At 65.5% G+C, this 57,671-nt stretch carries 44 protein-coding genes and 4 pseudogenes; 18 read left to right on the plus strand and 30 right to left on the minus strand.

The window, feature by feature from the left end; all coding sequences use genetic code 11:
- The first annotated feature begins 1,154 nt into the window (after positions 1-1,154).
- Positions 1,155-2,111, plus strand: a complete 957-nt coding sequence (locus AC3EO7_RS33570) for a TetR-type transcription factor C-terminal domain-containing protein (protein ID WP_435593402.1) — start codon at positions 1,155-1,157, stop codon at positions 2,109-2,111.
- Positions 2,112-2,215: 104 nt separating this feature from the next.
- Here the strand turns inward: AC3EO7_RS33570 and AC3EO7_RS33575 are convergent, their stop codons facing one another.
- On the minus strand, positions 2,216-2,740 hold the full coding sequence (locus AC3EO7_RS33575; RefSeq protein WP_488186308.1) for a TetR family transcriptional regulator: 525 nt from the start codon (positions 2,738-2,740) through the stop codon (positions 2,216-2,218).
- Between the two features lie 333 nt (positions 2,741-3,073).
- On the opposite strand from AC3EO7_RS33575, the gene AC3EO7_RS33580 reads away from it, so the two are divergent.
- The 3 genes from AC3EO7_RS33580 to AC3EO7_RS33590 all read left to right on the plus strand — a co-directional run bounded on the left by AC3EO7_RS33580 (position 3,074) and on the right by AC3EO7_RS33590 (position 6,004).
- Positions 3,074-3,856 (plus strand): DUF1295 domain-containing protein, encoded by a 783-nt coding sequence (locus AC3EO7_RS33580; protein WP_488186309.1) that lies wholly within the window; start codon positions 3,074-3,076, stop codon positions 3,854-3,856.
- 509 nt (positions 3,857-4,365) lie between these two features.
- Entirely contained in the window at positions 4,366-4,710 is a 345-nt protein-coding gene (locus AC3EO7_RS33585) for a hypothetical protein (RefSeq protein ID WP_435593404.1), read from the plus strand.
- 238 nt (positions 4,711-4,948) lie between these two features.
- Positions 4,949-6,004, plus strand: coding sequence for a CSLREA domain-containing protein (locus AC3EO7_RS33590; protein WP_488186310.1), 1,056 nt, complete (start codon positions 4,949-4,951; stop codon positions 6,002-6,004).
- Here the strand turns inward: AC3EO7_RS33590 and AC3EO7_RS33595 are convergent.
- The 4 genes and pseudogenes from AC3EO7_RS33595 to AC3EO7_RS33610 all read right to left on the minus strand — a co-directional run bounded on the left by AC3EO7_RS33595 (position 6,001) and on the right by AC3EO7_RS33610 (position 10,039).
- Positions 6,001-6,672 (minus strand): TetR/AcrR family transcriptional regulator, encoded by a 672-nt coding sequence (locus tag AC3EO7_RS33595; RefSeq protein ID WP_431971532.1) that lies wholly within the window; start codon positions 6,670-6,672, stop codon positions 6,001-6,003. The two genes, AC3EO7_RS33590 and AC3EO7_RS33595, sit on opposite strands and share 4 nt — an antisense overlap.
- A gap of 219 nt (positions 6,673-6,891) precedes the next feature.
- Positions 6,892-7,149, minus strand: a pseudogene (locus tag AC3EO7_RS33600) (alpha/beta fold hydrolase); the annotation flags it as partial.
- A 610-nt stretch (positions 7,150-7,759) separates the two neighbouring features.
- Positions 7,760-8,389, minus strand: coding sequence for a TetR/AcrR family transcriptional regulator (locus AC3EO7_RS33605; RefSeq protein ID WP_431971533.1), 630 nt, complete (start codon positions 8,387-8,389; stop codon positions 7,760-7,762).
- Positions 8,390-8,683: 294 nt separating this feature from the next.
- On the minus strand, positions 8,684-10,039 hold the full coding sequence (locus tag AC3EO7_RS33610; protein ID WP_435593406.1) for a flavin monoamine oxidase family protein: 1,356 nt from the start codon (positions 10,037-10,039) through the stop codon (positions 8,684-8,686).
- A gap of 543 nt (positions 10,040-10,582) precedes the next feature.
- Between AC3EO7_RS33610 and AC3EO7_RS33615 the strand changes: the two genes are divergently transcribed.
- The 3 genes and pseudogenes from AC3EO7_RS33615 to AC3EO7_RS33625 form a co-directional block, all read left to right on the plus strand.
- Positions 10,583-11,974, plus strand: coding sequence for a saccharopine dehydrogenase family protein (locus AC3EO7_RS33615; RefSeq protein ID WP_435593407.1), 1,392 nt, complete (start codon positions 10,583-10,585; stop codon positions 11,972-11,974).
- A gap of 51 nt (positions 11,975-12,025) precedes the next feature.
- Positions 12,026-12,736 (plus strand): transporter, encoded by a 711-nt coding sequence (locus AC3EO7_RS33620; protein ID WP_435593408.1) that lies wholly within the window; start codon positions 12,026-12,028, stop codon positions 12,734-12,736.
- Positions 12,733-12,920 (plus strand): annotated as a pseudogene (locus AC3EO7_RS33625) (transposase); the annotation flags it as partial. The gene AC3EO7_RS33620 and the pseudogene AC3EO7_RS33625, both read left to right, overlap by 4 nt.
- Before the next feature lie 322 nt (positions 12,921-13,242).
- Here the strand turns inward: AC3EO7_RS33625 and AC3EO7_RS33630 are convergent.
- Complete coding sequence (locus AC3EO7_RS33630) at positions 13,243-13,641, minus strand: low affinity iron permease family protein (protein WP_435593409.1); 399 nt, start codon at positions 13,639-13,641, stop codon at positions 13,243-13,245.
- 500 nt (positions 13,642-14,141) lie between these two features.
- Between AC3EO7_RS33630 and AC3EO7_RS33635 the strand changes: the two genes are divergently transcribed.
- Entirely contained in the window at positions 14,142-17,420 is a 3,279-nt protein-coding gene (locus tag AC3EO7_RS33635) for a protein kinase domain-containing protein (protein ID WP_435593410.1), read from the plus strand.
- A gap of 17 nt (positions 17,421-17,437) precedes the next feature.
- Here AC3EO7_RS33635 and AC3EO7_RS33640 read toward each other — a convergent pair.
- Positions 17,438-17,569, minus strand: a pseudogene (locus tag AC3EO7_RS33640) (ATP-binding protein); the annotation flags it as partial.
- 147 nt (positions 17,570-17,716) lie between these two features.
- Here AC3EO7_RS33640 and AC3EO7_RS33645 point away from each other — a divergent pair.
- Complete coding sequence (locus AC3EO7_RS33645) at positions 17,717-19,531, plus strand: ABC transporter ATP-binding protein/permease (protein WP_435593411.1); 1,815 nt, start codon at positions 17,717-17,719, stop codon at positions 19,529-19,531.
- A gap of 42 nt (positions 19,532-19,573) precedes the next feature.
- On the opposite strand, the gene AC3EO7_RS33650 is transcribed toward AC3EO7_RS33645, so the two are convergent.
- From AC3EO7_RS33650 to hrpB, 4 genes are all read right to left on the minus strand, one after another.
- On the minus strand, positions 19,574-21,166 hold the full coding sequence (locus AC3EO7_RS33650) for an HD domain-containing phosphohydrolase (RefSeq protein ID WP_431971540.1): 1,593 nt from the start codon (positions 21,164-21,166) through the stop codon (positions 19,574-19,576).
- Between the two features lie 194 nt (positions 21,167-21,360).
- On the minus strand, positions 21,361-22,500 hold the full coding sequence (locus AC3EO7_RS33655; protein ID WP_431971541.1) for a serine hydrolase domain-containing protein: 1,140 nt from the start codon (positions 22,498-22,500) through the stop codon (positions 21,361-21,363).
- Positions 22,497-23,093 (minus strand): QsdR family transcriptional regulator, encoded by a 597-nt coding sequence (locus AC3EO7_RS33660; RefSeq protein ID WP_431971542.1) that lies wholly within the window; start codon positions 23,091-23,093, stop codon positions 22,497-22,499. Before AC3EO7_RS33660 ends, AC3EO7_RS33655 begins: the two co-directional genes overlap by 4 nt.
- A gap of 148 nt (positions 23,094-23,241) precedes the next feature.
- Positions 23,242-25,683 carry an ATP-dependent helicase HrpB gene (hrpB, locus tag AC3EO7_RS33665; RefSeq protein WP_435593412.1) on the minus strand — a complete coding sequence of 814 codons (2,442 nt, stop codon included), beginning with the start codon at positions 25,681-25,683 and terminating at the stop codon, positions 23,242-23,244.
- A 216-nt stretch (positions 25,684-25,899) separates the two neighbouring features.
- On the opposite strand from hrpB, the gene AC3EO7_RS33670 reads away from it, so the two are divergent.
- Complete coding sequence (locus tag AC3EO7_RS33670) at positions 25,900-26,952, plus strand: NAD(P)-dependent alcohol dehydrogenase (RefSeq protein ID WP_435593413.1); 1,053 nt, start codon at positions 25,900-25,902, stop codon at positions 26,950-26,952.
- A gap of 86 nt (positions 26,953-27,038) precedes the next feature.
- Here the strand turns inward: AC3EO7_RS33670 and AC3EO7_RS33675 are convergent, their stop codons facing one another.
- The 5 genes and pseudogenes from AC3EO7_RS33675 to AC3EO7_RS33695 all read right to left on the minus strand — a co-directional run.
- Positions 27,039-27,491 (minus strand): DoxX family protein, encoded by a 453-nt coding sequence (locus tag AC3EO7_RS33675; RefSeq protein WP_431971545.1) that lies wholly within the window; start codon positions 27,489-27,491, stop codon positions 27,039-27,041.
- Positions 27,492-27,503: 12 nt separating this feature from the next.
- Positions 27,504-28,073 carry a MarR family winged helix-turn-helix transcriptional regulator gene (locus tag AC3EO7_RS33680; protein WP_431971546.1) on the minus strand — a complete coding sequence of 190 codons (570 nt, stop codon included), beginning with the start codon at positions 28,071-28,073 and terminating at the stop codon, positions 27,504-27,506.
- A complete protein-coding gene (locus tag AC3EO7_RS33685; RefSeq protein ID WP_431971547.1) occupies positions 28,061-28,318 on the minus strand; it encodes an aminotransferase class I/II-fold pyridoxal phosphate-dependent enzyme in 258 nt (85 codons plus the stop codon). Before AC3EO7_RS33685 ends, AC3EO7_RS33680 begins: the two co-directional genes overlap by 13 nt.
- Positions 28,319-29,164: 846 nt before the next feature.
- Positions 29,165-30,022 (minus strand): helix-turn-helix domain-containing protein, encoded by an 858-nt coding sequence (locus AC3EO7_RS33690; RefSeq protein ID WP_488186311.1) that lies wholly within the window; start codon positions 30,020-30,022, stop codon positions 29,165-29,167.
- A 42-nt stretch (positions 30,023-30,064) separates the two neighbouring features.
- Positions 30,065-30,856: pseudogene (locus AC3EO7_RS33695) on the minus strand (sigma-54-dependent transcriptional regulator family protein); the annotation flags it as partial.
- Positions 30,857-31,143: 287 nt separating this feature from the next.
- On the opposite strand from AC3EO7_RS33695, the gene AC3EO7_RS33700 reads away from it, so the two are divergent.
- On the plus strand, positions 31,144-31,404 hold the full coding sequence (locus AC3EO7_RS33700; protein ID WP_431971549.1) for a dihydrofolate reductase family protein: 261 nt from the start codon (positions 31,144-31,146) through the stop codon (positions 31,402-31,404).
- A 327-nt stretch (positions 31,405-31,731) separates the two neighbouring features.
- On the opposite strand, the gene AC3EO7_RS33705 is transcribed toward AC3EO7_RS33700, so the two are convergent.
- The 10 genes from AC3EO7_RS33705 to AC3EO7_RS33750 form a co-directional block, all read right to left on the minus strand.
- Positions 31,732-32,319 (minus strand): DUF1877 family protein, encoded by a 588-nt coding sequence (locus AC3EO7_RS33705; protein ID WP_431971550.1) that lies wholly within the window; start codon positions 32,317-32,319, stop codon positions 31,732-31,734.
- A gap of 55 nt (positions 32,320-32,374) precedes the next feature.
- Positions 32,375-33,325, minus strand: a complete 951-nt coding sequence (locus AC3EO7_RS33710) for a hypothetical protein (RefSeq protein ID WP_431971551.1) — start codon at positions 33,323-33,325, stop codon at positions 32,375-32,377.
- Between the two features lie 451 nt (positions 33,326-33,776).
- Positions 33,777-34,289 (minus strand): nitroreductase/quinone reductase family protein, encoded by a 513-nt coding sequence (locus AC3EO7_RS33715; protein WP_431971552.1) that lies wholly within the window; start codon positions 34,287-34,289, stop codon positions 33,777-33,779.
- 801 nt (positions 34,290-35,090) lie between these two features.
- Positions 35,091-37,010 carry a TniQ family protein gene (locus tag AC3EO7_RS33720; RefSeq protein WP_431971553.1) on the minus strand — a complete coding sequence of 640 codons (1,920 nt, stop codon included), beginning with the start codon at positions 37,008-37,010 and terminating at the stop codon, positions 35,091-35,093.
- Positions 37,011-37,017: 7 nt separating this feature from the next.
- Positions 37,018-38,127 carry an AAA family ATPase gene (locus tag AC3EO7_RS33725; RefSeq protein WP_431971554.1) on the minus strand — a complete coding sequence of 370 codons (1,110 nt, stop codon included), beginning with the start codon at positions 38,125-38,127 and terminating at the stop codon, positions 37,018-37,020.
- Between the two features lie 128 nt (positions 38,128-38,255).
- Entirely contained in the window at positions 38,256-40,499 is a 2,244-nt protein-coding gene (locus AC3EO7_RS33730) for a COG3415 family protein (protein WP_431971555.1), read from the minus strand.
- Positions 40,496-41,572: a TnsA-like heteromeric transposase endonuclease subunit gene (locus tag AC3EO7_RS33735; protein WP_431971556.1), complete on the minus strand. Its 1,077-nt coding sequence runs from the start codon at positions 41,570-41,572 to the stop codon at positions 40,496-40,498. The genes AC3EO7_RS33730 and AC3EO7_RS33735 overlap by 4 nt, the downstream gene beginning before the upstream one ends.
- 110 nt (positions 41,573-41,682) lie before the next feature.
- Positions 41,683-42,357 carry a DUF6461 domain-containing protein gene (locus AC3EO7_RS33740; protein ID WP_431971557.1) on the minus strand — a complete coding sequence of 225 codons (675 nt, stop codon included), beginning with the start codon at positions 42,355-42,357 and terminating at the stop codon, positions 41,683-41,685.
- A 445-nt stretch (positions 42,358-42,802) separates the two neighbouring features.
- Positions 42,803-44,794, minus strand: coding sequence for an NAD-dependent DNA ligase LigA (gene ligA, locus AC3EO7_RS33745; RefSeq protein ID WP_431971558.1), 1,992 nt, complete (start codon positions 44,792-44,794; stop codon positions 42,803-42,805).
- A gap of 111 nt (positions 44,795-44,905) precedes the next feature.
- Complete coding sequence (locus tag AC3EO7_RS33750; RefSeq protein WP_435593416.1) at positions 44,906-45,874, minus strand: RNA polymerase subunit sigma-70; 969 nt, start codon at positions 45,872-45,874, stop codon at positions 44,906-44,908.
- A 220-nt stretch (positions 45,875-46,094) separates the two neighbouring features.
- Between AC3EO7_RS33750 and AC3EO7_RS33755 the strand changes: the two genes are divergently transcribed.
- Both AC3EO7_RS33755 and AC3EO7_RS33760 read left to right on the plus strand, forming a co-directional pair.
- Positions 46,095-46,859: an SDR family oxidoreductase gene (locus AC3EO7_RS33755; RefSeq protein ID WP_435593417.1), complete on the plus strand. Its 765-nt coding sequence runs from the start codon at positions 46,095-46,097 to the stop codon at positions 46,857-46,859.
- A 31-nt stretch (positions 46,860-46,890) separates the two neighbouring features.
- On the plus strand, positions 46,891-47,649 hold the full coding sequence (locus AC3EO7_RS33760; RefSeq protein ID WP_431971561.1) for a DUF899 domain-containing protein: 759 nt from the start codon (positions 46,891-46,893) through the stop codon (positions 47,647-47,649).
- Between the two features lie 208 nt (positions 47,650-47,857).
- Here AC3EO7_RS33760 and AC3EO7_RS33765 read toward each other — a convergent pair whose 3' ends face one another.
- Both AC3EO7_RS33765 and AC3EO7_RS33770 read right to left on the minus strand, forming a co-directional pair.
- A complete protein-coding gene (locus tag AC3EO7_RS33765) occupies positions 47,858-49,444 on the minus strand; it encodes a carboxylesterase/lipase family protein (protein WP_431971562.1) in 1,587 nt (528 codons plus the stop codon).
- 74 nt (positions 49,445-49,518) lie between these two features.
- Positions 49,519-50,418, minus strand: a complete 900-nt coding sequence (locus AC3EO7_RS33770) for an MBL fold metallo-hydrolase (protein WP_435593418.1) — start codon at positions 50,416-50,418, stop codon at positions 49,519-49,521.
- Positions 50,419-50,610: 192 nt separating this feature from the next.
- Here AC3EO7_RS33770 and AC3EO7_RS33775 point away from each other — a divergent pair, with 192 nt between their 5' ends.
- From AC3EO7_RS33775 to AC3EO7_RS33790, 4 genes are all read left to right on the plus strand, one after another.
- Positions 50,611-51,522 (plus strand): MmyB family transcriptional regulator, encoded by a 912-nt coding sequence (locus AC3EO7_RS33775; protein WP_431971564.1) that lies wholly within the window; start codon positions 50,611-50,613, stop codon positions 51,520-51,522.
- A complete protein-coding gene (locus tag AC3EO7_RS33780) occupies positions 51,519-51,773 on the plus strand; it encodes a hypothetical protein (protein ID WP_435593419.1) in 255 nt (84 codons plus the stop codon). The genes AC3EO7_RS33775 and AC3EO7_RS33780 overlap by 4 nt, the downstream gene beginning before the upstream one ends.
- Before the next feature lie 33 nt (positions 51,774-51,806).
- The gene (locus tag AC3EO7_RS33785; RefSeq protein WP_435593420.1) at positions 51,807-52,283 is read left to right on the plus strand and encodes a hypothetical protein; all 477 of its coding nucleotides are present in this window, start codon (positions 51,807-51,809) and stop codon (positions 52,281-52,283) included.
- Positions 52,284-53,023: 740 nt separating this feature from the next.
- Positions 53,024-53,464: a hypothetical protein gene (locus AC3EO7_RS33790; protein WP_435593421.1), complete on the plus strand. Its 441-nt coding sequence runs from the start codon at positions 53,024-53,026 to the stop codon at positions 53,462-53,464.
- Between the two features lie 361 nt (positions 53,465-53,825).
- Here AC3EO7_RS33790 and AC3EO7_RS33795 read toward each other — a convergent pair whose 3' ends face one another.
- Both AC3EO7_RS33795 and AC3EO7_RS33800 read right to left on the minus strand, forming a co-directional pair.
- Positions 53,826-55,205, minus strand: a complete 1,380-nt coding sequence (locus tag AC3EO7_RS33795) for a flavin monoamine oxidase family protein (protein ID WP_435593422.1) — start codon at positions 55,203-55,205, stop codon at positions 53,826-53,828.
- A gap of 240 nt (positions 55,206-55,445) precedes the next feature.
- The gene (locus AC3EO7_RS33800) at positions 55,446-56,099 is read right to left on the minus strand and encodes a TetR/AcrR family transcriptional regulator (RefSeq protein ID WP_435593423.1); all 654 of its coding nucleotides are present in this window, start codon (positions 56,097-56,099) and stop codon (positions 55,446-55,448) included.
- Between the two features lie 113 nt (positions 56,100-56,212).
- Here AC3EO7_RS33800 and AC3EO7_RS33805 point away from each other — a divergent pair, with 113 nt between their 5' ends.
- Entirely contained in the window at positions 56,213-57,568 is a 1,356-nt protein-coding gene (locus tag AC3EO7_RS33805) for a flavin monoamine oxidase family protein (protein WP_435593424.1), read from the plus strand.
- Positions 57,569-57,671: the final 103 nt, after the last annotated feature.

The following is a 57,671-nucleotide window of genomic DNA, read 5'->3' on the forward strand; positions in this document are numbered from 1 at the left end:
GGATCCCCCAATTTCTGCTCTCGGGTGGGTATCGAGATGCGGGCGGGGATTGAGCCACGGGGCCAGAGCTTCCAAGTCTTCGGAATTCAGCTTGGCATTCTCGCACTCGCGATGACGGCCATTTCTGTAGTCGGACTCCGTACGCATGCGGGTGTTACACACTGGGCAACGCCACGTAGTCATCGCCGTGTCCGTCCTTCTTGCTCTCCAGCCTCATGAAGTAAGACAGCTTCACGAGCTTCGCCCGGCCGTGGAAGCTCCTGGTGGAGCGTGGAATCAAGATTCTGAGTAAGATAGGTCCGCTTTGCCCATTCATACGCGTAGAGCGCTCTTCGCAGCCATCGTGAGGGGCAATCCCGAAAGTAATCACTGGGGTCTTCGAAGTAATCACTGGGATGGGGATCGTCCATCATCAGGGCTTCCATAGCGGCATGAAACCCGGCTCTGTTGACAGCTATTTCGTGAGAATTCATGATCAATCCTTGGTTCAAGTTTAGTGTGAGACACCTCCGGCGATGGCAGTAATAGCAAGAGGCAGCAACATATGGATCGCTTTTACCTGTCTGCTGGGAACGACGACGGCAACCCGCGGCCCGCCGCAAGTCAGAGGACTGGATCGACGTGTTCGCCGTTCTGAAGCCGGTGGTGCGCGAACCGGCGAATGATAGCGAAGGTCTCGTCGCGACAGTCCCGTGCGAAGAGGGTTGGATCGCCAGTCGTACGCGCCGGGAGACACGGCGGAAGTGGGTTCCGCAGCAGGCTGGGCCTGCTGCGGCGCACATCTCACGGGCTCTCCGTCAGTCTCGAGCCTGGAAAGTATGGCGACAGCCCCCAGAGGCGACTGGGAACAAGATTCCCTCGTCCCGCCGAGGCGCGAACAGGTCCGTGTGGGTATGTCCGGGCGTACTGACGCGTTGACCACTGGGCCGATGACCTCCGACGCGGTCGCGCGAGCGGTGAGCAGCGGACCACTAGGGGCCGGAGTCTCAGCCATCGCGCATCCTTCCATTCACCAGGAGAGCTGAACACTCACCGGACGTTCGATAGATAGCTGTTCAGGTAGTGACTATGGTCACCGCACCCTGCGAGGATGTCAAGCGATCCGCCGGTACTTCCGCAATCCGAATGGACAAGAGCGATGTATTATGTTCAGCGTGTCTGAACAGACGATCGTGAGTGAGGGTCCCGGCGACACCGGTGCGGGTCAGCTGGTGCGCCGGGCTCGGACGGCGGCCGGAGTCTCGCTCCGCGAACTGGCGCGCAATATCGGCGTCAGCCCCGGAACCCTCAGCGCCATCGAGAACGGCAAAACACCACTGACCGTCGGCCGGCTCGACCGGATCGCTGCCGAACTCGGCGTCGCCACCGTCGACATTCTCGCCACCCGGCTACCGTCAGCCGCCGACGCCGCCGGCTCATCAGCCGCCCGGTCGACAGGCGACGGGCAAACATGGCGCACCTTCGATCCCCTCGTCCTCGATCCAGCTCTGCACGCGGCGATCGCAGCATTCCTGCAGACCGGTTACCACGGCGCGACGATGAGGAGTATCGCGGCCAACGCCGGTATGAGTGTCGCCGGCATCTACCACTACTACCCGAGCAAACAAGACCTGCTCGTCGCCGTATTCGACCTTGGAATGTCCGAACTGCACTGGCGAATCCCGGCAGCCCGCGACGACGGCGTCACCGCGGTCGAACGATTCGCCAACATGGTCGAAGCCCTCGCGTTGTTCCACACGCACCGCAGTGACCTCGCGTTCATCGGGGCCAGCGAAATGCGCAGCTTCGACGAACCCAGCCGCTCCCGAATCGCCGCTCTGCGCAGCGACATCCAGCGAATGATCGACGACCAAGTTGCCGCCGGAATCCAGGCAGGCGAGTTCACCACCCGCTACCCGCGCGAAGCCGCCCGCGCTGTCGCCACCATGTGCACGTCCCTCCCGCAATGGTTCCGCCCTGGCGGCCCCGTCTCTCAACAACAAATCGCCATCGAATACGCGCAATTCGCCGTCGACATCATGCGCGGAAACACACGGCCCGAGCCGACATGGCCCAGGCTCCATCGGAGGGAGCATCGGGATACCGGTGGATCCCGATCTCACTCCGAGTAGCCGAACCTGAACGGTCGGTGGAAGGACCGACGGCGCTCTTGCCGCCCGGCCGCAATGACTTTACGCAACGCCGCGCTCTTCCATGCGGTGCGCGCGGAGTCCGACTACGGCGGTGACGGGAGTGAGGCCGTCAGCCGGTCGCGGAGTGTGGGCCAGTCCAGGTGGGCCTGTTCGGCCCCGGGTACCGCCAGGAGTGCGGTACCGCGCAACGTGGCGAGAGTGGTGAGCAACCATTCGTGGAAGCCGTCTCGCGCCGCGACCTCAGGAACAAGCTCACCCGCCAGATCTCCGACGGCGGTAGTCGCGAGGTTCGCCATCATGGCCGCAACGTCGGCGACATCCACATCGTTGTGGGCGACGGCGTACAGCTGGAGCAGGGCACGGTTTATCGGCAGGTTGTGGACCTCCCACAGCAAGTCGAGCAGTGCCTCGAACCTCCCGGCACCCGGCGGCAACGGGCCGACCTCGGCCCGCACATCGGCCACGTAACGTTCGACGATGCGCTCGAGAGCTGCCTTCACCAACGCGGCCTTCGTCGGGTAGTAGTGCTGCATCGCGCCCTGGCTGACTCCGGCACGAGCGGCCACCGCCGCGGCGCTCAACGCGACGAACCCCTGCTCGACGAGCATCGCTACCGTCGCCTTCAGCAGCCGATCCTGGGTCTCTGCTCGTCGTTCGGCTTGGCTTCGCCGTGGCTTCGTCTGGACTCTGGTCACAATCCGAAGACTAGTACCGCGCCACTTGCAAGTTGCCAACTTATATCTTACCGTGTGCGCATGCCGTCCCCATCGAGCAATGCGCGAGGACTAGCGAACCGCGCCCTCCCGTCCCTCGCTTCCCTGGTCGTCCTCGGCGCCATGCTCACCGAGTCAGCGCTGCGGGATTTCCTGCTGGTGAACCTCGGCGTCCAGTTCGTCATCTTCGTGGGCGCTGCCTGCATCCCGGGGTGGCGCACTCTCCGGATGTCCTATGTCGACATCGCATGGCCCTGGGGACTCTTTGCCCTCGGTGTCCTGACGCTCGCGATGAGCGACAGATCCCCGCTTGCCATAGCTGTGGCCGTCGTCTTCCTGGTGATGGGCGGACGCATGGGTATCGCCGCGCTCGCCCTCTGGCGCCACGGCGAACTCGACCATGAGCTGCCGCGCTACCGGTTCCAGCGAAAGCGGTGGGCAAAGGCCACCCTGGGCAGCGAGCGGCTCGATCTAGTGGCCGAGATCCTGGTCCAGGCAGTCTCGAACATCACCGTCATGGCGGTACCGGCAGCGCTGGTGATCGCGATCGACGGTGCCGGAATAGGCGCAGTCGCAGCGGCAGGCATCGTCGTGTGGGCGGTGTCGTGGGTGCTGGAGTCGGTCGCCGACCTTCAGAAGATCCGTTTCGTCCGGTCGATGTCGGCGACGAATACGCGGGGGCATTGCGACGTCGGACTCTGGAACTACAGCCGACACCCCAACTACTTCTTCCAGTGGATGCAGTGGAACGCGATCATCGTCCTGTGCTTGCCGGTGCTGCGCCGAGCATTCGACGAATTCACGCCCGCCGCGTCGATCGGCGCCGCCATCGGACTGTTCGCGCTGTCGGCGATCATGTACTGGTGTCTCGTGTTCTACACCGGCGCTGTCCCGGCCGAATACTACAGCGCGCAGAAGAGGCCGGGCTACCGCGACTATCAGGCACAGACCAACCGATTCATGCCCGGATTCCGTCGCCACAAGCCATCCGCCAGCCACACCGTGAGCTGAGGGCGCCGACTTCCGGCTCCGCGGCGGCGGGACTCGGGGCCCAGAACTGCAGGGCAGGCTCGTCCCGGTACGCGCAGTACGGCGACCGCCCGACGGGCCATGGAGGCCGGCTCTAGATCGGCGTCGACCGTCTGCCGAAATCGTTTGATGGCCGACCAGTTGAGCCTCGAGGCCGTTGGTCGGCCGTCATGGGACTGCGGTCGAACGGCCTGGCCCTTATGACAATTCGTATCAGGATGCTCTGTCGATAAACCCATCCCGGACGGGTGATTGTCGATGCGGTCATCATGAGCCAGCGAGTCACCGGACCGCGCCCGCATCGTCGACGACACGTAGACAACTGCGGGCTTGCGGTAGTTGAGGGCTCGGTGGGGTCGGGGTGAGTTCGTGGAGGATGCGAAATCAGTGGGCTTCTCTGTCGAGTGCATCACCGTCCGGCCGCATCAGGCGCCCCCGGTGACCGAACACCAGCGGAAGCTGCCTTCGGCCCGATCCTCGGTATCAACGATGTGCTTGCCGAGGCATCCGCGCAGGAGGCCGCCGATCTGATCCGCGCACAGCCGGGCGGTGTTTCGCTGATCGACGCAGGCACCATCGAGCGGATCGCCCAGTCGTACAGCGCGGCGGCGCAGACCAGAATGGGATACCAGCGTCCCGTATTCGACGGCGACTTGACGTATTTCAGCGCGACCGTCGATACCTCCGACGGCCTCGGTCCAGCCGGTCGGCGACCCTATGTGACCGGCGAAATCATCGGCCACGGCGTCGAAGTCACCCACGACGAACCGACCGCGCCACACATGCTGCCGATCATCGCGCATGCACTCGACGAACAGTTGCGAGGTCGAGGATGACCTCCGGACCCGGAGTCGTCTTCGAAGAAGTCGAGGAGCCGTAGTCCCGGCTGAGGTGAGTTGGTAACTGCCACAAAGATTCTCGGCGAAGCTCCAGAAGGTGCTTCATTCTGCTACAAAGTTGTAATCATTCGCGTTCCCTACTTGAACGCGAGCGTACCCTACTCCATGTTCATGATCGGATCAGAGAGACTTGATGAAGACAAGCACATCTGCCGCGGCGGCCCGCGCCGTCGCCATGACGGCCCTAGTCGCGGGCAGCACCGTCGGATTCTCCGGAGCGGCCTACGCCGACAACGCGCCTGGTGGAGATTCTCCAGGAGTGATCACGGTGAACTCCACAGCAGACGAGGTCGCGGCCGACCCCCGAAGCGGGCAATGCCGCACGGTCTCCAACACCTGCACGTTGCGCGCCGCGGTGCAGACGGCCAATGCCCGTCCAGGCAGTACGATCGTGGTGCCCGCCGGACGGTACATCCTGGCGATACCGCCCGACCCGAGCAAAGTGCAGGGCCGCAACGCCGATCCGACCACGGGAGACCTGAACCTCACCGCGCCGACGGTGCTACGGGGCGCCGGCCGCGACCGGACGGTGCTGGACGCCAACGGGATCGACAGGGTGTTCAGTATCGCCTCGCCCGTAACGCTGGCGGGATTGACTGTGACCGGCGGAGTCACCGCCCAACACGAGATCCCGTTCTACGACACCGGCGGGGGCGGCATAGCCAATTCGTCGAACCTGGTACTCGATGACGTTGTGGTTCAAGGTAACAGCGCCGGGTACGGCGGCGGGATCTTCAACGTGCCGGGGTCGGACTTGCAGACGAAGAATACGACTATCACCGGCAATACATCCGGCGAGGCGGGCGGTGTGCGGTGCGATAACACCTGCACCTTCACCGACTCGACGATCTCCAACAACCGCGTGGTCAATCCCGAAAAGTGGTCCCGTCCCGGTGGATTCGCCGGTCGCGGCGGCGGGGTAGATGTCCGAGGCCGGGGCGTGGTGACTTTCGATCGTTCGACGATCACCGGAAACTCTGCCACGGACGCCGGCGGCGGCATCAACGTGGCGCCGGCCTACCTCGACACCCTCCCCCACCAGGTGACCGATCGGGTCAACGTTCCGCTGGGCACCGTCGTATTGCGGAACTCGACTATTACGGCGAATACCTCCGGTACCGCTCTTGCCAACTGCGCGAAGGTGTTCGCGAAGATCGTCTCCGAAGGTGGCAATACCAGCGACGATACTTCCTGCGACCTCACCGGTCCCGGGGACAAAACCAAGTCCTAGTCGACAGGCAAATCCGGCCCGAGCAGCGCGCGGTGGATGTACATCACCGTGTCCTCGAGTTCGAGCAAGTCACCTCCGGCACGCAGGGTTCGACGGACGGCCTCGTTGGTCGCATCGGTCACCGCCAGATAGGCATGATCGGGAACCGACGGATCGACGGGGCCTGCCGTTTCACGCCACGCTCGGATGTATCCGGCAAACCAGTGTTGGCAACGCTCGAACGACTCGATCGCGCGTGATCCGGCCACGGCGGTTTCCAGGTAGAACGAGCGCGCGAACGATGGTTCGTCACGCAACAGAGTGAGATACTCGCGAATGCCGCGTCGGAGAGTCTCGAGGGGCCCCAGCTGTTCGGACAACACCTGCGTCATCGCCCGCTCGAGATGATCGATCATCAGATCGCGACCCGTCTCGGCCGCGGCAAGGAAGCACGCTTCCTTGTCCGGGAAGTGCTGATAGAACGTACGACGCGAAACCTTCGCTGCCGCAGCAATATTCGCGACCGTCACAGTGAGATAGCCGCGTTCCGCGACGACGACCGTCACCGCGAACAGGAGCCGCTGACGCTGCGACCCCGTCACCAGATCACGAGCGAGACCGTGCGGCCCGTGCGGTAAGGCCGTCAGGGTCGGTTCCAGCAACTGCTTATGTTCCACCCACACCTTCATATCAGGTCCAGCGCCACGAGAGTGAATATCGCGTGACAGGTGGCGCCGACCAGGCTCACCGACCACCATCGACTCCATCTGCCCGCTGGGTCCGCCGCCGGATCGGCATCGAGCCCGATGTTTGCCATGGTGATCGGTTGCGGCGCCTGATCGCTCCTCGAAAGTGGTTCGGCGCCATCGGCGTCCGTCCGGTCCGCGGAAACGGTGTCTCGCCTCGGCTCACCGCTGCTCGCGGAACCGCTCGATGACCGGCGCGAGTTCCGCGGCATTGATGATGAGGTCGACATGGCCGCCGGGGTGAAGGTGAACGACAGCATGCGGCAGCAGTCGCCGCATGATGCGGGGATTCGCGAGAGGAATGATCGGATCGTCGGTACCCGCGATGATCAACGTGGGCTGGCGGATGAGCGGAAGAGCGAACAGACTCGTCCACACCGAGCCGGCGAGCAATTGGTGGACGTATCCGACACCGGATCCGGCCATGAGTTGACGATCGAGCAGCCGCTGGACGACCCGTGCCGACGTTGGCTTCGACGCTGGCACCGAGCAACTCGCCGGTGCGAGGATCACCCCGCAGTTCGACGATGCCCTCCTCGAGGAAGGTGCGAATTGTCGCGCTGACCTCGATCGCCCGTTCGTTCATCCGAGCGGCAACCGCCGCGATGTAGCCACCGGCGTCGACGTCATCGTGACGCATGTTCGGGTCTCCTCCCTCCGTGCCCGCCGACCGCGCGGCGGGCTCTCGATCCCTTGTCTCCACGAACAGAACCGGCGGAGACTTCGTCGCCACCGAGCCGGTGTCCCGATGTCCCTCGCCTGTTCGATGGCGCACAAGCATGAGGGTCGGCAAGACACTTCAAGTCGACATCAAGTTCATGCGAGGTGGGGTGAGGAAGCCTCGAGAGTGGCGGCCCCGCAGCCCTTTTCGCCGAGCAGCACCTCGGCCGCGTCGAGGATGGCTCGCATGCGCTCGATCCCGGGACGCCGCACAGGTGCCGGGCGAGCGGTCGCTCTGGGCGCCGGCCAGTAGTCGAACACGATTCGAAATCGTAACGGCTCGGCCGACCAACGCGGGCAGCGAGCGGGGTCAGTCCTTCGGCGCGTAGGTCTCGAGATAGGCAGCGACAAGCCGTCGCGCTTCGGCGATCGTGGCCTGGTCGCCGGTCGGCGACCGCCGGAACGCGACGTCGAACAGCCTGTTGCCCGCTTCGAAAGCAAGCTCGAGGGCGAGTCGAGGCGTGTCGGCGTCGATGAAATCTCGGTCTATCAGGTAGCGCCACAACCGCTCGGCCTGCGCGTCGTCGAAGACCTGGGCCACTTCGGCAATCGCAGGAGTACGCCCCACGTACCAGAGTTCGATGAAGCTCGGGAACTCCCGGTAGTACGCGAGTAGCAGGTCGATGATCACATCGATGGCCTGGCGCAAGTTCTGCGACGCTCGACGTTCCAGCGCCGCCGCGATACGCGCATCCAGCTCTCGGACGTGGCGATGCGCCAGCTCGACGTCGACCTGGTTGCGATCGGCGAAGTAGTGATAGATCGACGCCAGCGGAATGCCGGTCCGTTCACCGATCGCTTTCAGCGTGGCAGCCTCGTAGCCCTGCTCACGCAGCAATCCGTCGGCGGCTTCGAGAATCGCGAGCACGCGCTCGATTCCGCGGCGCTGCACCGGGGCAGGCCGAGCAGAGGTCTGCGGAACCGTCTTGTTCTCGAACACGACTTGGGATCGTAACAGCCGGTTCGGCACCTCTACAGGAGCTCGCCAACCGCCTCGTCACCGATGACGTCGACCTGTTCTGAGCCGGCACCGGTCCAGCCCACCCGCCACGTCTTGAATAGTGTTGCAGCGCAGGCGCCTTCCCTCCAACCAAACACCGACCACCCGAGAGCCCGACTCCCGTCGATCGAGAGAGTCGGGCGTGGAGGCATCTGGAGTCGAGCATGCGCCCGGATCAGAATTCGACGACCCGGCGAACGGCGACGCAGCCGTAGCGTGTCGGCTCCTCGACTGTCACGGTCGGATCAGGCTCGCCAGTACGGCCTTCCCTGCTCGCTCGCCCGACGTGGCCGCGTCCGCGAGCGACGGCAAATCGAGCTGATAGTCGCCGGCGAGGTAGATGCTTCCGAGCGGATCACGCAGGATCGGAAGCGAATCCCTCCCCCCGGGCGCCCAGAAGGGCACGACCCGATGGTGCCGCCGCACGATGCCTTCGCCCAGCTTCCCCTCCAGTTCGGGAAGTACTGTGACCAAGTCCTTCGAGAATCGCGACACGATCTCCTCGTCGGATAGCTCGAACAACGCGTCGGCCTGAGCGCCGCCCGCGAAACAGGCCAGTGCTCCGCCCGGCTTACGAACGCTGCCGTTCCGCAACGCCGCGGCGTGGTTGAACACCGCCTGGAACGACAACTGCGGCGTCGAGACGCCGAAGAAGTCGTCCAAATATTGCGGCCCGACTTCGTTGGTGAAGAAGCCGACCACCACGTACCGACCGTAGGTGATGTCGTGGAATGCGTTGCGCTGCTGCTGCGGCAGCTCCGGGATGATCCGCTCCGCGATATCGCCGGGCACGGTGACGATCGCGCGCTTGGCCCGCAGCCGCGCCGGACGATCGCCGTCGTAGTAGTCGACCACTACGCCGTCACCGTCCTGCCGGACCGATCGCACCACCGAGTTCAGGCGGATCCGGCCACCGAGGTCCTCCGCCAGAACGTCGGTCAACGTCTGGTTTCCACCCACTGGCAGCGAGAAGTTCGGGATCTTTGCCGGGTCGGCCAGCGCGACGGCGACCGAGGTGACGAACTGGGTCGCGGCCGTCTCGTCGACCTCGCATCCCATCCACTGCGCCGACCACGACCGAACGATGGAGCCAGCCAGTTCTGACCGGACGCCTTTGAGCAGGTACGTCGCCAGCTTGGTGTCGAGCTTTGCGCGAACCTTTTGCGCGATCCGGCTCTGCGACTCCAGGAACGGCATGGCCGCGAAGATACGTGCACCGACCATCGCCATGCCTAGGCGGTCCGTCATGGTCATCCGCGTGCGGAACATGAGCGCGACGGGATTCGAGGTGTCGACCAGGCCGCCGTTCAGGTAGAGCGCGACGCTCTTGCCTGCGAGCGAGCCCATCGGAATGTTGTGCCGGTCGAGGGCATCGATCAGAGGGCCTGTGCCCTCGGTGAACTGAGTGCCGACGTTGATCCAGTAGTCGCCCTGCCGGACGGTCTCGACTCGTCCGCCCGCACGGTCGGTGGATTCGAGAACAACCACCTCGGCCTCCGGCGCCAGCGTGGTCGCCGCCATCAACCCCGCCATTCCGGCACCGACGACGACCACCTCGGTGGCCTCTTCGTGCACATCGTGCGTTGGCAAATCAACTCCTGACTCTGGGTCTATCAAAGGGAAGGTCCGGGTCACTGGCCGGTGGCCGATCAGCGACACCCCGAAGCGCGATGGGCGTGATCAGGCGCGCTGTATCGCTCTCGCGGCGTAGGTGAGCGAGCCGCCTCAGCGGGCTCGCTGCCGGATACCACGGGCACCGTCGTCACCGACAACGGACTGCACGTCCTGCGCGCCGTCGCCCTACTCCATTCCGTTGACGTCGGCGAGAATCCAGCACGCCGCGTCATGGTTTAACTCGAACTCGATTCGAGTTTAAGATCAGGGGGTGACGCTGTCAACAGTCGGTCGACGACCGTCTCATTCAGCCTCGATTCCAGCCCAGACATGTTCTCCGCTCGACTTCATCGAAGCGGCTCTCCGCAGGTCACTACCGGCGACGACAGCACGTTCGATCGCGGAGTGCACGCCGGTCGACTCGTCGGCCCTCGGACATGGCCCGGCAGGACAACGCCGGGTTGCGGCGGTTCGTCCTGGGCTACCCGGCCGGATCCGCCGTGGTCGAAGACATTGCCAATGACGCTGGGGACGCAATTTCGACAACTGGGTAGCGCGGAGTTCGCCTCCACGCTAGGTTTGCATGAACTCGAACTCGAATCGGGTTCTATATATTCACTGGGCCGCATGCGGCCCTCGACCCACAGGAGTACAGCCATGGGCACCAAGCGAATTGTCTTCATCGGGGCCGCAGGAGAGATGTGTCGGCTTGCTATCCAACGGTTCGCCGTCGCTGACGGAGACTGGGAGCTGGCCCTCTACGACATCCGTCCCGAGCTGCTCGATCAGCTGGTGCGCCAGCTGCCTCCCGGCCGGGCGAGCGCCGCGCGGCTCGACCTGTACGACCGCGAAGGGCTTCGCCATGCCATCGAGGGGGCCGCGCTCGTGGTGCTCGGTGCCGGTCCGTACATCCGCACCGCCGGCCCCGTGATGGAGGCGTGCCTGGAGGCCAAGGTGCCCTATCTCGATTTCGACGACGACATCGAGAGCACCCTGCACGCACTGTCCTTGCACGAAGACGCCCTAGCGGCGGGGGTGCCGATGTACATCGGCTGTGGTGCGTCGCCCGGCTTCACCAACGTGCTGGTCGCCGACGCCGCCGCCGAGCTGGACAGTGTCGAGAACATCGACGTGTATTGGGTGGTCGGCGATGAGCGCGGAGCCGTCGGCCGCGCGGTTCTCGATCATATGCTGCGGGTCGCCGCCGGTCCCTGCATGACCTGGGAGAACGGCGGACCGGTGATGCACCAGTCCTGGCTGGAGACCCGCTGGACGGAGCTGGGCGGCGGACTCGGGCTGACCATGGTGCACGAGACCGCGCACCCGGAGCCGGTGACCTTGCCGCGAAAGTACCCGGATGCCAAGAACATCCGCTGCTTCGGCGGGCTGGATCCGGCCCCCTACAACGGTATTGTCCGCGGCGTCGGCCTGGCCGTGCAGAAGGGCCACATGTCCATGCAGGAGGCAGTGGACTTCTTGGAGGCCTTGATGACCAACAAGGGCGGCAGCTCGAAGGGCTTCCGCCACGCTCTTTCCGGATTGCGGGACATCGCGCGTACCGGGGAGTCGACGCCCACCGAGCTGATCAAGTTCCTTGCCTTGGCGGCGGTGGGCCATACCTTCCCCCACAAGTCCGCCCTGAAGGTCGAGGTGACCGGCCTCCGCAACGGCCTGCCCGCGGTGGTCAGCCGCCGTACCCCGGTGAGTGGACCTGGCACCTATCTGTTCACCGATATGGCCGCGGCGACGGGAACGGCCTGTGCCGCGTTCATGGTGGTGGCACTCGACGAAGAACCCGGAACCCGCGCAGGGGTATTCACGCCCGAAGAATGGGCCGAGCCGGAGCGGTTCTACAAGGGCCTCGAACGTGTCGGCACCCCGCGCGACGAGATCTACGAAGTCTCGCACTAGCCGCCTCGGTTCGTCGATACATCGAACACCGGACCTCGCACAAGGTTGATCATGGATCTCAAAACAACACTGTATGCACTCGCCGATCTCTTCATGATCGTCGCCGGGTTCACCTACGGCTGGAAGTTCATCAAGAACTACAGAAACTACTTACTCGGTCTCGAATGGATCATCGTCGCGAGTTCGGGAACCAACTTCCTGGTTTACGGGGTGGTCGGCGCGAACGAAACCAGCCCGATGTATCACCTGGCATTCTTCTTCGACGCGTTCTCCCGGTCGGTCGGAATCACCGTGATTCTCGTCCTTGGTTTGATGAAGGTCACCCACGGATTCAAGCCGCCGCTCGCCGTCGATATCGGTGTCTTCGGGCTCGCCATCGTGGGTGGCCTGTTCATGTCCGCCTTCGCCGACGACCTCGGGCTGGCTGCGGCCATCTTCTACGTCGTGATGAACGCCCTGACCACCCTGTTCCTGCTCTACTTCGCGTGGCGGCTGTGGAATGCCGGTGAGCACCGTCATGCGATCGCGGTAGCGGCCATCAGCGCCGCAGCAGCCGCGATCGCCGGGGTGTACGACTTCTACCGCATACCCGGCGACGATGAGCACCACACGATCTTCTACATCTTGGCCCTCATCACCTGGGCCTGCCAAATGGTCGTGTGCTACTTCGGCTATCGCGCGCTGCAAAATAGCAATGACCGCATTGCAGCTGATCAAGCACCAGGGTCCCCGGTCGCGAGTTCGGTAAGAGTTTCCGACTGAGTGATACCGACTGGGATACCGACGGCGTCCGTGACGACGTGCGCGGGGCTATGTGGCCGATCGGCTAGGTAACCGCGATGCGGTGCCGATCGCCGACGACACTGGGTCTGAAAAGAGTGTCCGCTCGGCCGGGGTGCAACACCAGTACTCCGGCACGGCCGAGCGCACCGAGAACTGCCAGATGCGCCATGCACGACCGGAAATGGCGGACCACATCAGCATCTGGCGTGGCGTGAACAAGTCAGCGTGCCGTCCAACATCGGCGCATCCACATGGCGCAGCGACGAAAGATCCGACCGGTGCCACCGCTCGTCACACGGCGAACCGGCGCGGGTCTCCCCGGCACCTGCACAGCGTGCACGTGTACACAACACGCCACCCCGCACAATCTGTCTTATCGCTGCGCTTTGCACATCGCCGGTCAGAGCGGATCCGGTCCCCGCCTACCGGGCCGCGATCATTGGGCCGCGGACTTGGCCGCCGGTGAATCCCCGAACAACCACATTTCAGTGGCGCTCTTCGAGTCCAACAGCTTCCCGGAGCCGCTCCGCGGCCGTTCGAAGCTCGGAATCGTCGAACGCGGACGACGCCAGCAGCGCCGCCAGCGCCTCGGCGATGACATTGAGTTTCTCCTGCGCGGCCTCGCTTGCCCGGCGACTGGAGTTCTCGAGCAGCACCACCAACAGCAGCGTGAAAACGCTCGCAACGGTATGAATGGCGACTTGCCAGGTCTTGAGGTCCGTCCACCATGGCAAGCTGATCAGCCACGCCACGACGATCCCCGCACAGACGAAGAAGAACGGAGCCTGACTCACTCGCAACTCGGCCTGCTCGACGAACCGGTCGAACGGCGACCGGCGATCACCTCCGCCACGACTCCGCGCGGCCTCGCTGCGTCGCTCCATCACCGGAATTTTAGTCACATCCCACCCCCACCACATCCGGACGATCACGCTCGCCGACGCGCATCGCCGGCAACGGCATTTCCTTCGCGACATGCACGGTAACCACCGACTGCCACGCAGCTTCCACGCGTGCCCCCTAGCCCGACGAACATCTGTAACAATCAGCCCTCATTCAGCACAACCTGGCCGCCGCGTTCGTTGCCGAAGCCATCGCTCACCGACTCGACATCGCCGACCTGCAGGTTCTGCTATGGCTCGACTCCGCACCCACCATGCGGCAAGCACCCCTTTCGTCCTCCCTGACTCGGGTTATAGCCTCGGCGAACAGACAAGGGGTCGAAATTCGGATGCCGCGCAGTGATCAGTCTTCACGTGCCGTCGACTGCGGCGGTGGGGCCCGCAGTTACTACCGTGGCGATATCCTCGAAGTAGTCATCGAGAGGCGAGCAGGACAATGATGCTGTTGCCATGGCGTGGATCGGGTGAATCGGTATAGGTCGATGACCGGCGCCGATCCGCTCGCGACGCAACGCGACGCGTCTGGCTCGGTCGCGGCGGAACTGGCCGCGGCCGGGTTCGACGACGCCATGGAGATCGGCCGCGGCGGGTTCGGTGCCGTCTACCGGTGCACGCAGGCCGAGCTCGACCGCGTGGTGGCGGTCAAACTGCTCACCACCGGTCTCGACGAGGACAATCGGGCGCGGTTCTTCCGCGAGCAACGCGCCGCGGGCAGGCTGACCGGGCACCCCAATATCGTGCACGTCCTCCACGCGGATGTGACCGGCAATGGTCGGCCTTTTCTCGTGATGCCGTACTACCCGCGCGGTTCCCTCGACGCGCGGATCCGCAGCGACGGGCCGCTGGAGTTGCAGGAGGTGCTGCGGCTCGGGGTGAAGCTGGCCGGGGCTCTGGAGACGGCGCATCGCTTCGGGGTTCTGCATCGCGATGTCAAGCCCGCGAACATCCTTTTCACCGATTACGACGAGCCGACGCTGGTGGACTTCGGAATCGCCCATTTCGCAGGCGGTTTCGTCACCGGCACCGGCATCGTGACGGGTACGCCGGCTTTCACCGCGCCGGAAGTGGTCGCCGGCCAGTCACCGAGTCCCGCCACCGACGTCTACGGTTTGGGCGCGACATTGTTCGCCGCGATCACCGGTCATGCCGCTTTCGAACGTCGCAGCGGTGAGCAGTTGGTGGCGCAGTTCGTTCGGATCACCTCCGAGCCGGTCCCGGATCTGCGGGAGCAGGGCATCGCCGCGGATGTCAGCGCGATCGTCGAACGTGCCATGGGCAGCGATCCGCGCAGCCGCCCGTCCGCCGCGGAACTGGGTGAGCAACTCCAGGCATCTCAACGCCACCATGGACTTCCCGTCGATGAGATGGCTCTGCATACCCCGTCCGAAGCCGAGCACGAACCCACGCCACCCACACGCGGGAAGTCTTCCTCGACAGTGTCGAATCAGCGCCGACCGTCGCAGAGTTCTCGACCGGGGAGGGTGCCGTTGGAGCTGACCAGTTTCGTGGATCGACGCACCGAGCTGACCGAAGCAAAGAACTCGTTGTCGACCGCGCGATTGGTGACGTTGACCGGGATGGGTGGGGTGGGCAAGACGCGGCTGGCGGTGCGGGTGGCCACCGACGTGCAGCGTGAGTTCGCCGACGGTGTGGCTTTTGTGGAGATCGGCGAGGTGCGTGACGAGTCGCTGCTGGCGAGCATTGTGGCGGCCGCGCTGGGGTTGCAGGACCGATCGGCGCGGCCGCTGCGCGAGGTGCTCGCCGAGTTCCTGGCCGACGGGGAACTGCTACTCGTGCTGGACAATTGCGAGCAAATGGTCGCCGCGGTCGCCGAGCTCGCCGAATCACTGCTTCGCGCGTGTCCCGGGTTGCGAATTCTCGCGACGAGTCGCGAGCCGATCGGCCTCGACGGAGAAGCGGTATTGCCGGTACACCCGCTTGCCGTTCCCGATCCCGACCGGCTACCGAGGAGCCCGTCCCGAAACGACGCGATGAGATTGTTCGCCGAACGGGCAACCACGGCCGTCGCGGGCTTCGAGATCACCGACGACAACACGGCCACCATCGCCGGGATCTGCCGACAGCTGGACGGCTTGCCGTTGCCGATCGAGCTGGCGACAGCCCGGCTGCGAGTCATGTCGCCGGACCAGATCTTGCAGCGGCTGACCGATCGATTCGCATTGCTCACCCGCGGCAGCAGGACCGCCCCGCCACGGCAACAGACGTTGCGCATGTGCATCGACTGGAGCCACGACCTGTGCACCCCGACAGAACAACGAGTATGGGCCCAGCTCTCGGTGTTCGCCGGAAGCTTCGAACTCGAGGCCGCCCAATACGTCTGCGGCGACGATCCCACGGCAGAGGATTTCCTGGACACGGTGGCCTCCCTCGTCGACAAGTCGATATTGATCCGGGAGGAGTCGGGTGCCGCGGTCCGATTCCGGATGCTCGACACCGTGCGCGACTACGGTCACGAAAAGGCAAGAGAGACCGGCGAATACCTCCAGTACCGACGCCGCCACCGCGACTGGTACGAACGGCTTGCCCTCGACGCGTATGCCAACTGGCCCAGTAACCGGGCGCTCGAGTGGATCTCCCGGTTGCGTCGGGAGCAGCCGAACTTGCGGCAGGCGCTGGAGTTCTGCGTCTCCGACAACCCCGAAGTCGGGATTCGGATCGCCGCCGATATTTGGCCGTTCTGGTACTCCCAAGGCTCGCTGAGTGAGGCGCGCCGCTGGCTGGACCGTCTTCTGGCTCGCCGCACCGGCCAACTCACCATCGACCAGGCCGCGGCGATCTACGCCGCCTGCATGATAGCGGCGGTACAAGGTGACCTTCCCGCGGTCGAGGGTCTCGTGCGCAAAGGGCGCCCGCTCGTAGAGCAGACCACCGCCCCGTTTGCCCGCGCCCACATCGACCTCGCCGACGGAATTCTCGCGATACTCAGCGGAAAACCTTCTGCCGCAAGCCCGTACCTCGAGAAGGCTGTCCAGGCGTATACGAAACTCGACAACGTCTTCTTCCGAGTCCACGCGTTGACACTCCTCGGATTCACCCAGGAACTGAGCAACGATACCGAAAAAGCCGTCGAGTGCTACGAGCACGCGCTCGCCATCGCCGAAAAGCACGGCGAAACGATGTACCGCCCTTACGTGCTGTGGTCGCTGGCGGTGGCGTCGTGTCGGCAGGGCGACCTCGCGCGGGCGACTCGACTACTCGCGCGGGCACTGCAGGCGAGCCGGACGGTGAACGACCGCACGAACACGAGCATGTGCCTACGCGCATTGGCGCGGATCGCCAACGACCAACAGGATGTCGAGCGTGCGGTCGTGCTGATGGCAGCCGCTGATCATATCGACCGGTCGGTGGGCGCTTCGCCGAGCTGGTACTCCGACCTGCTCGTCCCCCACGAAGAGTCCGAGCGCCGGACTCGCCAGGCAATGAGCGAGCAGACATACGCTGCAGCCCAAAGGGAGGGCGCCGCGCTCAGTTTCGACGCCGCGATCGCCTACGCCCTGGGTGAACACGCCCCTCCCGCACCCGCAGACAGCGCCGGTCGCAAACTGACCAAACGGGAACGACAAGTCGCCGAACTGATCGCCGAAGGGCTCACCAATCGGGAGATCGCCACTCGCCTGGTCATCTCACCACGCACCGCCCAAGGACACGTCGAGCACCTGCTGACCAAGCTGGGGTTCACCTCCCGGGCACAGATCGCAGCATGGATCGCGGCATCGCAGAACAATGCTTCGGAAGCATGAGCGAAGATGACGCGCTATCCAGCGTCAACCGGCCCGGTCAGGATGACCGACTCACCGATCGGCAGCCACCGCAGCGCTGCCAGGTCACGGATCTGCGCAGAGGGCAGTTTCGGGCTCGCGGCGAAGTCGAACTCCTCCAGAGCGACCTGCTGCGGCGCCGTCTTGTTTCCCCAACGAAATCCGCTGTTCCGAGGGTCTCCGATCTAACCACGGAGCCAGTTTTCCCGCTGCCCGGTGAGGCGATGCTTCCTGGTGGGCGCTGGCACAGCCAGGGCGCGATTTGAGGCAAACGCCTCATGCGACCACGGCGGCGGCGGACCGATGATCAGGGCATGACGAAGCGAGTTCAGGAATCACGGAGATCACCGGTCATGACCGAATTGACATTCGAATCACCGACCGTCGAGCGGTTCGGTACGCCCATTTCAGATCACACACCTGGAGTGCCGGACGGCGGGCGAATCGATGCAGTCAACGTAAGCCGGTGTGTCGGGGCGCGGCAGATTCTCCAAGAGCTGTCGTTGTCGGTCGAACCAGGCGAGTTGGTCGCCATTGCCGGCGGCAGTGGAGCAGGAAAGAGCACATTGCTGGAGATCCTCGCGGGACTGCGACCACCGTCTGCCGGGGAGGTTCGGCATGACGGCGTCGTTCGCGGGGACCGAGTCAGCGCCGATTCCCGTATCGGCTACGTGCCCCAGGAGGACATCATCCATCTCGAGATGCCCCTGCGCCGCACGCTGCGCTACGCGGCGCGGCTTCGGCTGCCCGCAGGCACATCGGCGGCCGAGGCGGACCGGGTAGTCGAGGAGACCATGCATGACCTCGACCTGGCTGATCGGGCCGAGGTGCCGGTCCGTGCGCTGTCCGGCGGCCAGCGCAAGCGGGCCAGTATCGCCGTGGAGCTACTGACCCGGCCACACCTGTTCTTCCTCGACGAACCCACCTCCGGGCTCGATCCGTCGACCGCAGCCGACGTGATGCGCCTGCTGCGCCGACTCAGCCAGCGCGGAGTCACAGTCGTCCTCACGACGCACGAGCCGACCGGCATCGACCGGTGTGACCGGGTGGTGTTCCTGGCGCGCGACGGCCACCTGGCCTTCACCGGCAGCCCGACCGAGGCTCGGCGCTACTTCGGCGTCGAGGATCTCGCCGAGGTGTATGACCGGCTGGCTCGTGAGCACACCCCTCAGATCTGGGCGGAGCGATTCGCGGACAGCGGTGGGAGGTCGACAACCCGGCCTGGCTCGGCGCTACTGCCCATCCCCGCCACCCGTTCCGACGTCAAGCGCACAGACATGGTCCGGCAATGGTGGCTACTGACACGACGCAATGTCGATGTTCTCCTTCGCAACCGGCTGACCTTGGCGGTCCTGCTCGGCTCACCGGTGCTGGTCACTGCGATGATGGCGACGCTGTTCCAGCGAGACGCGTTCGATCCGCGTAACGAAGCCGACCTCGGCCCGGTCCAGATCGTGTTCTGGATCGCGTTCGCAGGCTTCTTCTTCGGCCTCACGTACGGCCTGCTCCAGATCGTCGGGGAGATGGCCGTCTTCCGGCGGGAGCGCCTGGCCGGGCTCAGTGTGAGCGCCTACGTGGCATCCAAGGTGACAGCGCTGCTTCCGGTGCTGGCTGGAGTGAGCGCGGTGCTTCTCGGTGTGCTGCGGGCGCTCGGTCGGCTCCCCGCCGTGGGATGGGACGTGTCCGCCTTCCTATTCGTGACGATTGTGATCGAGGCGACCTCGGCACTGGCCCTCGGATTGCTCGCCTCGGCCGCGGTCTCCAACGCCGCGCAGGCCGCCCTCGCCCTGCCGATGCTCTGCTTCCCTCAGGTTCTGTTCGGTGGCGCCATCGTCCCCGTCGACGAGATGGCCCTCCCGGGACGCCTGATGAGTCTCGGCCTATCCAACCGCCACGCGTTCGAAGCGCTGGGTCGCGATCTGGATGTCGAGCGGTACACCACCACGCTGCCTGCCATGTCCGCCTACGGCGACACCTTCCACGGAGGCACCGGCGCCAGTCTCCTCGCGCTCGCCTCGTTTGCCGTTGCCCTCATGCTGGCCACGATATGGGTCTTGGACCGGCGGTCCCGGCCCAGCGCATCCCGGCGATGAAGGCACGGTTGCCGAGCTGATTTACCTGGCGCAGCGGATACTTCAATTTCCGACGGTCGCATTGACCGGGAACCCCGCCAGACCCCGGTCGATCGCGGCGAGACTGGCCTGCGTGCGGTTGTTGACGCCGAGCTTGGCGTAGACACGTTCGACGTGGTTGCGTGCCGTCTTCTCGGCGATGAACAGTTCGGCGGCGATCTCTCTGTTCGATCGGCCCTGCGCGACGAGTCGCAGGATCTCGACCTCGCGGTCGGTCAGCCCGGCCGGCCAGGGCGTCCGCCGCGAGCTCCGCGGACTGGCCACCGCAAGCACGGCCGCAGCCGACTCGGCGTCGAGGCGTCCGGCGCGCGCCTCCTTTCGTAACCGATCGGCAGCGCCGCGAGGATCGAGCGGCGGCCGGTCGGGACGCGGCTCGAGCAGTCGTTGATAAGCGTCCGCCGTGGCAAGCAGCCGGTCCTGCGCGGTCAACTCCGCGCCGGCGATCCCCCGGGGAAAGCCGGACCCGTCGATCCTTTCCCGGTGCTTCATCGCGATGGGCACCACCGACTCCAAGCCGTTGACTCGACCCAGTATCCGACCGGTCAGATCCGGATACATCCGTACCCGTTCCCATTCAGCCGTAGTGAGCGGCCCCTTCTTCTCCCAGATCCGGTTGGACACTCCCATTTTGCCAAGGCCGTGCACCAGGCCGGCACGGTAGAGATGCGTGATGTCCGACGGCGACATGCCCAGGTGTCGAGCTGCCCCGGCCACCAGGTTCGCGACGCCACGCGAATGCCCCAGAGTGAATGGAGATTTGAGATCGGCGAAATCAGCCATGGCCTCGAGTAACTCGTCGCTCTCCTCGGCCGTCAGGGTTCGGTCACGATCCGGTGCCTGGGCCAATGCTGCTGTCCAGACGTCGATTTCGAGCAACCCGTCCACGATCGCCGCCGCGTCGCGATCGAACACCGCCGCCACGGCTGGGCTGAACTGACTGCCGCGCCGAGAACGGACAACACCCTTCGCGTGCTCGAGCCCACCCGTCCGCAGGTGCACCTCGACGACGTCTGCGACGTGAGCGATGTGGATCTCGACCGGGATATCGTCTCCGCGGGAACCGTTGGGCAGCCCCCGGCCGTCCCAGCGTTCGAAGGTGTGGGCCAGCGCCTTTCCGACCTGCTCGTCCAAGCCCATCCGATCGGAGAGAACCCCGGCGGAACTGCAATGCGACTGGATCAGTGTGGCGACCTGGCTGCGAGCCGTGACCAGAAAGGCAGTGGCACGGATGCCGCGCTCCCAGCCCGGCAATCCGCGTCCGACATGACTCGTCATCAGCCGCAGAAACGGCAGGCCGGTCATGTCCACCGTGTAGGTGTCGGCCCGGAAGGCGATGTCGTCGCCGAAGAGCGCCGAGAGTTCGTGGGAGTCGGCGTGACAACCGATCCACCCGACCAGATTGGCGTAGTACACGGTCGCCCGCTGTTGCCGGTCGAGCCTCATCCGATCGGCGATCCGTGTCGCGATCAAGGACGACCGAAGCATGTGTTCCATCGGCTGACCCAGACCGAGGTCGATCGCAAGCGATATCGCGGCGAGCAGTTCGGCTCTGCTCAGACCCTTTCCCGAGCCGGGCAACGTCCCGTGCGGGTGCATTCTCCCATTGTCCACCCGAACAACGGCTATCTCTGCGCGAAGGACGAGACCACTGTGTATCCGCGCCGCAGCACGCGCGACCGCGGGCCGTTCCGACGATGCGTGTATCGCGCCGGTGATCGTACGTCGATACTGCCCAGCCGCCCGGCGTACGCACCGGGCGTGACGTTCCGCAAGGCCAGTGTGTACGACGATCAGGCGTCGACCAGCCGATAGATCGTGCGCAGGTACGCCTCGCTGCGCGGCGAACCGATGATCCCGGGACCCATCCTGTTCATCGCGTAGGTGACGGTCATGCGACGGTCGAGATCCATGACGACCATCGATCCGCCCCAGCCGCCCCAGAAGCAGATCCGTTCGTCCGGGATGTAGGGGAGGCTGACCAGTTGCGGAAGGCCGTAACCGATGCCGAAGCGCAACGGAAGTCCCAGCACGAGGTCGTTTCCGTTGGACTGCTCCTCGAAAATCAAGTCGATCGTGCCCGGTGTCAACAACGTGATGTCGTCGACTGTCCCGCCGCGGGCGATGACAGAAAGGATGCGGGCGAGCGAGCGGGCGTTGCCGTGTCCGTTGTAGGCGCCCAGATCGGCGCGCCGCCATGACGCGGTGTTCGCGGCGGCCGCATCGAGCTGCGGAGTGCCGAGGGCGAGTCGTGTCAGGTTGTCCTCGGGAAGCACGGTCAGGTCGATTGGAAGCGGCGGCGGCGGAACGACTTCGGCGATACGCGGCCAATCCGATTCGCGAGCGCCGATCTGGAAGTCGGCGCCCAGCGGTCCGGCGATCTCGTCGGCGACGAATTGGGCGAGCGTCTTGCCGGTGACTCGGCGAACGACCTCGCCGAGCAACTGGCCGAAGTTCTGTGCGTGGTATCCGGATGCGGTTCCCGGCTCCCACCGCGGAGCTTGGCCGGCCAGGCGGGAGCTCGCCAGTTCCCAGTCGTAGAGCTCGTCCATGCCGAACGGCGGCTCCCATCCGGCGACACCGGAGGTATGCGAAAGGAGATGGCGGAGCTCGATCCGGTCTTTCCCATGGGCTGCGAATTCAGGCCAGTACTCCGCGACCGGTGCGCGGACATCGAGCCGGCCACGGTCCACCAGCATCAACACCGCCAGACTCGTGACCGTCTTCGTCGACGACCACACGTTCGTGATGGTGTCGGACTTCCACGGTCGGGTTCGTTCGCTGTCGCAGAACCCGCCCCACAGATCGACCACGACATCGCCGTCGATGTCGACGACTACCGACGCCCCCAGCTCCTTTCCCGAAGCGATGTTCTTCTCGAACTCGGTTCGCAGCTCGACGAATTCGGGGCTGCAGTACCCGCGCGCAGTCATGACGAAGTCCCTTTCGGTGTATAGGTGGCATCGCCGAGCAACGCCGCCACCGCGATGGCGGCTTTCGCGGCGTCGGGGTCGTCTCCGGTGATGAGATCGGCGTAGATGAAGGATTCGGTGATGCGCGCGATGAGGTAGGCCAGGTCACGCGCCGACATCGGATGAGTGAGGTGGCCGCGGTCCAGTTCCTGTTGCACCACACGTTCTGCGGCGCCGACCATTTCGTGCTGGACCGGGCTTTCCTTGGTCGTGAGCAGGCGCAGCGCGCGTTCGGGTTCCCGACGCAGGAACGTGCGGAAATACGGTGCTTCGATGAGTGCTTGGCCGAACGCGCCTGTCGCGTCGGCGATCCGGGCGGCACCATTGCGCGTGGTCGACGCCACCGCGGCGCGGTATGTCGGCTCGGCAAGCGACCACAGCACGGTCGCGAGCAGCCGGTCGCGATTGCCGACCCAGCGGAACAGCGTCGACCGGTCGACCCCGAGTTCAGCGGCGAGTTTTTGCATGTCCAACCGGTCGCCGGCGAGGAACTGGCGACGGGCGACGTCGATCGCCTGATCGCCTCCAGGACTGCTGTGACTGGGACCACTCATGGATGCAACATACTCACAAATGGTGCAATGAATCAAGCATCTGTTGCATACCCGCTCAGGCGAGACGCCGCTACTCGCCCCTGGCTACGCCGGCTCGTTGCGGCGAATGAGCGCACAGCCAAAACGTGGGGTCAGCGTGGGGGCTTGGCTAGCCGCGCCCGGCATTGCGCGCAGTGCCACGGTGGGCGGGCATGGTGGTGGGGTCTTCCGGCCAGGCGTGTTTGGGGTAGCGACCGCGGAGGTCGGCGCGGACTCGAGGCCAGCCGGTGCGCCAGAAGGATGCCAGGTCCGTAGTGACCGCGACCGGGCGTTGGGCGGGTGAGAGCAGGTGCAGCACGATCTGGACGCGGCCATGGGCCAGGCGTGGTGCGTCTGTCCAACCGAAGACTTCCTGCACTTTGACCGCGAGCACCGGCGGGTCGGTCGAGTAGTCGAGGCGGGGGTGGCCGCCGGAGGGAACCTCCAATCGTTCCGGCGCCAGTTCGTCCATCCGGACGGCGTCCGGCCAGGGCAGCAGGCGACTCAGTGCCTGTCCGGCGTCGATGCGTTCGAGGTCGGCGCGGCGGCGGGCAGTGGCAAGTTCGGGGCCGAGCCAGGTGTCGGTGGCGGCGAGCAGCGACTCGTCATCGACCGGCGGCCAAGGGGCGCCGAGGGTGCGGTGCAGGAAGTCGAGGCGCTGACGTAAGGCGATCGCATCGGAATCCCAGCGCAGCAGGCCGAGACCGGTCGCGCTCAGTCCGCGACGCACCGCGGCGCTGAGCAATTGGCGATCGGGGTCACGAATCAGCTTCTCCGACAACACGATCGCTCCCAGTCGTTCGACCCGCCGAGCGACCACATCGCCGTCGATCCAATCGACCTCGTCGATGGTCGTCAGCAGGCTCGATGCGGCACGGCGGGCCAGCTGTTCATCGGCGACCGCAGCCAACCGTATCCACCCCTCGGAACGACCCGGATCGCGCGTCGCAACGCCGACCGCCAGCCACTCCGCATCACCTATTCCAGAGCCGGGCGGCAGCGTCACCGCAGTGCCGCCGACCATGAGATAGCTCGCCGAGCCCGGGCCGCGCCGTCGCGCCAGCCGCTCCGGATGAGCCAGCGCGACAACGTAAGCCGGATCGTCGACACCGTCCGACGCCTCGACCGATCGTGCCAGCCGCTCGACCTCCCGCCGCCAGCGTGCCGGCCGCTCGCGCCGCAGCACACGCAGACCAGCCGTGAGATCGACTCCGGAGGCAAGAGTGTCGTCGTCGAGGACAGTGACCACTTCCGCAGCCGCCCGAGCACCGACCTCGGCCGCCCCGTCGAGCAACGCCCGCGCCAACCGAGGATGCAGCCCGATCCGAGCGATGCGCCGCCCACGGTCGGTGACAACACCGTCTCCGTTCACGGCCCCCAACGCGCGCAATACAGCCCGGCCCGCAACCAACCCACCGGGCGGCGGAGCATCCCACCAGGCGAGGCCATGACCGTCAGCCGTGCCCCAACATGCCAGTTCCAACGCCAACCGAGTCAGATCCGCCGTCCGAATCTCCGGCTCCGGGTAGGCAGGCAGCGTGCCGTGCTCGTATTCCGGCCAGCATCGCCACACCCGCCCCGGACCCTCACGCCCGGCCCGCCCGGCGCGCTGCTCGGCCACCGCCACCGAGACTCGAACTGTCGCGAGCCCGGACAGCCCACGCCCCCGATCGATGCGTGGGACCCGAGCCAGTCCCGAATCCACCACCGCTCGCACCCCGGGCACCGTCAAACTGGACTCCGCCACCGCCGTGGACAGCACCACTCGCCGCCGCGGCCCTGGCCGCAACGCTGTGTCCTGCCCCGCGGCGGAAAGTCTGCCGTGCAACGGAACGAGATCCACGCCGTCCACGTCGGCCAGAAGTGCTGTCGTCCGGCGGATTTCGGCTGCCCCAGGCAGGAAGACGAGCACGTCGCCCTCGGTTCCGACGAGTGCGGCCCGGGTGGCGCGTGCCACCTGTGCTTCGACGCGCTCGCGTGGCAACGGCGCAACATACGTCGTATCCACGGGATGGGTCCGCCCCTGGACCTGCACCACCGGCGCCGCACGATCCCCACCCAACAGCGCCGAAAGCCGTTCAGCCGCAACAGTCGCCGACGTAGCAAGCACCCGCAGATCCGGCCTCAACCCAGCCCTGGCATCGAGCAGCAACGCCAACAACAGATCCGCGTCGAGATGCCGCTCATGGCACTCATCGAGCACAACCACATCAACCCCCGCCAACTCGGGATCGCTCTGCAACCGTCGCACCAGCAACCCCGACGTGACGACTTCGACCCGAGTGTCCCGCCCTGCTCGCCGATCCCCTCGGACCGAGTACCCGACGGTCTCCCCCACCGACTCCCCAAGCAAAGAAGCCATCCGCGCAGCTGCGGCTCGAGCCGCCAACCGTCGAGGCTCAGCCACCAGCACCCGCTGTGCAGTCCTCGCCGCCAACGCCAACGGCACCAAGGTCGTCTTCCCAGTCCCCGGTGGCGCGACCAGCACAGCAGTCTTGCGCTCGGCCAACGTCTCGACAATACGGTCGAGAACGCCACGGACCGGCAGATCAGGAAGCTCAGGCAGTTTCATTACCCACCAGTCTGCGGCCTCGGCTCCAATCGACGACGCCCTACCCCACCGCACGGAGTGCGTCTCACACCAGCACACCTCTCGCACGAGTGGAACACCCGGCCCCGGCCGCCGCGCGGGCGCCTCCCAAGGGCACCGCTAATATGAACTTGAATTCGACATCAACAAATGAGGTCGACGCCGACCAGCGCCCATGCACCGATAGGTACGTACTCCATGACACTCGCTACCGCATATGCCGTCACCGCCCCCGACGGCCGCTTCGAGAAGACCACCGTCGAACGCCGGAAACTCGGGCCCGACGACGTGCTGATCGACGTCAAGTTCGCGGGAATCTGCCACTCCGACATCCACACCGCACGCAATGAGTGGCAGGGAACCAGCTATCCCTGCGTGCCGGGACACGAGATCGCGGGCATCGTGGCCGCGGTCGGGTCACACGTCACCGGATTCGCTGTCGGCGATCGAGTCGGTGTCGGCTGCCTGGTCGACTCCTGCGGCGAATGCGAGAACTGCCTGGTCGGGTCGCAGCAGTACTGCTTGCGAGGCGCGACGTGGACCTACAACCACAAGGTTCCCGAGTCGGTGCAGGACGGCGGCATCACCATGGGCGGGTACTCGACGCAGATCGTGGTGACCCAGGGCTTTGTGGTCTCGATCCCGGACGGTATCGCGCTGGAGCACGCCGCGCCGCTGCTGTGTGCGGGAATCACCCTGTTCTCCCCACTGCGGCACTGGAACGCCGGGCCCGGTAAGCGGGTCGCCATCATCGGCATGGGCGGGCTCGGCCACATCGGTGTGCAGATCGCGGCGGCACTCGGCGCTGAGGTCACGGTGCTGAGCCAGTCGCTGAGCAAGCGGGACGACGGGCTGCGGTTCGGTGCCCACCACTACTTCGCGACCGCGGACGAGACCGTCTTCCGCACCCTGCGCGGCCACTTCGACCTGATCATCAACACCGTGTCGGCCGAGCTGCCGATGGTGAAGTACATCAGCCTGCTGAAGCTGGACGGCACCCTGGTCGTGGTGGGTATGCCGCCCGGGCCGATGCAGATCCCTGCCTCCTCCCTGATCGCGGCGCGACGCTCGGTTGCCGGCTCACTCATCGGCGGCCTGCCGCAGACCCAGGAGATGCTGAACTTCTGCGCCGACCACGGCATCGGCGCCGAGATCGAGGTCATTGCGGCCGACCGCATCGACGAGGCGTACGACCGCGTCCTACGCAGCGACGTCCGCTACCGGTTCGTCATCGACACCGCCACCTTTTAGTTGTGGCGCGTGTCGGCCTCGGCGGCAGCCGCAGGGGGCGAATTCCCTCGGCAGCCGCGACATCGGCCATCTGCACCCGAGCCCGGCTACGCCGATCGGCGATTCCGCAGGGCGCGGTACTCCCGAAGGGTGCGGCGGCTGTCGGTGGCCGCCAGCGCCCACGCGACGAGCAGCGGTTGAAAGACCAGTCGCACAGCACGTTTGGTGTCGGTGTCGAGACCGAAGGCGTCGGCGTGGTTGACCAGCTGCGCGATGTTGCCGGGGAAGATCGCGACGAAGAACGCCGCGACCGCGCCGCCGACAAGGGCGCGGCGAGGCTGTTTCCAAGTGGCGAGCAGCGCGCTGCCGAGGCCGATCTCGACGACCCCGGACGCGACGACGACAACATCGGGGTCCAGCTGCAACCAGTGCGGCACCTGCGCCCGGAATTCCTGGCGCTGGAACGTCAGATGACCGGTGCCGGCAGTGACCAGCAGCGCGCCCAGCGAGGCCTGGCCCAGCGCGCGAAAACCGTTCGAGCCGTTAAAGTTCCGTGACATTGACAAACTCCTCTAGGACAGGCCCGCGGACGCCGATATCGTCGTGGGGCTATAGATTTTCGTGTGTATTCCCGGGGATACGCCCTGTCCGCAGCCGGGTAGTTTCGGCGAGACGTCGTGCGAGGTCGTTGATCTGGTCCCGGAGGTCGGATCCTGTGGCGACAGTCCGACATCAACGGCGACGGTTTCGATCATGCATCTGACCTGATCCTCGAGTGCCCTGCTCGCCGCGGTGGGACGCAGCACGACCTCACGTTTGTCGGCGCCGCCCGGGTCGCGGTCTACCAGGTCGGCCGTAACCAGGCGTTCGACCAGTGCTGACACCGTGCCGTAGTTGAGGCTCAGGCGTGCGCACAGCTGTTTCATACTCGATCCCGGCTGCTCCCACGGCGCCAGAAGGACCAGGCACCGCGGGTAGGTCACCCCCATTCGGTCCAGGAACGGCCGGTAGGCCGCCGCAACCAGGCGTGATGTCGCGTACATGGCGAAGCACAGCCCATTGTCCAGCGCCAGCGATATCTCGAAGGCGGACTCTTGGGCCGCCACGGAGGTATGCGCTGTCGACCTGTTCATGGCTCCCATCCGGCGAGTATTCGCATCACCGCGTCCGACGCCGATCGGTCGGCGACGGTGATGCGGACTCCAGCACCATCGTAGGATTTCACCGCGATGCCCCGGGGCAGTGCCGCGGTCAGACGCACTATCCGGTCGGTGTCGCACGGCAGCTGCCAGCGCGCGATCCGGTCGACCAGGTCGGGTGCGGCGACGCCGTACCCGATACGCAGCGCGGCGAGTCCGTACGTCTTGACGAACGTCCGGAGCACCACGACGTTGGGGTGGCGCGGCTCAGCACGTCGTGAATGTCGAGCCGGTGGCGCCGATACCGCCCGAGCGGCCTGTATTTGCTGGACGAGCCGGAAGCAGCACTGTCGCCACGCGGATGCAGGGCGGGGTGAGGACGAACAGCTTGGCGCCGCCGGTCACGGCCCAAGGAACAGCCGTTCGCAGGGTAGGCGCGGCAGCAGACAACAGTCCCCGATGGCCTCATGGATCAATTCGACTGTGCACCAATGCTTTCGCATGCAATCGTGGATCAAATGCGCTACCGCCACGGCGGTGGCCGTATAGTCGAAGGCCACTCCACCCAGCCAGATCCGCAGGTGCATATCGCCTGCAGACGGGAACCATCCCTCGGCGATCATGGCCTACCCTCCTGATACGGCGCAACGCAGATAAACTTTCAGCTCTCGACGTTCCTTCGGAGTCACGCGCGGACGAACACCTCTGGCTCGCCACCGCGGCGGGATCGCCACCGGCGGCATCAGCGGTAAGTCACGATCACCCGTCACCCCGGACTGCCAGATCAACCTTTCCGGACGAGGCAGCAGAACCTTTGCGGGACAAGTTCGGGCATTCGGGGCGTCAGGAGAGCGACTACTGCCTATGCGAATACATTCTCAATGACTGGGTGTCACTGTCCTGACGTTCCGGGCATCGTTGCCGGGAAACGCGGCTCCATTGCCGGTCCGAACGCCTCGATGACAAAGTTAGTGGCTGACCGATTCCGGAGACTGTCCAAGTTTTGGACAGTATCTTCACAATGCCCTGGGCGAAGGCTGGCGCTCGAAACCGGACCCCGCACGGACAAACGCGACCAGATGAGGCGGCGGACGCTACCGAGACCCGGATCGTGGCACCGGTGGCTGTCCGTCGGTGATACGTAGAGCCTTGAGCCTGGCGTACAGCGTGGTGCGGCTGATACCCAGCTCATGTGCCGTCTTCTGTTTGTTGCCGTTGTAGCGGCGCAACGATTCGATGATGACGTCACGTTCGGCTCGTTCGCGACCGGACAGGCTCCGCGCGCGCGACGCCACACGGTAGCGGTCGGGCAAGTCGCGGACCGTGACATCGCCTTGGTGGCGGTGTTGCAGGATGTGCGCCAGCACGGCCTTGAGTTCGTGCAGGTTACCGGGCCAGGGTTGGGCGGCCAGCAGTTCGATCACGCTCGGGAGGAGCCGGACGTCGGCGGCCGGATCGAGTTCGCGCAGCAAGTCTTTGGTAATCGCGGGCAGTTCCGCGATGCGATCACGCAGCGGCGGTATCTCCACGCGTTCCGCGCACAGTGCCGCCAGCGCGGCGTGTGCGCCGTGCGCGTCCCGCAGCGGAAGTGAGCTGAGGATGATCTTGGGACGGGGCTTGGACTTGATAGCGCCGATCAGCTGATCGACCACCCGCTCCGGCAGGGCATCGACACCGTCGAGGCACACGGCGCCGGCCGGGCGGGCAAGACGCTCTTGCAGTCGGCGGACCCACGTCTGCTCGCCGCACGTCGCGATATCCGCACACTGGTGGAACTCCACCTCCTCCGGGCGCGCCAGCCGACGGGCCGCGGTGCTGCGACCGGTGCCATGGTCACCCACGACCAGAACCGGTCCGGCGGTGGTCGGCGCGTGGTCGGCCAGCCGGGTAACAACTGGCCGCGCCGCCACGGTGACGTCGAAGTCGGCGATCGGTTCGAAGTGGAAAAGCATGCCGGTTTCTGCCCCCGTCACCTGTGCGATGTGAAGGCGGACCGCCGCGCCGGAAGCCAGGCGAACGTCCGTGCTGTGCGGGCGTGCGGGCGCCTGTTCTGCCAGCATGTGCAGCAGGGCGTAATCCGACGGGCCGAGCAGATCGACGGCGCTGTTGTTGGTCAATACGATGTCGTCCCCGACGGCCGCGACGGCCCGGCGTTGCCGTGAGATCGTCTGGAATGCGGCCAGCAGCGCGCGTTCCGATGCCTTGGCCTGGTCGAGGAGTCGATGTTCGATGTCGTTCACCGCGCGCTGCAGAAACGGAGCGAGTAGCGGGTCGGCATGAGAATTGGTGCTGGTGATGTCGAGGACGCCCGCCAGCCGCCGGGTGACCGGATGGAGGATCGGGTGGCCGTAGCAGGTGAGCCCTTTGAAGCGCTCGATGTAGTGCTCGGAGCCATTGATGATGATGCCTCGCCGCGTTTCGAGCGCAGTGCCGAGCGCATTGGTGCCGATACTGTCCTCGGCCAGGTTGGCGCCGTCCCGGATTCCGAGCGTTTCCAGCGCGGTTTCGACCCGTGGATTATCGAACCAGTGATAGACGAGTCGGCAATCGCGATCCACGAGCAGCAGACTGTATGCGGTACCGGTGAGCGTGGCCGCGATCTGATCGAGGACCGGGGCCGCGGCGTCGAGAAGCCTGCTGCGCGGGTCGAATTCCGTGACCGACAGATCGGCGAATCCAGTGAATTCCGGCTGCACGCCGGATAGTTGCGAGCGCCGCCACGATAGCTCGATTTCGCGACGCAGCGCCGACATGGGTGCGCGGTTGCACTCCAATGACGTCATCTGGTTCCTACTCCTTGCCCAGCACGCGGTGCCGGAGTCGGTGCCGAATGCCGTTCGATCTGTCGGCTTCGGGTCCGCGTCCCAGACTCAGCCTACTCGTCCGTGTGTTGTGGATCACTTCTCGCTATTCATGGGCATAGTGTGCGCGATGTTCGCTGCGTCGCGGTGTTTAGAAATTGGACACCCCTGGTCGGAAGTTGGTCACCACGGAGGTTCTGTGAGACGCGCTGTCCATCGGGAGCGCAGATGCGGCGCTATCCGATGTGCGGTCGGGTTCTGACGGACAAGCAGTGAGAGTTGCTCGAGCTGCCGTTACCCGGCTTCGTGACCAGCCGGGTGAGAGCGTGGTGTCGATCGGCGGGGCGGGCCTGGCCGCGGACGCCATCGCCGAGGACCTGATCGACGAGTACCGCCAGTTCGTCAAACCGGTCATCCTCGGCAGCGGCACCCCGTACTTCCCGCCGCTCGCCGAACCCCTCGACCTGCGGCTGATCGAGTCCCAGGCCCTGAGCTCCCGGGTCGTCTACCTTCGCTACCAGCGCATCCGCTGAGTTCGGCGCTCGGTGGAATGAGTCCATTGAGCCGAACCAGATCCTCCCGGCCCACATTGCTTCGGCCACAAGATGTTTCAATGCACGATAGTGGCTCCCCTTCAGTCGAGACGCGGGCCGGATTCGATCTCGATTTTCGCGAGCATGTCGTGGATCGATGAATCTGGTCCGAACTCAATGAATCTGGTACAGCGACTCAGGTGTCTGGCATGTGGCTCAACTTTTCCGGCCCGTGTCGCATGATCGCCGGGATTCGATCGACGTGCAGGGGTGGCGTGTGGATGCCGGGCTGCGGCTGTGCAGGATCCCTCGAGGAAGCCCGCGTAGTCAGGTGGTGTACATCACGACACCGAGCTTGGACTCCGCGGTCTTGGCATAGAAGGCAGTGAGTCCCTCGAGTTCGGCGACGATGACTCCCGGACCTTCATCGGGTGTGATCAGCTCCAGTTCGTAGATTTCGTGCTCGTCGATCAACTCCTCGAAATCGGCTTGCCTGACAGCGGTTTCGACGGCCAACACGTCAACCGTGGCGAGACGTGCAGCGAGCTCGGTCGCCTGATCCGGCGACACCACCGAGAAAGCCCCGTTCTCCAGGGTCGAGCAGGCGATGCTGTCGGCGCCCCCGACCACGGGCCACAGTTCGTGGTCCTCAGGGCTGGGCCAAGCCTCCCCGGTGAGGAAGTAATTGAGCGCGGCCCCGTAGTGGGTGCGGTAGTGGTCTGGCTTGTCGAGCCTGTTGATGCTGGTCGGATCCTGCCGGAGCGCGTGGATCTCCTCGCCACTCACCGCTTGCAGCCAGGTTGCCTGTGCCACAAGGCCCTCCTGTTTCACTCTCTTGTTCGACACGTGCGCAAAGGTCGTCAGGGCCACGCAACCGTGCCCGGACGGGGCGCCTTTGTGTTCAATCCTGGCCACCGAGACGCGCAGTCTATTCTGTGGCCGGGATGATGCCTTGTTTTCTCGCCGCGGACTACTCTTCTCGAATCTCGACCCCCCATACCGTGTCCAGCACGACGGCGGCGGCGACGAGTGCCCCAGCTGCGATCGTCTGCACCGAGATCCGCGAGCTGTCCACCGCCGCAACCACGCTCGCGGCCACCACCGCTTCGTTGAGCCCAAGCACCCCAGCTGTCGGCGCGCTCAGATGCGCAATTCCATACCAGTAGGCGGCGAACCCGGGGCCGAGCAGCGCGGCGCCGAGTGACACCTCGATGGCCATGTGTTGCCAACTCCCGGTTGCCGTCGTCACCAGCAGCGGGGTGGTGAGCAGCCCGGCCACGGCAAGCTGCAGCCCAGCCGAGACGATGGGATCACCACGGCGGGACTCCCTCGCGACCAGAATGATCAACGCGGTCACCGCGGCCGCGCTGCCCAACGCTAGAACACACCCGAGCAGCGCTGCGGTAGTGGAGGTTTCGATGCCAGGACGCATGGACACCACGGCGACAGCGGCGACGAGCAGCCCGGCCTCGATCACGATCGGTGTGCTCAGCTTCCGCGCTCCGCTCATCACCGCCCCAGCCAACAGCAGGATCGGAGACGCCAGGTGTAGCGCGACGACCACCCCGACAGGGCCGATCGCCAGTGCCGCGACGTACATCGAGATGTTCGCCGCCTCGAGAAATCCCAGCCTCAGATAGGTCCCGGGATTGGCCCGAAGCTCCCGCCAGGGACGTCGGCCACCGGCGACCGCCACGACCAACAGCGGGACCGCCGCACCCAACGCCACCAGCGGCGCGGCGCGCTGCGAACCCAGCAATGCCAACCCCGCCGAACAGCATCCCCACAGACTCGTCGCCGCCATCAGCCCTGCCAGGCCCGCACCGGACCATCGCTTCATCTCGCGCTGCTCAGCCGTCACCAGATCTACGGTATGAAATCGGTTGCCCAACAACAGGTACAGCAGGGAGCTCCTGGTCATACCGTTCCGTCTCGCCCGCGCTGTCCGTTGCCCGGGTTGTCGCCTGCCAGCCTGACCTTGTTGCCAGTCGTGGGACCACCGTCGGCAAGCGATCCGACGAGCGAACGTGTTCCAAGATCTATCCGCCAACCCCGTCGCGGTGATATCAGCCAAGTGCTCGGTAATGCCGATGTGATATTTGCTGGCCAAATTCGCGTCCCGCAGCAGATGGCGAGAGGGCGGGCTCTCGGTCGAGGAGGCGCGGATAGGGCGATTCCGACCGCGGTGTCGGTTGGCACGCGGGGACGGACGATTGCCCAGCGCCTGACCGCGACGGTCTTCACCAGCCGGTTCCGCGTACCCGCCCGCCTTCGGTGTGACCGCAGGCCAGCTCCGGCGGCATCCTGGTGCTGCTGCGCTGCTAGTGCGCGCCAATGTCGACACGCCGCGGCTGCAAGGTTCCCGGGAGCGCTCAGCCCTCGCCGTTGAGGGTCAGCACGACCAGTGGAATCGGCCGGTCGACCTTGGACTGGAAATCTGCCAGCAGCGGGTTGTTGGCCAGCACCCAAGCCGCGAACTCGTCGTAGTCCTCGCCTTCGAGCACCTTGCCGATCGCCTGGTAGGTCTTGTCTCGGAGCTCGATGGTGACCTGCGGACTTGCCTTGATGTTGTACCACCAAGCCGGGTACTTGTCCTCGATGAACGAGCTCACATACATGGTGTCGCCCCGGTACAGAGGTCCGAGCGGAGTCGTGTGCCGCCTGCCGCTCTTGGCTCCGGTGGTGGTGAGCAGGATGAGGTCTCCGCCCGCGTAAGCGCCGCCCACCTTGCCCGAGTTCTCCCGGAACTCCTTGATCACATCATCGTTCCAGTTGGCGATGCCGCCTTCCTGGTCCCACGCCTGGTTCCACGGCGCGTTCGGGTCGTTGTAATCAGTGATTTCGATCTGATCCGGCTGTCCCGCAGTCGATTCGATTTCGCTCATGATTCGAGTATGTCGGGGACATAGGACAGTTCCGGTCCTAATTCAATGAGAAATCTCGACGCATTTCGCAAGCCGACGCCCTGCCATGCCGTAGTCCGGTCGTTCGAACAGGCCCAGTCGACCAGGAAACAGTGCGAGAACCGGTTCCGCTTCTGCGGCCCCCATGGTGGTCTGACAGTGGTCCCACGACTGGCAACGCGGTGGTTCCTCGACGGTGGCAAACGACACCCGGGTGCAGCGGCAGACCGTGTACGTCGCCCCGCGAGGATCTGCGCCCACACCGCCAGATCGCGTGCTCGTCAAGGTCGTGCGAAGCGGGGCCACGGCCAACTTCCGCGAATCGCGCACGCGCTACACGGCTGCACCCTGTCGCTTGGTTCAACCAGGAGAACTTCGGAAAGGGGTAGAGATAGAACTGCACCAACTGGTACCGCCAAGCATGCAGGAAACACACCTCCCAGCACGGGTGCGGCCATTTGTCCCTTGGGTGGGTGGATTTCGTCGCGGCTGCGGAGGATCGGCATGATTTCGCCGTCATCGAACGGTCGTCACGCAATGTCTCCTTCGCCGGCGCGGCCGAGTAGCTGAACGGTCGGCGATGCCCGGCCAGCCACCGCATGTACTGCGCCAAGGCCCGGCTGTGACAAAGAGCGTTAGTTGGCCAGGGTCCGTGCCGGTTTCGCAGGTAGCCATGGTGAGACGGGCGATAGTTGGCCACGATGTCGGGCGTTAGTTGGCCAGTGACGGGGATGGAGCAGGCCGTTACGGAGTTACGGTTCAACCGGCAATCGGCTTCGGGCGTTATCCGGCTGGAGAGTCGATCTTGTGGGCGAGTGTTGTTGCAAGACTGTCGAGTTCGGCCTTGAGCGTGCTGTAGTAGGGTCCGCAACGGTGGCTGTGCATGTGGTGCCAGGAGCTTGTGAGCTGCCGTTTCCATGCTTGCTGGATCTCCGGTGGCTGCGTGACTCGGATGGGTTGCGGCGCGAAGAGGTGTTCCCCATTGGTCAGCTGGACCCAGACGTAGATGGAGGCCAACTGCCGTTTGCGGTCTATGAGTTCAGGTTCTGGCCGTGAACGGTGATCGGGTGGAAGCCGGAGGATCAGATCGTTCCAGGTGCCCGTGTCGATGAACCAGGTTTCCAGCGCTCGGCGTCGGCTCTGATAGTTGACCAAGAGTGTGGCGGGTTCGTCGAGTTCGGCTGCGAGAGCGGTCAGCGCCGATTCGAAGCCGAGCGGATCGGGCTGTTGTTTCACGCTGACGTGAACGCGATGCGCCCCGGAGTAGATTCTGCCGTTGTGCAGCAGCTCTGTGTTGTGCCCCGTTCCGAGTCCGAGATATTCGGCGGCCTCGCCGAGGGAACCGCCAGCAACCATCTGCACCAGCTTGAGTGCGGCGGTGCGGCGCGTGAACATCGGATTGACGTCGGCAGGTGCTTCGAAATGCCGTTCGTACCAGCTCTTGGGCAAGAACGCCGGGATATGTTCGGGCCCCCAGTGTTGTGGGCGGACGCTGGCGGCGCGTCGGCCCCGTGACCCGCCCGCTTTGGCGAAGCCACGGAGCAGCGGTTCGCAGGCGGCTTGCATTCCTGTCGACAGCGGGGTCTGTGATCGTAAAAGTCTCTGTGCCCTGGCGGTCTTGCCCGCTCGGCTTGTGGTGGCCGGGAGTAGCGGGCGCAGGTATTCGCGGACCGTTTCCGCGTTGCCGCTGAGCAGGATTCGATCGGCGATATAGGTCAGAGCGGCTCTGGCGGCGGCGTCGGCAGGCGGCGGCCCGAAGATGGTGCGGGGCCTGACCGAGGGGGTCTTGGCTGACCGGTCGGCAGCTCTGCGCAGCAGAGTCGTGACATGTTCGTCGATTGACGTTGCGGTTTCCTCTGACGGGCTCATGTGTCGCAACGCAGGCCAAGTCTGGGTGGCCAGCATCGTCACTGCTTGCAGATCAGCGAAGTAGCTGATCGGCTCGGTCAAGTGCCCGACGCTGAGCGTGCTGGCAGGACCTTCGAATTCGAGCAGTCCAAGAATCTTGTCCTGGAGGGCGACCAGTTCGGGACCGGCCGAGCGGCGAAGTCGAGGACGGTCGAGTCTTGTGCCGCAGCAGGTGTCGTGGGCTCGGCCGTTGCGGAGGTTGAGCACCTGTCTGCATTGCGCGGGGTGGAGCATGACACCCATCGCGGGCAGCAGACCGTGACGGCCGGGCCGACGGTCGTGGACGAGTTGATCGCATTCGGGGCATCGATGTTCGAGCAGGCGCTGGTGCTTGGTGCAGGCGAAAACGACCGGCAGACGCCAGGCTCTGCGCCAGGCTCCTCCGAAAGCTTGCTGAATAGGAGTTCCGTCGCCAGCGAGGCATTCCGGGCAGTATCGCGTCGCCGGGGTCAGGAACCAGGGAGTGTTCAAAGCCTGCACGCCACTCGCGGCAATGTCTGTTGTCGTAGAGGGGAGCGGATATCGCCCGCGCAAACCGTTCAAACCGAGCTGGGTGACCGCCTCGATCGGGAGCCTGGTCGTATGCGCGAAGGTCTGCCGGGATGGCTCGGGGATTTCGGTCAGCAGGCCGACCGTCGAAAAGACTCCGCTGCGCCGCTCCGTTGCCAGTCCCGTCACCTCCATCAGACGGGCCGGCGACTGATTGATCCGGTAGGACAGCCGGAGAACGAATCCCGGCAGCGACTCATCCGGTAGCGGTAACAGGCTTCTTCCCAACGGTTCGGCGGTGGGCATGTATCGCTCAGCCTGCGCTTCCAGTTGCGGGGACGCCCTTGTCGTCGAACACAGTGTTGCGCGGCTTGGACTTTTTTCGCGTCGGTGCCACGGGCGCGGTTGGGATGTCGGGGATTTCGCCTGCATCGGGGTCGAGATCGGGCAGATCGTCGGGACTCAGCGCTAGGAGGTCGAGGAGGTCGGTGGTGATGTGTTCTTGGCCGGTCTCGATGGCATATCGGCATCCGGCTTGGACGAGTTTCTTGACCAGGCCGATGATTCCGCCGGTGCGACGGAACAGGTATTCGGGCATAGCGCCGTCGCTGAGCATGCCGTCATAGCCGTGCAGCAGCCGCAGCTGCTGCTCGATGCCGACCAGATGGGCAGCCCAGGCGGCGATGCCCGAGGGAGTGTCGTAGGAGAACCGATCGAGGTCGAGCAGGTCGAACCGCAGGTCGGTCTGTCCGGGTGCGTCGTCGTTGCGGCTCTTGCCGCGGTCACGGACCGGCGGGAACAGCCATTGCCCGGTGCGGGGATCTTTGCGGCCGTCGCGCAGCAACCCGGACCGGGGGATGCCGACACCGACCAGGATGAGGGTGACCGGCAGGCTCATCAGCTCGCGGATCAGATCCAGCACGTCCTGGTCGGCTTCGCGATGCAGCTTCAGCCGCGTGATGTCATCGAGGACAAGGGCTTTGGTGCCGTGGTCGTAGATGGCGTTCTTGACCGTGCGGATGAGATCTTCTTGTCGCATGCCCTTGTAGGGCTCGCCGAAGAAGTCCAGAATTCGCTGGCAGGTGGAGATCGGGGTGGCCTTGACCGGTGTCCGGACGTAAGCAACAGGCGCGTGCTGATCCAGTGTCCCGGCCATTGCGGTGGGGTTCTGGGCGTAGAGGGCGAGCCATTCGTCTTCGAACGAGGCGATGATCTCGCAGATCGTTTCGGTTTTGCCCTGGCAGCCACCACCGTTCAACATCACCCCTGGCCGGGTGTCGGGGCTGTGGTTGAAGGCGTTGTCCTCGATCAGCGCCCGGATCTTCCAGGACACGAACGCGCTCATCGGGGTTTCCTGAATAAGCAGGTTGGAGTGCGTCGCGATGCGGTGCAGATCGTGTAAACGCCGTTGCCGCGGGGTCATCCGCTGGTGATCCTCGGCGGTGATGATCGGGGCGGGAACGAAGTCTCGACGAGTCAGCCGCCATCGGTTCCAGCCAGCCCAGACGGTGCGATCAGGGACCGGACCAGGCAGAAACAGTGCCGGACCGGTCAATTCACATCCTCCAATCCGGTTTCCACGGCGTGGTCTTGTTCGTTCTCGTCGGGTAGGACCAGCAAGCTGGTGCGGCGTAGACGTTCTCCCAATCTGCCTGGTGGCCTCGGCCGCGTCGGCACTGCTTGCTCACGGCGATGCCGTCGTTCGGTGGTGACCGAGTCCTCGGTGCTGCGGGCCTGTTCGGGCCATCGCAACGCCACCACCTTCCCCTGGTTGTCGTCGGCGGGGGCTGGGTCTCGGTCGTTGCGTGCGGCGTCGCCCTGGGCTGCTTGGCGGGCGGTACTGGTGCGCTGGGTTTTGCTCATCCGGGTCGACCAGGCATCGACGGGGATATCGGCGCCGAGCAACTCCAGCAGCACCGGCAGCAGTTCGGCGTCGCTGTGCGGGGACAAACCCCGGCGACGGACTTGACGTAGCAGCTCATCGGCAGTGATCGAGGAAAACGCTGGGACTTCTCCTTCTGGAGGTAATCCGTTCCAGCGCAATGTGTGCCATTCGCTGGTGTTCTCGTCCTGGAAGAACACCATGCGACGATCCCGACGGTCCGACCGGATCAGCCACTTGCCTTTGTGTTTTCCGCCCCGTGTCGAGGGCTGGCTGCCGTCAGGTAGTGCCGGACCCCAGTACCACAGACCGGAGATTTTCACCCCGCGCCGACCGTGGATATCGACGTAGTGAGGTTTGAGCAGCCGGTAATACAACTGTGGATCCGGAATCTGAAGGGAGACACCGCCTTGCGCCATCGCAGCCGCGAACAACGTATTCGGCGAATGCTGTTCACCCGGCGCCCAGGCCGGCGCATACTCCCCCAAGGCCCGGTTCTGCCAGACCTGGACAATCCAGGTGGCAATGAGATGCTCCATCTGCGAAATGGTCAGTATCGCATCGGATTCAGGATCGACACCACGGTCTGCGACGTCGACGCCTGTGTAGCCGGGCAGCACTTCGAACAGCAGGCTGCGTATTCCGCCGAAGGTCCTTTCGACCGCCTGCTTGTCGGTCGGACGCATTATCCGAGCAGGGAGAATGTTGCAGCCCAGGTCGCGTTCAGCCTGAACGAGCCGGTGGTTCTTGTAGACGGATCCGTGGTCGGTGGTCACCGTTTCCGGGGTGAAGAACGGCAACCCGGCGACCCGGTGGCCGGCGAATTCGGCGACCACTGCGGCGGGAACGCCCGGGTAGGGCCATTCCATGTCCTCGCCCCATCCGTCGCGCATCGGCAGCGGCATCATCACATCGCGCAGCACCATCGCGATGTCGACCGATGTGTCCGACACCAGCGTCAACCGGAACGCCACCAGAGAATGCGTATAGACATCCAAGGCCAGACTCAGATGAACCGACACCGACTCACCGAACACCGTTTCGCGGACCTTCACCGGCAACACCGTGGTGTCCAGCGCGACCACCTGCCCCGGCCGATGGACAACGACGTAGGTGATGCCGGTGTCGACCGCGGCCGCCGAGCGGACATAACGCTGACGCGCGCCGCCGGGCCCGAACCATTCCGACCAGACCGCCCGCAGCGTGTCGTAGCTGGGAATCCTGACTTCCGCTCCGTGCTTTTCGAGTACGTACTGGTGAATGAGTCTGTCCTTGGCGCGCATGCTCATTCGTGATCGGTGCAGACTCTCGGCCCGGACCGCGAAGATCGCTTCGCGCACTGGTTCGTTGATGCTCGGATGCCCGCCACCGGCCCGCAGCCAACGCCCGTCGACGCACCCGGCGAAACCTTCGGTGCGCCAGGCGGCAGCCAGCCGCCGCAGGGTGCGTTCGCTGAGATTGGCCAACCCCAGCACCGCCAACTCCTCTGCACCCAACGCTGCCAGTTCGGCGACCTTGGTTCGTCTGCGCTGCGTGAGCGTGGTCTGCTCCGGGTCGTAGGCCGGACGCGGTTCACCCGGAGCGCGACGGCGTGAATCCCCGGAGCGAAAGCCAGTTTCGGCTTCCAACGCGTGCGCCAACCGGATGTGCAAGCGGTCTTGCTGCTCTGAAGTCAGGTCGGTTCGCACCGCGAGTTGTCCAGATCGTGGATCCTTCACCACCACACTGGAAACCACACGGCAGTCCGGGTGAAACATCAGCCACCGGAACGTGCGCGACTCGACAGCCCCGCTCGCAGGCCGCACCAGAAACCGGCCGTGTTCGGCCTGAATCTCCTGAACAGTCCAGTCCAAGCCGTCGAAACGCAGCACCACCCCAACCGTCAGTTCCAACAATCCACGCCGGTCGCTCACCGTGCCGACTCCCACCCGGCGAACACCAAGGTCTCGTCGGACAGTGGGCTACCCAGCTCGATGCCGAGGCGGCGGTGCCACAACAAGTGCAGAGCGTGCGCACGCGCCACCGCCGGGAGCGAGGCCGCATTCACCAGATCCGCGAACCGCCGAGGACCCGTGACCACCGCACTGAGCAGCTGACCTTCCAGGCCGAGGCGGTCGGTCAGCTCACGGCGCTGCGCCGAGAAGGCATCCATCACGCTCACCACATGCGGGGCCCACCCGGCGACCACGCTGTAGGACCAGTCATTGACCAGCGCTGCTTCTTTCGCGGCCACGAACTTCGTCATGTCATCGTCGCCGATCAACCCGGCCGGGCGGACATCGAACAACCACCCAGAACCGTCCTGTGACACCGCCAGATAGTCCGGGACATGTTCGCCGCGGCGGCCCGCCGCGGTCTCGAACGACAGCCGAAATGGTTGCGGCAGAACCTCGATCACCTCACCGGCGAAATCCAACGCGAGCAGCAGCCGCTGTTCCTCGAGTGACTCGAAACCATGGTGACGTCCCGTGGACACCAGGAACTGCAACCCCGGCCGGTGCTTCTGCCGCGCACCCCAACCGAACCGCCGCACCGGCTGCAACCCCTCGATGGGCATCGCAGCCAGATCTCGTACCGCACAGGAAATCTCATCTCCCCGAAACTGCCACGACGCGATCCACCGAGACGTCCACCCCGACCCGCAACTCAGCCGATGCCGCACCGAATCGGGCAAATCGGCGACTACGATCAGATCGCCCACGCGGCACTGGTCTGAACGCACGGCCACACCGTAACCTGGTGTTCGCCAATACGTTTCAAAATCACAAAGATCACATTGGAACGACCGACACCTGCCGTTTGCCCCCGTGTGGGACCACCACGTTGCCTCTCGTGGGACCACCGAGCAGGCGATCCACTGGGGGAACACGTTCCAGAACGGTTGTGCGGAACGATCATGGCGATGGTGGCTGAGCGTCCGATAATGCCGAATACAGGATAGTTTGAACCCGCCAGTATCGAGAATCGAACGATTTCGCGGCGACACCAGGTGGATGTCGAGCGGACCGAGATGCGCTCTACGACTTCACCGGCCGTACCAGCAAGCGCACCGGGCCCAGCGGTGGTGTGGTCGGGAGGTGACTATCCCGACCTGTACTACCGGCGGTGGGCGATAGGCCCGATGAGCAGGGGCTGGTCCAGCATGTCTGCGGTGAACGACACTCCGGTGACCTTCGCCGCCAGGGCGAAGGCCCTCGGCACGCCGGTGCTGAGGCTGATGTCCCAGGCGTCCGAATTGCTCTCGGGTTCATCCTCATCGGCGTCATAAATGTAGTCATCGTCGGTCATGTCCAGCTCCATGCCCAGCTCGCGCATGTAGTCGTTGAGCCGGTCGGGCTCGCTACCCCAACGGATATGCGGGTACCACAGTCGGTGGCCGGTCACGATCGTCCCGCCGATCGCGTACTCGAGGCTGTGCACGGCGTAGTCATGTCGGGTGATCGCCAGGACCTCACAGTCTCGCGATAGCTCCGCCAGCGTCTTGTGGTCAGTCACCCACCACCCGCACGGTTCGATGGCCACGCTCCAGGCACCGGCCCGAAACACGCCCACGTAACCGCCGCCTTCCCCGCCGCCGGTCTTGCCGCTGTCGTTGAGCTCTTCGAAGTCCGACTCCTGGCCGGCGGCGCCACCGTTGCTGAAGCGGCGCACCACCTCCGACGGGTCCAGGTTTCGGAAGAAGCCGACGCTGAAGATCACGCCCAGCGGGCCCGCTTGGCTCTCGGATGCGTTGAGCCACTGAAATGGGGCCAGGGGATCGGTTGTCGCCATATGGGTCATGGTGGCAGACCCCACCGACAACCATTCGATCGTCTGGATGCTTGATCACTGTCCTCAGCGCGGACTTCCCGTGGCTCCGTTGACGTCCGAGCGGCTCGCCGGCCTGATCCGCGAGGGTCAGCAGAACACCGGACTTGCTGCCACTGGCGACCATTCTTGCCGCGCAGGCGAGGTGGCCCTCGGCACCGAGCACATCGGATCGCCATCCGGGACCGCCCGAAAGCACTGAAATGCCGCATACTGGTCGTTCGGGAACGCTGCATTCGCCAATCGGCAGTGCGATAATCCGTTCCACTTCTGGACGGCTGTTGGTGGTCCAACGACTGGCAACGTGGTGGTCCAACGACGGTGGCAAACGACACACCGATAAGTGGCCAACTATCGTTCTGAGTGGCCAACTATCGCTCTTTGTCACACCGGCCGGGCCCGCCGAGGTCTAGATGACCTTGGCGGCGATCAGCAGGTTCCAGATCTCGCCCTGGTCGACGACCTCGACGCCGAGTTTCTCCGCCTTGGTCAGCTTGCTCTCACCGACTCCCGCACCGGTGATCAGCAGATCGGTGCTCGCCGATACCGAGGAGGCCGACGTCGCGCCCGCCTTCTCGCACAGGCGTTGGAACGTCGGGCGGGCGACCTTCTCGCCGGAGCGTGGGTCGCTGATCGCGCCGGTGATCACCACCGTCTTGCCTTCCAGCGGCGCGCCTGCCGCAACGACCGGGGGAAGATCCTCCTCGCGCACGTCCAGACAGACGCCCGCCTCTCGCAGCCGCTCGAGTTCCGGACGCAGGCGATCCAGGTGCGCGACCAGTGAGGCGGCGACCTTCGGTCCGATATCCTCCACCGCCACGAGCCGTTCCTCGCCCGCGTCGGCGACCTCCTCCAGGGAGCCGAATCCCGCCCGGGCCAGGCGAGCGGCAGTGCCGTCGGAGGCCATCGGGATCGCCAGGCCGATCAGGGCGCGGCGCAGGCCGACCTGGCGGCTGGCATCGATCGAGTCGATCATGCGCGCGGCCGAGACCTCGCCGACGCGGTCGAACTCGAGCAGGCGCTCCTTTGTCAGCGTGTAGAAGTCCGACGGGCGCTCCAGGATGCCCGCCTCGGCCAGGCGTTCGATCCACACCTGCCCGATGGCGTCGATGTCGGCCGCGGCCCGCGACGCCCAGTGGATGAGCCTGCGCACCGTCTGCGCGGGGCAGGAGACGTTGGTGCAGAACAGTTCTCGGCTGTTGCCCTGCTCGATGACCGGCTGCTCGCACGAGGGACAGGTGGTGGGCGGGACGATCTCGCGCTCCTCGCCCGTGCGTTTGGAGGCGTCGAGAACGCCCGCCACGAACGGGATCACGTCGCCCGCGCGGCGCACCAGTACCGTGTCACCGACCTTGATGTCGCGGGCGCGGATCACCTCTTGGTTGGCCAGCGTGGCTTTCGTGACCGTCGTGCCGCCCACGAACACCGGCTCCAGCCAGGCGACCGGGACGATCTTGCCCGTCTTGCCGACGTCCCAGACCACGTCGGCCAGCAACGTGGTCTTCTCCTCGGCGGCGAACTTGAACGCCAGCGCGCCGCGTGGGGAGTTCGACCGAGTACCGGCTGCCGCGTAGGCGTCGCGGTCGGCCAGCCGCAGCACCGCGCCGTCGAGGTCGTAGTCCAGCTCGTTGCGACCTTGCTCGATCGCGGCGATCGCCGCCTGCGCCTGCTCGGCGTCGGCGCAGAGCCGCATCTGCGCACCCGCGACCCCCAGCGCCCGCAGCCCCTCCGCCAAGTCGACCGCGGCGCCGCCGGCAGTGGTATCCAAGTCGAATCCGAAGAATCGCAGGCGCCGCTCGGAGACCGTGGCCGCGTCCTTCGCCCGCAACGTGCCCGCAGCGGCGTTACGCGGGTTGATCAGCGGCTTGTCCGGATGGGCGGTGTTGTAGGCGAGGAAGGTCGAACGCAGCATCACCGCCTCGCCACGCACCTCCACCCGCCCCGGGACATCGATCCGCTCGGGGACGCCATCGACCAACGCCCGGACCAGCACGGTCACGTCGTCACCGGTGGTGCCATCACCGCGGGTCACGGCACGCACCAGCCGCCCGTCCTCGAAGACCACGGCCAGGGACAAGCCGTCGAGCTTGGGCATCACCACAACCGGCTGGCCGGGGAAGCGGTCGAAGAACGCCGCGACCTGCTCGGGCTTGGTCGCCTTCTCGAGGGACAACATCGGACGCGAGTGCCGGATCGGGGCGTGCAGCACTGCGGGCGCGCCGACCTGCTCCAGCGGATTCGGGTCGGGCGTGAGGCCGGGGTGCGCCTCGATCAGGCCACGGAGCTCGTCCTCGATCGCGTCGTACTCGGCGTCCGCGACCAACGGCGAGCCCTGGTAGTAGGCGTCGCGCAGCGCCACAATGCGGTCCGCGAGCTCTTGAATACGTTCCCCAGTTTCCACAGCACCCGACGCTACCGATACCCACCGACACCCTCGTCGAGGCCCGCACGACCAGGGTCCGAGTAGGTAGCCCGTGATCACGCCACTCGCCACGCGTCGGCGCGCCGCCCGTCATTCGCCTCGGCGCTCCTTCGGACGGGTCAGTGGCATGCCGAAGGCGGCGAACAGGCTTGGTTGGAGAAAGACGGTGATGGCGGCGACGCTGCTGGGGCCGGTGGTGATGACGTGTATCGAATGGGCCTCCAGGACGTCCCCTGCGTCCCGGCGGTATTCGGCGACGGCGGGTTGTCCGTTCGCGGCCGTCGGAATCAGCATGAGATCGCCAGGTTCGGCGAAAGCACGCTGGGCAAGGAACCCGGTCACGGCGTCGCGCCCGGTGAACCACAGCGGCACCGGCGGCATTTCGAGCCTGACGTCGGCCGCCAGTAGCTCGGTGAGTGCTGCCAGGTCGGCGTTCTCGAATGCCGCGCAATACCGGTCGAGCAGGTCGCGGCGCTCGGCGTCGTCCGGTTCGGTCACGCTTTCGCCGGTGGGGGCGACCTCGGCGAGATGGGCGCGTGCCCGCTGCAGAGCGCTGTTGACCGCGACAGGGGTGGTTTCGAGCAGGTCTGCGACTTCGGCGGCGCTGAACTGCACGACGTCGCGCAGGATCAGCACGGCCCGCTGACGCGCAGGCAGCTCCTGCATGGCCGTCACCACGGCCAGCCGGACGCTTTCCCTCGCGACAAGTGCCGTTTCCGGGGTCAACGCATCGGGCAACGGCTCCATCCAGTGGTAAGCACCGGCGTCACGGTCGAGACCCGCATCGGGGTCGACCGAGCCGGCGCCCAATCCATTCGGCAGCACCCGGCGGGCGCGGTTCTCCAGCGCGCGCAGGCACGCGGTCGTCGCGATGCGGTACAACCAGGTCCGCAGCGCCGCACGTTCCTCGAACGCCGCATAGCCGCGCCAGCCGCGCAGGTACGTCTCCTGGACAAGATCCTCGGCGTCATGCACCGAACCGAGCATGCGATAACAGTGCGCGATCAGTTCGGCACGGAACGGCGCCGCCTGCTCGATGAAATCTTCCTGGACCGGCACGGTCGTACTCCTGGGTCTCGATATGGCAGGGATGGGCACCCCCTACCAGTACAGATACGTCCGGCGGCCGAAATTCATCGGTCGGCTCGCCCTCGATCGCCGAAGAAGTGCGTAGGCAACACGACCGATTGCTCGGCGTCGCACCGATGAATCGCGACGCCACGGCGTATCTGAATCAGTGGGGACCTCGAGCACATCACCAACGAAAGCGAATACGACCGTGAACGAAACACTCGAGCCCGGCGGCCTCGAAGGCACGACGGCGATCGTGACCGGAGCCAGCCGTGGATTCGGCCGCGGTATCGCCAGGGCGCTGTCGGCGGCCGGTGCACATATCGTCGGTGTCGCCAGGACCAGCGCGCATCTCGACGCCGTGCGCGACGAACTCGGCGCTACCTTCACCGCGGTGGCCGCGGACGCCGCAGATCCCGCGACTGCCAGCCGGCTCCTCGACGAGCATCGACCGCGCACGGTGGTCTTGTGTGCGGGGGCGGCTCCGTGGATGAGCCCCTTGCAGGACCAGACATGGGAGACCTTCAGTCAGAACTGGAAGGTCGACGTAGCCCAGGCGTTCCACTGGACTCGCGAAGCGCTGCGGCGCCCGCTGGCGCCGGGTAGCTCGGTAATCGCGATCTCCAGCGGCGCGGCGATCAGCGGGTCGCCGTTGAGCGGCGGCTACGCGGGCGCAAAGGCCACCGTCAAGCTCATCACGACCTATGCGGCCGTCGAGTCGGAACAGGCCGGGCTGGGTATCCGGTTCGTGTCCGTCCTCCCTCAGCTGACACCGGCTACCGATCTGGGGGCTGCGGCGGTGGCGGCCTATGCCGAGCGGCAAGGTGTCGATGTCGACACGTTCGTACGGTCCTCGGGACCTGCCCTCACCCCGGAACAGGTGGGCAAGTCGATACTCGAAATCGCGACTGCCGAACACCCGGTGCACCACGCGAACACGCTCACCTCCGCGGGCATCTCACCACTGGCCTGAACGACCGAAAACCGAAAGGAAGGTCATCGCAATGAACACACCGCTGATCGTCGCGCAACAGGAGTGGGAGGCAGCGTGGCAGCAGCTGCTCGTGAAGGAGAAGGAGCTGACCCGCGCACGCGACGCGCTGGCCGCCTTGCGACGGCGGATGCCGTGGCAGGCCGTGGACAAGGACTACGTGTTCGAGGGACCTGAGGGCAAGGCCGGCCTGCTCGAGCTGTTCCGGGGTCGGCGTCAGCTGATCGTCTACCGCGCCTTCTTCGAGCCGGGCGTGGACGGCTGGCCCGACCACGCCTGCCGCGGCTGCTCCATGATGGCCGATCATGTCCCCAACCTTGCCCACCTGAACGCCCGCGACACCACACTCCTGTACGCCTCCCGCGCGCCGCAGGCGGACATCGAGCGGTTGAAGGCGCGGATGGGGTGGGATATGCCGTGGTACACGATCACCGACGACTTCGACGCCGACTTCGGCGTGGACGAATGGCACGGCACCAACGCATTCATCCGCGACGGCGACCGTGTATTCCGCACCTACTTCATCCACAACCGCGGCGACGAGGCACTGGGTACCACGTGGAGCTACCTCGACATGACCGCGCTGGGCCGCCAGGAGCAGTGGGAGGACTCACCGGAGGGCTACCCGCAGACCCCGCCCTACGAATGGTGGGACTGGCACGACGAATACGGCGAGCACCCGCCGTCGCGGTGGTTCGGCGACCCCGACCCGGACAACCCCAATGATCAACGGCCGCCGCGAGCCGACTCGGAGGGCCGCGCCGCCACATGATCGACAACGCCGTTTCCGGAGCGCCGTCACGACCACGTACCGCCCTTGGCGGGTCGTGACGGCGACGTCGGTGGCCGCGCGGGTCAGCGGCGGATAGCAGGCACCGACCGGCGCCCATTACCGTGCATCCGATTTCTTGGCATACATACCACTTCAGGAGTGGACGGCCCAGCTCAACGCGGATTTCCATCTCACGGCATTGCTGGAGTTATCCCGGGTGAGCGCCGGGGAGGTTCGGCTGTACCCGCTGGTCGACCATATCGGCCGTTCCTGTTCGGGTGTGGTGGGTGTGGGTCCAGGCGTCGCGTTCGGCGGCGAACGGGTCGTCGACGACGGCCCATTCGTCGTTGATGAGCTGCGTGGTGCGCCGGTCGGGCCGGTATTCGGGCCAGCCGGGTGTACCGATGGTGACGAAGTCGACCCATGCGCGATGTACTCGGGCGGCCAGCGGTGCAGGCGCGGGCGTGCCGAGTAGCCCGTCCGCGCCCTGGAAGGTGGGTAGCAGGTTGTCGAAGACGAAGGGCAGCTCGACGATGTGGGTGGCGCCGAGTTGCCCGGCAAGCGCGGGCGAGCTCCAGCCGAACGCATAGGCGTAGGTGCGTTTGCCCGCCGCCGAGTGACTGTCGGCCATGGCTCGGCTACCGGTCCCGAACACCGCGTCCCCCAGGATGATCGAGCGCAGCCTGCCTGGTGTGGCGGTGGGATGCAGCCTCCTGTAGACCGACAGCAGCCGGTCCGGGTCGGGGTCGGCGTACTCGGCGGCTTCGGTCAGCTGTTGCAGGGTTGCCGCCGCCGCCACGCCGTTGGGCAACAGATACAGATTTCCTTCGTCGGTGTTGTGGCCGATCAGCAGGTCGACAGGTTGGCCCGCTGCGCGGGCCACGGTGGTGACGGGCTGGTCGTCGAGGACCACACCCAGCGGTGTAATCCGTTGCAGCGGGTCACGGACGGTCGCGGTGCCGAGGTCGAGACCGGTGAGCTCCGGCACGGCATCGATGAGCTGCTGATCGGTCAAGTCGGCGAATCCATCGAGTGTCGCTGCTACCCCGAGCGTCGCTGCGGCGGCATCACGCACGATCGCGGCCTGTTCGCGGCTGAATGCTGCGCTGCCGCTGCCGCTTTGCATCACGGCACGTCCAAACAGGCCGGCAGCCTCGGGTGCGGCGATCGCGGCGGCGGTGAGGATCGCCCCGGCGGACTGACCGGCCAGGGTCACCCGCGCGGGATCGCCGCCGAAGGCGGTGACGTTGCGGTTGACCCACGCCAACGCGGCAACGACATCGGCGAGGCCCCGATTCGGGAAAGCGCCGGGGATGTCGAGGAACCCGGCAATGCCCAGGCGGTAGTTCACCGTGACGACCACGACGCCGTGCTGCGCGAATCGGGAGCCGTCGAGCATCGGCGAGTGCGATGACCCTGCGACGAACGCGCCGCCGTGCAGGAACACCAGCACCGGGGCGCCGCCGGACACATCGCGGGGTGACCAGATATTGACAGTCAGGTAGTCGGGTCCGACCCGCCACCCGGGGTCGAAATACGCCGAGATATCCAGTGATCCGAAACGGCCGCGCGGTAGCTGCGGAGCGGTCGGCCCCGGCGCGGTGGCCGCACGCACACCCAGCCACGGCCGAACGGGAGCCGGCGCCTGAAAACGGCCGATCCCGACCGGCGCAGCGGCGTAAGGGATGGAGTAGAACACGGTGTGGGTCGGGTACGCAGTGCCGCGGAGCCTGCCGCTTTCCACCTCGCGCACGATATCGGCGGGTTGCGAATCGGCGGATTGTGAAGCCTTCATGGAGCGCCTTGATCTGGGTAGCGTGTGAGGAGTGCAGCGCCACCCCGCGCGGGTGCGGGGCGGCACGACTTCGGTCAGTAGGCGGGCAGCGGAGCCCAGTTCTTGATCGCGAACGCGCTGGCGTCGCGGACGATTTCGAGGGCGCTGTGTCCGCTGAAGTGCGCGGGCAACACCAACGCGGTGTGATCGGCCGCCCAACCCAGCAGCCGAAGTCGGGTCGCCCTCGCGGCGACGGGGTCCTCGCAGAAGCAGCTGTTGTGTTCGGGGTGAGCGATCTGCAGGGGCGTATGCACCAGGTCTCCCGCGAACAGTGCCTTGTCGCTTCCTGACGCCAGCACCAGCACGCTCGAACCGGGAGTATGCCCCGGTGCCGCCCGCAACGTGAGATTCGCGTCCACGACGTATTCGTCCTCCCATAGCCGCACCTGGCCTGCGGCGTAGACCGGTGCGACGCTGTCCTCGAACACGTTCTCGTTGACACCGCCCGCGATGTTCGGGTTGTTGGCCGGATTCCAGTGCTCGTAGTCCGCACGCGGCATCAGGTAGGTGGCGTTGGGGAATGTCGGCACCCACTGCCCGTCCACGAGGCGGGTGTTCCAGCCGACGTGATCGACATGCAGGTGGGTGTTGATCACCAGGTTCACGTCCTCGGGCGCGATGCCTGCCGCGGCGAGATTGGTCAAATACCTCAGGTCGAGGTGGTCCCAGGCTTCGACCGCCGGGCGGGTCTTGTCGTTACCGATGCCGGTGTCCACCAGGATGATCCGGCCTTCGCTGCGCAGCGCCCAGGTCTGCATGGCGACCTGAACGATGTTGTCGACCGGGTCGAGGTGATCCGGAACCAGCATCGGCCGCTGCTCGTCCCAGTGCTGGTCGGGCGAGCCGGGGAAGAACTGATCGGGCGTCATGCCCACCGGCCCGTGCATTTCCTCGACCCGCAACACGGTGACATCACCGAGCACAATCTCATTCATCAGGTTCCTTCGCTGCGTGTTCCCGACGCCGTGACCGGGTGCCGGACGGCTCATGGGCCGTGCCACTGAGTTTTCAAGTGCCCGACGTCGGTAACCACACCCTGCGAAGGCGCCGCTGGCGCGGGTGCATCAACGGTGTCCACACCCCGGCAGGGTCAGGACAACTCTGCATCCGGCAGCGACAATGACGTGATGAGCGACCGCGAAGACCAGTCCGGACAGCTTGGGGCGTTCCTCAAGGCGTGCCGGGCCAGGGTGCGACCCGAGCAGGTGGGGCTCACGCCCTACGGCGAACGTCGCCGTGTCATGGGACTGCGCCGCGAGGAGTTGACCCTCCTGGCAGGGGTCAGCCCGTCCTACTACGCCCGGCTCGAACAGGGCAAATCCCGCAACGCCTCCCCGGAGGTCCTCGACGCCATCGCCGCCGCACTCGCGTTGACCGCCACTGAACGACGACACCTGCACGCACTGGCCGAGTCCGCAGGCCGCCGCCGCCTCACGCGCCCGGCACCCGTCGAGCACGCTGACCCCGCCCTGCTCGAGCTGCTCAACGCCATGCCATTGGTACCCGCGCTCGTGCTGGGTCGCCGCAGCGATGTGCTCGCCTGGAATCCGCTCGGCCACGCCCTGCTCGCCGCGAATCTCGACCCCGACTGCCCGGCGGTCCCCGGTCGCAGACCGAACATGACCCGGATGGTGTTCCTCGACCCCGACACCCGCGCGCTCTATGCCGATTGGCCGCGCAAGGCCCGCGCAGTCGTCGGCAACCTGCGGCTTATCGCTGGCGCCCACCCCGACGACCCAGCACTGGCGTCGTTGATCGGCAGCCTCACCATGGCCAGCCCGGAATTCGGCACCCTCTGGAACGACCACAGGGTCCAGGCATGCGCGACCGCCCACTACCAGCTGCACCACCCGCTGATAGGGGGCCTCACCGTCACCCAACAAACACTGAGGTCGGTCGAACACCCCGACCAGACCCTCGTCACCTGCACAGCCCCACTCGATTCCCCGTCGGCATCAGCACTGGCCATCCTGACCCATTTGGCTCAACCGGCCGAGCCGCCCGCACGCCGAGCGGACAATCGGCTCAGAGCGGTTTGAACGGGTACGAGTTCGGACCGGTCACCACTTCGATCAGCTCGCTGGTCGAAGACTCCGAAGGCTTTGTCATCCCGCCGCTGTTCGGTCTGGTCATCACCGGCCGAGCGTTCGTCGACGACTTCGGCATCAAGGGGCGCAGCAAGCTGATCGCCTCGCAACAGGCGGCCGAGTTCCTCTTCGATCGTGATGAGATACTTCGGGAATATTCGTCCGGGCTGGACGAAAACGGCGAGATCATCATCGACCTCTGACGTACTGATACCGACCCGGGGGGGACGTAACTCATGACCTTCTACCTGATCGACCCCGAGATCCCTGCCGACTTCGGCCAGGTCAGTAGAGACTCCAGCTATGACCCTCCGCGAGTGGTCTCGGCTCATTTCGAGTTTCACTACCCAGTTGACGGCGAACTGATCACGTCCTACAGCGGCGCGTACGCGGTGACGAAACCGCTGGCCGATGCTCTGGCCGAGAGCGAACTGACCGGCTACGAGTTCGGTCCGGTTACCGCCTCCATCAGTGCTCTGGTCGAAGACCCTGGTGGCCTTGTCATTCCTCCCCTGTTCGGGTTGATCATCACTGGCCGGGCGTTCATCGATGACTTCGGCGTCCAGGGCCACAGCAATCTGATCGCTTCCGAGCGCGCGGCTGAGTTCCTCTGGAATCGTGATGCGCGCCTTCGAGACTGGGCAAACAGATTGGATAGAGACGGCAACATAATCCTTGATTTCTGTGGTGTCGTGATCTCGCAGTTGCGCTGATTCGACCGTGGGTGTCCCGGGTGCCTCGTCGCGGTCGACCAGGGCCTGCTGCTTCCACCGGTACAGGGTGGCTTCGGTGACTCCCAGATCGCAGGCAACGTCGGCGACTCGACATCAGGACAGCCCAAAGCCGGTCCCCAACCCGTCACGGTTCAACTTCCAAGCTGCTGCGAGCCACGCAAAAGCGACCTGAGAATGCGCGCCATCTGGGAACTCGAAATTTCTGAGAGCCGTTGGCGGGGAGGCACATCGGGTGGGTTCAACGGTGGGAAGGATGCTGACCTCATGCAGATAGGCACGTTCGAACAGGTGCGTTTCGGGAGTATCGCAGTTGGAGAACGCATCGAACGATCAACCGCCGCGCGCATTGTGGCGGTGGTGTGAGTGTATGCGTGGGGGGTGGCCTGGTCTCGCGGATCTAGAAGCCGTACCCACGCTCATGCCGCTTCCTGCGTGGTTTCGGGTTGCGGACCGGGAATCGACTCGCGCGAGGGTTCACTGCCCGGTCTGCGGGGTCCGGGGCCGCTCTGGGCCGACACGACGAGGGGACGGACATCGGTGGCGGAATGGGGTTCTGCGGGCCGGGCTGGTCGCGGGAACTGTGCGGCAATCCGTTGCCCGGCGGTTGTGGACATAGCGGTACTCGGCCGGGGTCCTCACGACGTGACCCAGGGGCGGAGGTCCCGCGTCCCGCTGCGGCTCGATTGCCGGAAAGTGTCTGGCGCGCTTAGGATCTCAGCATGCCGTATGCACTGTACGCCTGGGGGAACTTCATCGACGAGGTCGGCCTGGACCGGGATCCGGGGTGGCTCGACCCGGCGCTGCTGCGCGGCGAGCGCGATGTGGTGAGCGACTTTCTGATGATCGGGGACACCGAGACGCTGCGGGTGGACGGGCCGGGGACGATCTTCGAGGTCGACGGGGAGCTGGTCGACGGGCGCGATCTGGTGGGGCGTGATCTGAGCAGCGCCGACTGGCGGGTGGAGCAGATCCTGGTGCGGACGAACGGGACCAGGGAGGACGCGCTGCGCATCATGGCGGTGGTCGAGGAGGACGGCGACTACGCGATCGACGATGCGCCGGAGGGGAACCCGATCGGCCTCGGCGAGGTCGTGACCACCTGGGCGGACCAGCACGGTCAGTGGGATCTGGCCCTCGTCCGGCTCAGCGTCGCGGGATAAGGATCCCCACCGTCACCCCAGCTGCTGGAGCAAGAAGCGACACGGCGCTGACCGAGAGTTTCTGAGACCGGATCCGATACCGGCGCCCGAGTAGTCATCGACGAGCCGCTCGGGCGAGCATGCCGTCGACGACCACATCGCTGTTGGTAGTCGCGCAGCGGGCGAGTAACGCGTCCCCCCATGGGATCTCAGCGGCGGAGGAGAGTGCGATTCCGCCAGCGGTACTCGGCCAGGGAAGCAACGACTTTCGGAGCGACCGCGAGGAGTCTGAGGCTCGCGAGTGGGGAGACACTGGACCGGACGTCGAGATAGGAGTACTTCGACTGGGGCATTGCCTGCTCCTTGCGCGAGTCCGGGGTCTTCATGACTGTGTCGGCGAGCCGATCGCGTTCCCGGTGGTGATTTCCGAGCGGGTTTCGATGACCTCATGGGCGGCGCGTTCGCCGGACTCGATAGCACCCTCGATGTATCCGGCGTGCTCGCCTGCGGTCTCGGTTCCCGCCCAGTGGAGGTGGCCCACCCGCTCCGAGGAAGCGGGGAAGCATCCCTGGTCGTGTCCGATGTCGGGCAGAGCCGTGTAACCGCCACCGACATACTCGTCCAGGTGCCACGGCTTTTCGTGCCAGCCCGCGGGTTTCAGGACGGCGGGGCCGAGGTGGGCGCTGAGCGGGCCGAGTACCGCGGTGCGGCGGGCGCCGCTGTCGAGCCCATCGAGGTTGCGCGCTTCGGGGCCCGCGATGAGTACACACAGGTGGCCGGGTCCGCCCGGTGGGGAGGTGTCGAATACCGCCATACCGGGATCGGTGAGGACCATCAGTTCGGCGTGTGTGCGTTCGCGCCAGAACGGGCGGTCGTAGACCGCGATCGCTTTGTACACCGAGCCCATGTAGGTGTTGTCCTGCAATCGGGTTCGCGCAGTGGGAAGTTCGGGGTGGTGTTCGATTCTCGCTGCCATCGGCGGCGGGACGGCCACGATGACTTCGGCGGCGCGATAGGTCCCGGATGCCGAGTGAATAGTCACGCCGGTCTCGTCGCGGTGCAACGCCGTGACAGCGCTGTCGAACACCACCCTGCCCTCGAGTTCGGCGGCCAGCCTTTCGGTCAGCGTCCCGGCCCCTTCGAGAACCAGGCTTTCCTGCGCGCCGCCCGCGGTGGAGAGCATCGTCGTGAGGCCGCCCTGGTAGCGGATCATCTCGAGGAAAGCGTGCATCGAATAACGGTCGAGGTCGGCGGTGGTGGACACCAAGACGAGGACTTCCAGCACCCGTCGCGCTCGGCGTCCCGGCACGTATCGCAGCCACGACTGCACAGTCTGCGTCCTCCATGCTCGGGGTGCTCCGAGTCGCGCTGTGATCTCCCAGATCAGCAGTGCAGTGGTGGCGGCCGCTGTGGCCAGGCTGGGTTTTCTGATGCGCAAGTCGCCCTCGACGATCTCGGGCCGCTTGGGTGTGTGCATCGGGAATACCGTCGTGCCGAGTTCGGCGGCGAGCGCCTCGAAACGGTGATGCCCGTGGCCGATCCACTGGCCGCCGAGGTCGACTCGCGAGTTCAGAGCGGTGGTTTCGGCCATCATCCGCCCGCCGGGCCGCGCGGCCGATTCGAGCACTACGACCTCGATGCCCCGCCGATGCAACTCACGGGCTGCGATCAGCCCGGCCATGCCTGCGCCGATCACGGCAACCGTGACGGCTCGCGGCATGTCCTCGGTGTTGGACGTGTCGTTGATCTTCTTCTGGGTCATCGCGTCTCACTCCAGATGGCGAACCGTGGGCCGAACAAAGGGGCGGAACCTGTGGCTGGATCCGGGATGTGTCGGAGCCGGGCACCTGGTGGACAGGTCCGTCGCGGCCGACCCGACTTCGTGAGACTTCTCGTTTCGATCGTAGTGAAAACGCACACTAAGTCGGACAACCGTACGAATTACGATAATGCGAATGCGACCCGAGGCGCAACAGGGGGCTGATTCGAGGTTGACGGACTGCTAATCCGCGTCGGTGAGAGCTCGGTTCCCACGGCGCGCCGCACTGCGCGCGACCGGCTGCGGATCGGCGAACAGGACCAGCATGTCCAGCGCCTGATTCAGGTCTCGCTGGGCGCGGCCGGGATCGGGCTTGGACGCGTATTGCAAGATCAGCCCGTCGATCTGAGCGAGCGCGAGGCGACCGAGCGTGTCGAAACCGACCGCGCAGCGCTCCCCCGCGGCTTGGGCGGCCTGCTCGCAGAACTCGGTGACAACCGAGCTGTAGCGCTCGTACTGAAGCTGAGCCAAGCTACCTTCCGCCTCGCTGCGCAGGGAATACGCCATCAGCTCGTACTGCATGATCTGCAGCCCGACCTGATTGTCCACCAGCTTCTTCCAGAAGCTGGTTATGCCGTGCCGGAGGGCGTGCTCGACCCCCTTGTCGAGCTCGAGCTCCGCGCGCAGTGCGTCGGAGATGTCGCGGATGAGCGTCGTGATGACCGAACGCAGCAGCTGGTCCTTGGTCGGGAACACGTAATGCAACGTGCCGAGCGGGATACCGGCCTCGCCCGCGACCGCGCGCAGCGTGGTGGCGGGCACGCCTACCTCGCTGAGCACCTTGATGGCCGCTGTGACGATCTGCTCCTCACGCTCGGACGCCCTCACGTAAACCACGGTTCTCCTCGCTCCCTCAGCAGACGAACTTCGCCACAACTGTTGCACACCTCAGTGGCGTGACCTATCTTACAGTCGTACAACCGACCGAGTTTCGCGCGAAGGATCCGGACATGACCGATGTCGACGTTGTTGTAGTGGGTGCCGGTCTTGCCGGCTTGACCGCGGCCCGAGCCGTGAAAGCCGCCGGCCGCAGTGTGCGGGTGCTCGAGGCGCGAGACCGGGTCGCCGGCCGCAATCTCGGGGCCACGCTGTCCAGCGGGGTTCCTGTCGAGATGGGCGGACAGTGGATCGGGCAGACACAGACCGAGGTATTGAACCTGGTCGACGAATTCGGCCTGAAGACGTTCCCGACCTACGACGACGGCGAATCGGTGACGCTCTACAACGGCACAGTCACTCGCTACGGCGATGCAACCTTCGGCCTGTCCGATGAGGCGGCCGAAGAAGTCGGTCGCCTGCAGGCCGAACTCGAAGCGCTGGCCGAAACCGTCTCGCTGTCTTCGCCGTGGACTTCTCCGCAAGCGGCCGAGCTGGATCGCCGAACCGTCGACGAGTGGCTGCGGGCCAACACGCAGAACGCGGAAGCGCTCGCGTTCTGGGGCGCGGTGGTGCCCGCGCTGTTCTCCGCCGAGTCGTCCGAGATGTCGCTGCTGCACTTCCTTTTCTACATCAGGTCCGCAGGCATGATCGACGTCCTCGTCGGCGTGACCGATGGCGCGCAGGAGTTGCGTATCGTCGGCGGCACACATCAGATCTCCGAACGGCTGGCCGACGAACTCGGCGACGATATCGTCTCGCTCGACGTCCCGGTCCATTCGATCGTCCACGACGAAGACGGCGTGAGCGTGTCCTACTCCGGCGGAACGATCACCGCCGGGTATGCGATCGTCGCGATACCGCCGACCCTGGCCGGTCGATTGCGCTACGAGCCGGCCCTTCCCGCCACGCGTGACGGACTCACCCAGCAGATCCCGATGGGGTCGGTGATCAAGGTCCAGGTCGCCTATCCGACGCCGTTCTGGCGCGACTCGGGCCTCAACGGGTTCGCCTTCAGCCTCGACGATGCGCTGAGCGTCACCCTCGACAACTCGCCGCAGGACGAATCATGCGGTGTCATCGTCGGATTCTTCGAAGGTGCTCACGCCCGGACCGCGGCGCGCTGGAGCGCGGCCGAACGACGGGCTGCCGCCGTGGCGACTCTGACCAAGCTGTTCGGTCCCGAGGCCGCAGAACCGGCCGAGTACGTCGAACAGAACTGGATGGAAGAGGAATTCACCCGCGGGTGTTACGGCGGCCGACTGGGCGCAGGCGTCTGGACGCAGTACGGAGCGGCGCTGTCCGAACCGGTCGGGCGCATTCACTGGGCGGGCGCGGAAACGTCCGACGTCTGGAACGGCTACATGGACGGCGCTGTCCGATCCGGATACCGTGCGGCGGCCGAAGTCCTCGAACGCTGGGATTCCTGAAGTCGAAGGTCATCCCTCGCATCAGCGCCCGCGCGGGTAGCGAGGGCGATCACGGGTCGGGTTGAGCATCGCGACAGCACCCGGTCGAACAGCACATCCTCAC

The organism is Nocardia sp. bgisy118 (assembly GCF_057708605.1).

Bases quoted from the DNA above. Each gene is read 5' to 3' on its own strand.
- AC3EO7_RS33575 (WP_488186308.1), bottom strand. From the start codon at position 2,740: ATGCTCGTCGAGCAGGGGTTCGTCGCGTTGAGCGCCGCGGCGGTGGCC.
- AC3EO7_RS33580 (WP_488186309.1), top strand. From the start codon at position 3,074: ATGTCCTATGTCGACATCGCATGGCCCTGGGGACTCTTTGCCCTCGGT.
- AC3EO7_RS33590 (WP_488186310.1), top strand. From the start codon at position 4,949: ATGACGGCCCTAGTCGCGGGCAGCACCGTCGGATTCTCCGGAGCGGCC.
- AC3EO7_RS33595 (WP_431971532.1), bottom strand. From the start codon at position 6,672: ATGAAGGTGTGGGTGGAACATAAGCAGTTGCTGGAACCGACCCTGACG.
- AC3EO7_RS33615 (WP_435593407.1), top strand. From the start codon at position 10,583: ATGACGCTGGGGACGCAATTTCGACAACTGGGTAGCGCGGAGTTCGCC.
- AC3EO7_RS33620 (WP_435593408.1), top strand. From the start codon at position 12,026: ATGGATCTCAAAACAACACTGTATGCACTCGCCGATCTCTTCATGATC.
- AC3EO7_RS33630 (WP_435593409.1), bottom strand. From the start codon at position 13,641: ATGGAGCGACGCAGCGAGGCCGCGCGGAGTCGTGGCGGAGGTGATCGC.
- AC3EO7_RS33635 (WP_435593410.1), top strand. From the start codon at position 14,142: ATGACCGGCGCCGATCCGCTCGCGACGCAACGCGACGCGTCTGGCTCG.
- AC3EO7_RS33645 (WP_435593411.1), top strand. From the start codon at position 17,717: ATGCGACCACGGCGGCGGCGGACCGATGATCAGGGCATGACGAAGCGA.
- AC3EO7_RS33650 (WP_431971540.1), bottom strand. From the start codon at position 21,166: ATGCACCCGCACGGGACGTTGCCCGGCTCGGGAAAGGGTCTGAGCAGA.
- AC3EO7_RS33655 (WP_431971541.1), bottom strand. From the start codon at position 22,500: ATGACTGCGCGCGGGTACTGCAGCCCCGAATTCGTCGAGCTGCGAACC.
- AC3EO7_RS33660 (WP_431971542.1), bottom strand. From the start codon at position 23,093: ATGAGTGGTCCCAGTCACAGCAGTCCTGGAGGCGATCAGGCGATCGAC.
- hrpB (WP_435593412.1), bottom strand. From the start codon at position 25,683: ATGAAACTGCCTGAGCTTCCTGATCTGCCGGTCCGTGGCGTTCTCGAC.
- AC3EO7_RS33670 (WP_435593413.1), top strand. From the start codon at position 25,900: ATGACACTCGCTACCGCATATGCCGTCACCGCCCCCGACGGCCGCTTC.
- AC3EO7_RS33675 (WP_431971545.1), bottom strand. From the start codon at position 27,491: ATGTCACGGAACTTTAACGGCTCGAACGGTTTTCGCGCGCTGGGCCAG.
- AC3EO7_RS33680 (WP_431971546.1), bottom strand. From the start codon at position 28,073: ATGGGAGCCATGAACAGGTCGACAGCGCATACCTCCGTGGCGGCCCAA.
- AC3EO7_RS33690 (WP_488186311.1), bottom strand. From the start codon at position 30,022: ATGCTTTTCCACTTCGAACCGATCGCCGACTTCGACGTCACCGTGGCG.
- AC3EO7_RS33710 (WP_431971551.1), bottom strand. From the start codon at position 33,325: ATGACCAGGAGCTCCCTGCTGTACCTGTTGTTGGGCAACCGATTTCAT.
- AC3EO7_RS33715 (WP_431971552.1), bottom strand. From the start codon at position 34,289: ATGAGCGAAATCGAATCGACTGCGGGACAGCCGGATCAGATCGAAATC.
- AC3EO7_RS33720 (WP_431971553.1), bottom strand. From the start codon at position 37,010: ATGCCCACCGCCGAACCGTTGGGAAGAAGCCTGTTACCGCTACCGGAT.
- AC3EO7_RS33725 (WP_431971554.1), bottom strand. From the start codon at position 38,127: ATGACCCCGCGGCAACGGCGTTTACACGATCTGCACCGCATCGCGACG.
- AC3EO7_RS33740 (WP_431971557.1), bottom strand. From the start codon at position 42,357: ATGGCGACAACCGATCCCCTGGCCCCATTTCAGTGGCTCAACGCATCC.
- AC3EO7_RS33760 (WP_431971561.1), top strand. From the start codon at position 46,891: ATGAACACACCGCTGATCGTCGCGCAACAGGAGTGGGAGGCAGCGTGG.
- AC3EO7_RS33765 (WP_431971562.1), bottom strand. From the start codon at position 49,444: ATGAAGGCTTCACAATCCGCCGATTCGCAACCCGCCGATATCGTGCGC.
- AC3EO7_RS33770 (WP_435593418.1), bottom strand. From the start codon at position 50,418: ATGAATGAGATTGTGCTCGGTGATGTCACCGTGTTGCGGGTCGAGGAA.
- AC3EO7_RS33775 (WP_431971564.1), top strand. From the start codon at position 50,611: ATGAGCGACCGCGAAGACCAGTCCGGACAGCTTGGGGCGTTCCTCAAG.
- AC3EO7_RS33785 (WP_435593420.1), top strand. From the start codon at position 51,807: ATGACCTTCTACCTGATCGACCCCGAGATCCCTGCCGACTTCGGCCAG.
- AC3EO7_RS33790 (WP_435593421.1), top strand. From the start codon at position 53,024: ATGCCGTATGCACTGTACGCCTGGGGGAACTTCATCGACGAGGTCGGC.
- AC3EO7_RS33795 (WP_435593422.1), bottom strand. From the start codon at position 55,205: ATGACCCAGAAGAAGATCAACGACACGTCCAACACCGAGGACATGCCG.
- AC3EO7_RS33805 (WP_435593424.1), top strand. From the start codon at position 56,213: ATGACCGATGTCGACGTTGTTGTAGTGGGTGCCGGTCTTGCCGGCTTG.